We start from the raw sequence: 56,424 nt of genomic DNA, 5'->3' as shown, positions 1-56,424 counted from the left end.
TCCCGTGGAAGCCCAGCGGCACCCGCCCGGGCAGATGCACCCGAGCCACCGGCTCGCCGCTGAAGTCCTGCGCGGCGAGGACCACCAGGTCGGCCAGGCCCCGCTCCGGATTGTGGACGTAGGCGAGGGCGTAGCCGTCGTCCTCCGCGGCCCGCGGGTCCTTCGGGGCGCGCGCCACGAACACCGCCTCACCGGCCGCCGCCGACCGCGCCAGCCGGTGCACCTCGGTGCTGCCGCGCAGCAGGTCGTGCTTGACGAGCGCGTTGGAGAAGGCGTCGTCGGGCGGGGTGCCGCCGTCCGGTGTCAGATACGCGGCCGTCAGCCCGGCGGCCGCCGCCGTGTAGCCGTAGCGGTGCCGGCGCGAGACCAACGACTCGTTCACGCGCGGGAATTCCTGTGGCCGGTCGTCCAGCACCCGCTGCCGTACCCGTCCGTGGCGCAGGTCGACCGTCCAGCGTTCCAGCCGGGTCGTGTGCGGCGCGTACGGGCCGTCCGAGCCGCGCCCGGCGACGTAGAACGGCGCCGGACACGCCATCAGGTCCACCACCACGGACGCACCCTCTTCATAGGCGTTGAGGGTGTGCGAGTAGAAGACCGGATCGATGCCGAACCAGCGCACCGCACCCCCGGTCCGCGGCATGACACCGACCCGGGTGGGGTGGCTCCGGTTCCAGACGTACGGCACCGGGGCGCCGCACCGGGCCGCAGCCGCGTCGAAGGTGACCGGCAGGTCGAAGACGACGACATGGCGCTCGGTCAGCGCGAAGTCGTGCATCATCGGCGCTCCGGCCACCGGCATGCGGGTCGTGCGGACGATCTGCCCCGAGGCGTCCACGACCATGTGCCGGACGTGGTCCCAGTCCGGGTGGTAGGCGATCGCGTGCAGTTCGTCGGCGTGCACGTCGTACTTGGTGTGTGCCGTGAACGCGCCCTGCAGGGTACCCCGGAAGTCGTAGGCACCCACGGTGCCCAGCTCGCCGTCGAGTTCGTACGGCAGCGGGCCGCCCTCCTGGAGCGCGAGGATCCGCCCCCGGTACGGGACGACGTGCGTGTTGCAGGCGAAGTCCTCCTGCGGCACTGGCCCCCGACGGCTCTCGCCGAGCTTCTTCGCGACCTGCGCCGAGCGCACCCAGCGGTTGCGATACCACTCGGCCCTGCCGTCGCGCAGCCGGACCCCGTGCACCATGCCCTCGCCGAGCATCCAGTGGTGGACCCGGGGGTCCTCAAGACCGAGGGGGTTGGGACCGTTGCGCAGGAAGCGGCCGTTCAGCTCGCGCGGGATGCGTCCGGTCACCGGCAGGTCGAAAGCCGTCAGTTCCTCCGTGACGGGCGCGAAGGCACCTTCCAGGAAGGGATGATGACGCCTCGTCACTTCTGATGCGGTGCGAGCCGTCGCCGCCCGGGCCGTTCCCGTTCCCGTGCCGACGAGTGCGCCCGCCGCCGCGAGCCCGGCCGTGCCGCGCAGCACGGTCCGCCGTGTGTGTTCCGCCATGACAAGTCCCCTGAACCGTCGTCGTGGTGACTGACGGCTACGAGTCTGGTGCGGCGGGCGGCCGGAATCAGGAGGCCTGGGGCCCCTCCTGGGGTGGTGCCAGGCCCCCTGCCGCGCCACCTGTTTCCAGGAGCGTGACGAGCGCGCGGGCGGCGGGGCTGGTGGCGCGGTCCGGCGGCAGCAGGGCGCAGGTCTCGTACTCCGCCTCACCCGTGCCCTTGAGCGAAAGCGCCGTGAGTGAGGGCCGCTTGTGCCGGAAGTGCCGGGGTACGACCGCGATCCCCAGGTTCTCGTCCACCAGGTCCAGCAGGCTGTGCACGTCGTTGACCTCGAGTGCGACCGTGCGCCGGACCCCCGCCGCGGCGAACGCGGCGTCGGTCGTGCGCCGCGGGCCCCAGTCCGGATGGAAGTCGACGAAGACCTCCCCGGTCAGGTCGTCCGGGGTGAGCACCGCGCCCGCCGCGGCCAGCCGGTGCCCGGGATGGCACAGCACGGTCATCGGCTCGCTGGTCAGTGCCACCGAGCGCAGTTGGTCGGAGTCCGCCCGGGTGCGGTAGGCGAAGGCCAGGTCGAGCCGGCCGGCCGCGACCTCCTCGGCCAGCGCGCCCGAGCCGGCCTGCCGCAGCCGGATCTCCACGTCCGGGTGCCGGCCCCGGAAACCCGCCAGCAGCCGCGCCACGTGCACCCCGGCGATGCACTGCTCGGTGCCGAGAGCCAGCGTGCCGCGCAGCACACCCTGCACCGCGGCCACCGCCTCGTGCGCCGAGCGCACCTGCGCCAGGATCCGCTCGGCCTCCACCAGCAGGGCCCGCCCCGCCTCGGTGAGCGTCACCCGTCGGGTGGTCCGCACGAACAACGGCGCCCGCAGCTCCCGCTCCAGCGCCCTGATGGACGCCGACAGACCCGACTGGGAGACCATCAGGCGCTCGGCGGCCCGGGTGAAATGCTGGTCCTCGGCGACGGCGACGAAGTGCTGGAGATGGCGCAGTTCCATGATTGAGAAGCCTAGCCGCTGAATTCCATCGGATTCTCCTGTTGGACCGCTGCGTGGGGCGCGGGGAAGAGTGGCCCGGGTAGATCGTGCGCCAACCCCTCTGGAGTCGCGTTGTACACCGCACACCCCGACCGCTACGACCGCATGCCCTACCGGCGCACCGGACGCAGCGGACTCACGCTCCCCGCGCTCTCCCTCGGCCTGTGGCACAACTTCGGCCCGGACCGGCCCGCCGAGACCCAGCGGGCCATCCTGCGCCGCGCCTTCGACCTGGGCGTCACCCACTTCGACCTCGCCAACAACTACGGGCCGCCGCCCGGCGCCGCCGAGTCCGCGCTCGGTGATGCCCTGAAGGCCGACTTCGCGCCGTACCGCGACGAGCTGGTGATCTCCACCAAGGCCGGCTACCTCATGTGGCCCGGCCCGTACGGCGAATGGGGCTCGCGCAAGTACCTGCTCTCCTCGCTCGACCAGAGTCTGCGGCGGATGGGCCTGGACCACGTCGACATCTTCTACTCGCACCGCTTCGACCCGGACACCCCGCTGCAGGAGACGATGGGCGCCCTGCACTCGGCGGTGCAGCAGGGCAAGGCGCTCTACGTCGGCGTCTCCAACTACCCGGCCGAGCAGACCCGCGAGGCCGCCCGGATCCTCGCCGGCCTCGGTACCCCGCTCCTCATCCACCAGCCGCGCTACTCGATGCTCGACCGGCGCCCCGAGGACGAGGGCCTGCTCGACGCCCTGGACGAGCTGCAGGTCGGCTCCATCGCCTACTCCCCGCTGGAGCAGGGCCTGCTCACCGGCCGTTATCTCGACGGCATCCCCGAGGGTTCCCGGGCCGCGAGCGACAGCCCCTTCCTCAGCTCGGACGCCGTCACCGAGGACCTGGTCGGCCGACTGCGCGCCCTGGACGAGATCGCCAGGTCCCGTGGCCAGACCCTGGCCCAGCTGGCCCTGGCCTGGGTGCTGCGCGGCGGCCGGGTCACCTCGGCACTGGTCGGCGCGAGCAGCCCGCAACAGCTGGAGGACAGCGTCGGCACCCTCCGCAACCTGGACTTCGACGCCGAGGAACTGGCGCGGATCGACGCGATCGTCAGGCCGTAACCGGGCGACGGGCAAGGAGGAGAGGCAGGGGCGCGGGCCGGGCCGATCCCTCGGACACCCCAGCAACGGACGGGTGACGGCCGGCAGGCAACAGGAGCCCGGCGACGGCCCGGCGCACCCGGCGGCTCACGCGTCCGACGGCTCCTCCGCGCTCCAGACGATCGCCGGGGGGACCACCCGCCCGCACAGCGGGTGGCCCTTGGCGTCGGTGAGGGCGAGCCGGCCCACCAGTACACCGTGCCGCCGCGCCTCGGTGAGCACCTGCGGCGGAACGTCGGCGAGCATCAGCTTGGCGCGCCGGAACATCCGGGACTCCTCCTCCTGGGGCTGCCTGCCGATCCAGGAGAGGTAGACGAAGCGCCCGCCGAGCCGGTTCTGCACGTACGGGCCGCGCAGCTCGCCGTCGGGGGTGAACGTGCAGGGGAGCGTCCACGTCGCCGTCGGGGCGTCGCCGGGCCGGGGATCGAGGAGTTCGGCGGGCCGGTCCTTGCGCTGGACCGCGACCTCGATCCCGCTGACCCCGTGGAAACCGGGCCCGGAACCGCAGTCGCGGCCCGGCAGGGTGTGCCCTTCGATGCGCAGGTGCATGCGTCCAGTGTGGGCGAGGCGGGGGAGGAGGCCAGCCCCTTCCCGCGGTGCGAGTTCCCGCAGCGCGAGCCGGGACACGTGCGCGCGCCGGAGCGATCGTCAGGCCGTCAGCCGCTCGCTGACCTCCCAGAGGCGGGCGGCCGCCTGCGGGGCGACGGCGTACGGCAGCACGCCCGGCAGCCCCGGGTGCGCCCTCCATCCGGCCTCGTCCTCGGCGGTCACCAGGGGGCTGATGTCGCAGTTCTCGCAGTAGACCCCGCCCAGCCCGTCGAGTTGCGGGCTGGTGGCGCACCACACGCCGGTCGCCGCTCCCTGGGCGACGGTCTTGTGCTGCCGGGCGGGATCGCGTACGGGGCGGCCCTCCTCGTCGAGGGCGCCCGCCGCCCGCAGGGACTCCTCGGGGATGTGCTTGGCGAGACCGGTGTCCACGATCGTGCCGGGGTGCACCGCGAAGGCCCGCACACCCTGCCCCCGGCCCCGCCGGTCCAGCTCCACGGCGAACAGCGCGTTGGCCGTCTTCGACTGGCCGTAGGCGAGGAACGGTTCGTAGGCGCGGCGCTCGAAGTGCAGGTCCTCGAAGACGACGGGCGAGAAGCGGATGCCTCGGGAGGACACCGAGATCACCCGTGCCCCGCGAGCCGCGACCAGCGCGGGCCACAGCCGGTTCACGAGCCGGAAGTGCCCGAGGTGGTTCGTGGCGAACTGCGACTCGTAGCCGTGTGCGTCCCGCCGCAGCGGGGTCGCCATGATCCCGGCACTGTCGATCAGGATGTCCAGCGGACGCCCGGAGGCCAGGAACTTCCCCGCGAAGGCGCCGACGGATGCCGGGTCGATGAGGTCCATCTCCTCGATCTCGACGCCGTCCGCCTGCGTGAGCGCGGCGCGAGCCCGCTCGGGATCCCGGGCCGGTACGACGACGTCTGCGCCCGCCGCCCGCAGGACACGGCTCGCCTCCAGGCCGATGCCCGAGTAGCCACCGGTGACGATCGCGACCTTGCCGGTGAGGTCGATGCCCTTGATGACGTCCTGAGCGGTGGACGCGGCGCCGAAGCCGGAGTGCAGGGGCTGCTGGGGGGTGGTCATGGTGGGGATCTCCTCGCTGTGAGCCATGAGACCACCGTAGATCCGTAGATCCGAACGATGAATGCTTGAAAGTGCGTGCTACTTGCGTGATAGTTCGACCATGTCCTCCGACCCTCTCTCCGACGCCCTCGCCGTCGCCGACGCACGCGGGGTGTTCTCGGGCGGGTTCACGGCCGGCGGGCGCTGGGCGATCCGTCTGCGCGGGCACGACAAGCTGAAGGTGAACGTGCTGGCCCGGGGCGGTTGTCTGCTGGTCACCGAGGACGGTGCCGAACCCGTCGCCCTGTCCGAGGGCGACGTCGTCGTCTCCGACGGGCGGCGGTCGTACGTGCTGTGCAGCGAGCCCGGACTGGAGCCGGCCGAACCGGAGCGGGTCGCCGTCGATCCCCACACGCGCATGGGAGAGGTCGGCGACGGAGAGGAGGTGGTGTGCGTCTCCGGGCACATCGACCTCAGCCGGGACGGCGGCGATCTGCTGCGCCGGGCCCTGCCCGAGCTGATCCGTGTGCGCGCCACCGCGGCCGAGGCGCCGGTGCTGCGCTGGCTCACCCGGCAGCTCATGGCGGAGATGGCGGCGGGCCGGGCCGGTTCCGCCTTCTCCTCGGACCACCTGGCCCAGCTGATGTTCCTCCACGTGCTGCGGTCCTGTCTCAGTGACGCCGAGGGGCTGCCGCCCGGCTGGCTGCGGGCTCTCGCCGACGAACGGCTGGCTCCGGCCCTGCGCCTGATGCACGCCGACCCGGCCCACCCCTGGCAGCTCGCGGAGCTGGCCGCGGCCGCCGCGATGTCCCGGACCACCTTCGCCGTCCGCTTCCGCGAGGTCGCGGGTGTGCCTCCGCTGACCTATCTGCAGAACTGGCGCATGAGCCTGGCCGCCCGTGCCCTCAGGCAGGACTCCGTCCCGGTGGCGGCGCTGGCCCGCTCGGTCGGGTACGGCTCCGAGAGCGCCTTCAGCAACGCGTTCAAACGCGCCGTCGGCGTCGGACCGCGCCGCTACCGGGAGACGGTCAGGGGCTGAGCCGCGGCGCGGGATCCCCTTGCCGGGCCATCGCGCGCGCCGTGACCCGCCGCCGGCCCGGTGGCGTTCCAGGCCTCGAGGTAACGGGCGGCGGTGCTCCCGTGACGTTCGGTGTTCACGGGCCTGGTGAATCAGCCTCCATCCAGGGCGTGCCTGCTGGTCGGGGCCGGGTCCGGGGGCTTTGCCGCTCCGGTGTGGCCACCGTGCCGGAGATCGGTGGCGCGGGCCGATCGCCTCCCTGGTGATGCCGGGGGCGCACACACCCCGGTGCATTCCGGCCCAGAAAGGGCGGCGAATATGCCAACAGGCTGGCCGGAAAGTCATGGTGACAGAGTGTCGGGAGGGGCGATACTCAACGTCAGGGCACTTCACCGCACAGGAGCCGCACGGGAAGCGAGGGCTTCGGCCGGCACAGCAGCGAGGCGACGGGGGAGTGAGACGTGCACGACGAATTCCTGTGCCATGTCACGGCGTACGGCATGTGCGACGGCAGGCGTATCGGCGTACCGCTCGGCACCTACCGCGCGCCGACGCTGGCCCTGGCTCTGTGGTGGCTGCGGGACCGGGCGTCCTGGATCGCCGAGCGGCTCGACCCCAGTCCGCAGGACCCCGCCTTCCCCACCGGTGCGCTGGTGCCGGTCGCCGGGACGGTCGCCGACGTGCCCTCCCTGCTGCGGGCCTGGTGTGCGGACGACGTACGGCAGGAGCGGGTGGCCGACGAACTGGCGGGCGGCCGACTGGTGCGGATCGCCGCCAGCGACGACACCACCGAGTACGAGCTGCTCGCCGAGTCCGTCGATGCGCTCCGTATGCAGCGCACCGTGCCGGCGCTCTTCGTGTCCGTCGGCTGACACGTGTCCGTGTGACCTGGAGGGCAGGCCCACGGATGAGCCAATCGGTACAATTCAGGCATGGCGGAGCGGTCGGTCGCCTCGACGGCGCCCGAACTCGTCCTGGAGACCGACGCGGGCTCCACGGTGATGAGCCCGGGCCGCGACTACCACGTCGGACGCGACCCGTTGAGCGACATCGTCTTCGACGATGACCGGGTCTCGTGGCACCACGCCGTGCTGCGCTGCGACCACGACCAGTGGACCCTGGCGGACCAGCACAGCACCAACGGCACCTTCGCCGACGGCCGAAGGATCGAGGAGTGGGGCGTGCGCCCCGGCAGCGTGATCCGCTTCGGCCACCCCACCGACGGCCCCCGCGCGGTCCCGGCCGGCGCCCCCGAGCCCGCCCCCGACCGCCCCTGTGCGGTGTCCCGGCCGGAGTGGACCGGCACCTTCCACAGCCCCACCAGCGTCCGCCCGCTGCCCGTACGCACCGTCAGGATCGGCCGGGCGCCCGACAACGACCTCGTGGTGGACGACCTGATCGTCTCGCGCCGCCACGCCGAACTGCGCACCCACACGGACGGCACGTACGAGATCGACGACCTCGGCAGCCACAACGGCACCTTCCTCAACGGCCGCCCCGTCACCCACGCCCCCGTCGGCCCTGGTGACGTCGTCGGTATCGGCCACTCCGCTTTCTGCCTGGTCGGCGACGAACTCCAGGAGTACGTAGACACCGGCGAGGTCTCCCTCGACGTCCAGGAACTCACCGTCGCCGTCGACGGCGGCAGCAAGATCCTCCTCGACCACGTGTCCTTCCCGGTGGGCCAGAAGTGCCTGCTCGCGGTGGTCGGACCGAGCGGTGCCGGAAAGTCCACCCTGCTGAACGCCCTGACCGGGCAGCGGCCCGCCGACCGCGGCACCGTCCTGTACGACGGCCGCGACCTCTACCGCGACTACGCCGAACTGCGCCAGCGCATCGGCCTGGTCCCGCAGGACGACATCCTGCACCCCCAGCTCACCGTGCGCGCCGCCCTCGCCTACGCCGCCGCGCTGCGCTTTCCCCAGGACACCGCGGCGGCCGAGCGGCAGGCCCGGGTGGGCGAGGTGATCCGGGAACTCGGCCTCGAACAGCGCGCCGGCCAGCCGGTGCACAGCCTCTCCGGCGGGCAGCGCAAGCGGGTCAGTGTGGCCCTGGAACTGCTCACCAAGCCGTCGCTGCTCTTCCTCGACGAGCCGACCTCCGGGCTCGACCCCGGCATGGACCGATCGGTGATGACCATGCTGCGCGGCCTCGCCGACGACGGCCGCACGGTCATCGTGGTCACCCACAGCGTGCTCAGCCTCAACGTCTGCGACCGCCTCCTGGTCCTGGCCCCCGGCGGCAAGGTGGCCTACTACGGGCCGCCCGGCGACGCCCTCGCCTTCTTCGGCTTCGAGCAGTGGCCGGAGGCCTTCGAGGCCTTCGACCGCGACCCGGACCGGGACTGGGCCGGAGAGTACCGCGACTCACCGCTGCACCGGCACTACGTCACCGAGGCCACCACCCAGCCGCGCCACCCCGGCCCGGCCCCCGTCACCCCCACACCCACGCCCCGCCCCTGCGGCCGGGCCGCCCAGCTCGGCACCCTGGTCCGCCGCTACACGGCCGTCCTCGCCGCCGACCGCACCTTCCTGCTCGTCATGATCGCCCTGCCCTTCGTCATGGGCGCCATGGCCCGCGCCCTCGCCGGCGGCCGACTCACCCCGGACACCGCGATGAACGCGCTGCTCATCCTCTGCGTCGGCGCCGTGCTCACCGGTGCCGCCAACGCGGTGCGCGAACTCGTCAAGGAACGCGCGGTCTACCAGCGCGAGCGCGCCGTCGGCCTGCCCAGATCGGCGTACCTGATGTCCAAGGTCGTGGTGCTCGGCACCATCACCGTCGTCCAGGCCGTCGTCCTCACCCTGGTCGCCCTGCTCGGCGTCGACCTGAACGCCCCCGGCGGCCGGGGTGTCCTGCTGCCACCGCTCGTCGAGATCACCCTGGCCGTCGCCCTGCTGGCGTTCACCGCGATGATGCTCGGGCTGCTCGTCTCCGCGCTGGTGCGCAAGGAGGAGGTGACGATGCCCCTGCTGGTGCTGCTCGCCATCGTCCAGGTCGTCTTCTGCGGGGCCCTGCTCCCCCTGCACGGTGTGCCCGGTCTCGAGCAGCTGTCCTGGCTCGTGCCGTCCCGCTGGGCGTTCGGCGCGATGGCCGGCACCGTCGGGCTGTCCCGGATCGTGCCCGGCGACCAGACCGCCGACCCCCTCTTCCGGCACTCGACGGGCGTCTGGCTGCTCGACCTGGGCATGCTGGTGGTGCTGTCCCTCCTCTGCGGCCTCGCGGTCGCCCGGCTGCTGCGCCGGCAGGAGCCCGCCGTGATGCGGAAGTAGGCGGCACCGTGACAGCGACGACAGCGACACGGAAGCAGGCGCCCCGATGAACACAGCGACCGGCCCCGGATTCCGGCCCACGCACGTCGTCCCGCCGCGCGGCATGCCTGCCTGGGAGGCCCCCGACCCCGCCCGGCCCACCGTCCCCCTCGACCCGCTGCTGCCGGTCCAGCTCCTGGAGCGGCGCGGCGACTGGGGGCGCATCCGGTGCGCCAACGGGTGGTCCGCCTGGGTCGACGGACGCCACCTCGTCGCCGTCCCCGAGGACCCGCCCGCCGCCCACGGCCCGGCCGGCACCGCCGACCCCCGGCCCCTGCTGGCCCACGCCGCACAGGCCCTGGCCGACTACCGGTCCGCGGTGGAGCAACTGGCGGCCGGCACGCTCGACGGCGAGGACTTCGCCGACCACACCCGGGGCCTCAGACTCGGGATCGTCGTCGACGGCGAGTCCATGTGGCTCTACGACCCCGAGGAGAGCCGCTGGCTGTTCGGCGACGGGCGGCGGCTGACCACCTACGCCACCGACCGCGAGGCCCCCGGCGCGGACGACGCCGGGCACGCCCCGACCCGGCTGGTCACGCCCGACGGTGAGCACTGATGACACGCCGGACCAGCCTGTTCTCCGGCCACCCCTCCGAACTGATCGGCCGGAGGGTGGCGAACTACCTCGTCGAGAGCGAGGTCGGGCGCGGCGGCATGGCCGTCGTCTTCCGCGCCCGCGATCTGCGCCTGGACCGCACGGTCGCCCTCAAACTGCTCGCGCCCGAACTCGCCCGCAACGACACCTTCCGGCAGCGCTTCACCCACGAGTCCCAGGTGGCCGCCGCGATCGACCACCCGCACATCGTGCCCGTCTTCGACGCCGGCGAGACGGACGGCGTGCTGTACATCGCCATGCGGTACGTCTCCGGCAGCGACCTGCGCCATCTGCTCGACGAACGCGGAGCGCTGGCGCTGCCCGACGCCATACGGATCGCCGCGCAGGTGGCCTCCGCCCTCGACGCCGCCCACGAGCACGGCCTGGTCCACCGGGACGTCAAGCCCGGCAACATCCTGATCGCCGAGGGCACCGACAGCGACCACCCCGAGCACGTCTACCTCACCGACTTCGGGCTCACCAAGAAGTCGCTGTCCCTGACCGGCTTCACCAGCGTCGGCCAGTTCGTGGGCACCCTCGACTACGTGGCCCCCGAGCAGATCTCCGGCCGCCCGGTCGACGGCCGTTGCGACGTCTACGGGCTGGCCTGCGTCGTCCACGAGACCGTCACCGGCCGGCCGCCCTTCCAGCGCGACGACGACATGGCGCTGCTGTGGGCCCACCAGTACGACGAGCCGCCCCCGCCGAGCACGGTCCGCCCCGGACTCCCGGCGGCCGTCGACGCCGTCTTCGCCAGGGCCCTGGCCAAGAGCCCGGACGACCGCCACGACACCTGCCTCGCCTTCGTCGCCGAGCTGCGCGCCGCCACGGCGCCGCCCGCGGTGGCGCCGACGGCCGGCCCCGAGGCCGACCGGGCAGCGGGCCGCACGGTCACCGACAGCCGGCGGCCTCCGCACTGGGCGGGGCCGGTGTTCCACGACTGAGTGAACGACCGCGCCCCGAGGGGGCGCGGGGCGCCGCGCGAGCGGCCACGACGTTGCCGCAGGTGAACGAGGACAGCCGGGTCACGGCGCCTGCGGCGCAGTGACCCGGCGGCGTACCAGCAGCGCCAGCAGCCCGCCCAGCAACCCGGCGAGCGCACCCCACAGCGCGCCCAGGCCCACCGCCTGCCAGAGCCGAGGCGTGAGGAACAGCTCGCCGGACAGCCCGCCGCCCAGGTCACCGATACCGAGCAGGGACAGGCCGTAGTGCGCCGAGACACGGCCCGTCAGACAGATCATCAGCACGGTCAGCGCCAGCGCGACGCCCAGGTGCAGGGCGTGCTGCCACAGCCGGATCCGGGCCGGTGAGCGGACGGCCGTCCGGAACGCCACAGCGAGCAGCAGGATCGCGTCCACGACCGCCAGCCACCACCAGCGGCCGTCGTAGTCGGTGAGCGTGCGCAGATTCAGCGTGGAGACGTCACGGGTACGCAGCAGCACGTCCAGGACATGGGGCATCGGCAGGCCGAAGGGGCCGTCGACCCGGCCGTCCCAGGTCGCGCCCAGACCGAGGGTGAGGGCCAGCCAGGCCAGGTTGGGCAGAGCGAGCAGGATCAGTGCGAACGTCGCGGGGGCGTGCCCGCGGGTGGCCGCCGTGATCAGCGCGATGACGAGGCCGATGACGACGTAGGCGAGGAGCAGGACGACCATCGCGTGCGCCGCCGGGCGCACCGACTCCTGGAAGCGCAGCAGCCGCCCCGGCAGCGGAGCCCCGCGCGCGACCAGCACCGCCAGCAGCAGCACCCCGGCCAGCCACAGCAGCCCGAAAAGCACCGTGAGCGGCACGTCCGTGGTGAACCCGACCCGCGGCGCGGCGTTGAACAGCCCGGCCAGATCGTTGAGCGTGCCGCTGCCCACGTCGACGGCGAAGGTCTGCCGGGCACCGAGAGCCAGGCCGACCAGCACGAGCAGCCACAGCACTGCGAGCCGGGCGGCCCAGCCGCCCAGCTCCGCGGCCGAGGCCACGGCCCGGTGCCGCAGTGGGCGCAGGAAGCCCGCCCCGATCACCAGGGCGCCGGCGAGCGTCACCGACAGCGGGATCACCGTGACTCCCGCCCGGCTCTGCGCCAGTGCCCCCGCGTTGCCGGACAGTTCCACGCTGCCGCCGACCGCCGTGGCCAGGGTCGCGGCCACCACCCTCGGAAACGCACCGTCCGGCAGCTGTGCCGCGCCGGCGGCCCACAGCCCCAGTGTGGCCACCACGATCATGACGGCCAGGCCGGTCAGCACCGCGCCCACGGCCTGGGGCCAGCCATGGCGGGCGGCTGGCCGTGCGGAGACGGTCGGAGGGCTCACGCTGCCACGCTAAGCAGCAGCCGGTCGCCCCGCCCGTCGGCTTGCGAGCGTGGTGACTCTGAGACACACAATGGGCTCAATGTGCATCCAAATGCACCAAAGGGAACCTGACCGCGACATGCCGCACCGAGAAAGCCCGTACTGAGAAAAGCCGCGCATCGCGACGGGAAGAAGTGCTCGTGAGCGTCGAACCTCCGTCCTCCGGGGGCCCGACAGGGCCGCCCTCCGGCCCCCTGTCGGGCCCCTCCCAGCCGCCTTCGGGACCGCCCGCCGGACCACCGAGCGGGGGCACCGGGCCCAAGGAACCGCACGGGCCGTGGTGGAAGTCCGTTCCGCGCATGGCGGCCCTCAGCGCCGTCGTGGTCGCCGCCGTGGTGCTCGCCGTCGTCTTCACCCGTTCGGGCGGCGGCTCCTCGGCCAAGGGCGGCGAGGTCTTCCTGCAGTCCGCCGCCGGCGCCGGCCAGGACCCCTTCACGGAGTCGACGGCGAAGGAGAGTTCCGCTCCGCCGCCTCCGTCCGCCTCCGCCGCTCCCTCCGGCCCCGCGGGCGTGATGCAGGGAGTGGAGGGCGGGGCGCCCGGACTCTACGGCGGCACCCGGGAGGTAGCGGCCTGCGACGTGGAGCAGCAGATCAAGGCCCTCCAGACGGACCCGGCCAAGAGCAGGGCGTTCGCCTCCGTGGCCGGAGTCCAGTCCTCCGGCGTGCCCTCCTATCTGCGCTCGCTCACCCCGGTCCAGCTGCGCGTCGACACGCGCGTGACCAACCACGGCTACCGCAACGGTGCCGCGACCAGCTACCAGTCCGTACTCCAGGCGGGCACCGCCGTCCTGGTCGACAGCCGCGGCGTGCCCCGGGTCCGCTGCGCCTGCGGCAACCCACTGACCTCGCCGGTCGCCGAGAAGCACACGCCCACGCTGGTGGGCCGACGCTGGCCGGCGTACCGGCCCTCGAACGTCGTCGTCGTGACACCGGCGCCGACCGTCGTCAACGTCTTCGTGCTCTACGACCCCCGCCACGGCAACTGGATCCAGCGCCCGCACGGCGACCAGGGCTGGCGGCACGACGAGCACACCGGGCCGCCCAAGCACCCCCATCCCTGGAGCCCGCCCCGGACCCCGTCCCCGTCCCCGACGTGTCCGCCCGGGTCGAAGCACTGCCCTTCCGCACCGGGCACGCCGAGCCCGTCGACGTCGCCCTCCTCCACGTCCCCGTCGAGCGCCGTCCCCTCGTCCCCGACGTCCTCATCGCCGTCGTCCTCATCGCCGTCTCCCTCGTCGGCCTCGCCCCCGCCCTCGTCGGGCACGCCCTCGTCCCCGTCCTCCTCGCTCCCGTCCTCCGGTGCTTCGTCCACCGCGCCGTCGTCTTCATCGCCGTCGGCCTCGTCGTCGGGACCTGAGTCGGCCGTGTCGTCCTCGACGGGGTCGTCCCCGGCCGCGTCCTCATCCGCCGGGCCCTCGGCACCGTCCCCGGGCTCTTTGCCGAATGGGAAGGTGACGCAGACAGCGAGGTCGGGGGAGAGCGCGGGGCGGAGCACGGCCGAGCAGACCACGCGGCAGGAGACACCCGGGACGACGAGTGAGCCGCCGGTGAGCGGCGCCGAGCCGCACCGGCCGGACTCGCCCGGAAGGTGACGATCGCCACTGTGCGCGCTCGGCGAACGCCCGGGGGGACTGCCGGGCGTTCCTCGGGGTATCAGGACTGGTGCAACAGGCGACCGGCCGGACCCGGCATTCGAGAGAGACAGCATGACCGAGCACCTGGGCGGGCCAGTGATACCGACTGGTTTCGACGTCACCGTGGAACCGCTGCGCCGTGCGGCGCACTACAGCGGCGAACCCGGCTCCATCGCGGAGGCACGGGCCTTCGCCGCCCGGTTCCTCCAGCAACTGAGCACCGAGTGGTGCGCCACCGTCGACCGCGATGCCGAGGGTGAGCTGCTCCTGCTCGTGAGCGAGTTGGTCACCAACGCCGAGCAGCACAGCAACGGCCCGTACATCCTGGAGCTGGAGGGCACCGACGACGCGGTCACGGTCTGCGTGTACGACAGCAGCTCCGCGCTGCCCCGCCGCTACCCCAGGGACCCCGCACGCGTCGGGCGACACGGACTGGAGATCGTGGACGCCCTGGCCGCGGAGGTCGTCGCGGAGCGCGTACCCGTGGGCAAGCGGATACGCGCCCGCTTCGACCTGGGACGCTGAGCCGATTTCCCTCAGGGCGCAACGCGGGGGCCTTGTCCCGCGGCCCCCGCCTCCTAGGCTGACGTGGGTGACGAACCAGGTGAGCAACGAAGCCCGAGTGATCCCGCTGCGGCCGGCGCCCGCCCGTCCACGGGAGCCCGAGTCCGAGCCCCGGGAGAGCAAGGAGCCCCTGTGGCGCGATCTGGTCGGCGAGGTGCTGCGCCGCGAGCGGCGGGCGCAGGAACGCACGCTGAAGGACGTCGCCGACGCGGCCCGGATCTCGCTGCCCTACCTCTCCGAGATCGAACGCGGCCGCAAGGAGGCCTCCTCGGAGGTCCTCGCGGCCGCCGCGCACGCCCTCGGCCTGGGCCTCGGCGACCTGCTGTCGCTGACGCACGGCGAGCTGACCCGGCGCACGAGCAGCCACCGCCGCCCGGCCGCCGCACCGCACCGGCCCTACAACGGTCTCTGCCTGGCCGCCTGACGAGTCGGCCCGGTCACTTCTCCCGCAACTGTCGGAAGAACGCCCGGACGTCGCCGACCAGCAGGTCCGGCTGCTCCAGGGCCGCGAAGTGCCCGCCCCGGTCGAACTCCGTCCAGCGCACGATGTTCTCGGTCCGATCCGCCTTGTGCCGCAGCGGGATCTGGGGGTCGGCCGGGAACACGGCCAGCGCGGTCGGCGCGGTCGAGGGCTCGGCGGGCCGGGCGATCCGGTCGCCGGTGGCATGTGCCCGCTCGTAGTAGATGCGCCCCGACGACCCGGCCGTACCGGTGAGCCAGAACAGCATCACGTTGGTCAGCAGCCGGTCCCGGTCCACCGCCTCCTCCGGCAGCTCCTTGCAGTCGGACCACTCCTTGAACTTCTCGACGATCCAGGCGAGTTGACCGACGGGTGAGTCCGTCAGGGCGTAGCCGAGGGTGTGCGGACGGGTGGCCTGGAGACCGGCGTACCCGGCTCCCTCGCGGAACCACTCCTCCCACCGGCGCCAGGACCGCAGCGTACGCTCCCGCTCCGCGGGGCCGAGGGCGGCCAGCTCCGCCTCGGCGGGCTCGGTGAGCGCCTGTGCGCCCGGCAGTAGATTGAGGTGGACGCCGATCACCCGGTCCGGATGGGCGCGGCCCAGCTCGCGCGAGATCCCGGCGCCCCAGTCACCGCCCTGCAGCCCGAACCGTTCGTAGCCGAGCCGCCGCATCAGCTCCACCCAGGCGCCGGCCACCCGGCCCGCCTCCCAGCCCCGGTCCGTGGTCGGCCCGGACAGTCCGAAACCGGGGATGCCCGGCACGACGACGTGGAAGGCGTCGGCCGCGTCCCCGCCGTGCGCCACCGGGTCGGTGAGCGGGCCGACGACGTCCAGGAACTCCACGATCGAGCCCGGCCAGCCGTGGGTCAGCACCAGCGGGGTGGCGTTCGGTTCGGGCGAGCGGATGTGGGCGAAGTGGATGTGCGCACCGTCGATCGTGGTGGTGAACTGCGGCCACCGGTTCAGCTCGGCCTCGGCCGCGCGCCAGTCGTACGTGTGCCGCCAGTACTGGACCAGTTCCCGCAGATAGCCGGCCGGGACGCCGTACTCCCACCCCGCGCCGGGCAGCTCGGCGGGCCAACGGGTGCGGTCGAGGCGGTCCTGGAGGTCGTCGAGATCGTGCTGAGGGACCGACAGGCGGAAGGGTTCGATGCTCTCGCCGGGTGTGGAGGTCATGGTGGGGATGCTAATCGGGGACGGCCCGCGCCCGGCCCGAATTTTCGCCCGGTTCTCCGTGGGGCCGATGAGTTTTGCGGCGCCGAGCGGTCGGTACGGATGACCGTGTTCCCCGCCCAGGAGGTACCCATGAGCACCGACGGTTTCACCACGTGTCTCTGGTTCGACGGCCAGGCCGAGGAGGCCGCCGACTTCTATGTGTCGGTCTTCAAGAACTCGTCCATCGGCCGGGTCACCCGTACCACCGAGGCCGGGCCCGGCCCGGCCGGCTCGGTGCTGGTGGTCGAGTTCACCGCCAACGGCCAGAAGTTCATCGCGCTCAACGGCGGCCCCCAGTTCAAGTTCACCGAGGCGATCTCCTTCCAGATCTTCTGCGCGGACCAGCAGGAGATCGACCACTACTGGAACCGGCTCACCGAGAACGGCGGCGAGCCCGGCCCGTGCGGCTGGCTGAAGGACCGGTACGGCGTCTCCTGGCAGGTCGTCTACGACCGGCTGGCCGACCTGATCAACGACCCGGACCAGCAGAAGGCGTCCCGCGCCGTCACCGCGATGATGGCGATGGGCAAGCTGGACGTCGCCACCCTGGAGAAGGCCCACGCGGGGGAGTAGCGGCCGCAGGGCCGGGGTGCCTTCACCCCGTCTCGGTGAGGATCTCGGCGATGACGTGCCGGGAGTTCTCCACCAGAGCCGGGTTGGTGTCCCAGTAGTACGGCAGCTGGATCAGCGAGATCGACAGGGCCCAGCCCCGTCCGCGGGCCCACTCGGCGTCGTCGGCACCGACCGCTTCCCGGAAGGTGTCCCGGGCGGCGGCCGGCAGGAGATTCCACGCGGCGATCAGGTCCACGGCCGGATCGCCGACGCCGGCACAGCCGAAGTCGATCACGGCGCTGAGCCGGCCGCCGTCGACCAGCACGTTGCCGGGGGAGAGGTCCCCATGGGCCCACACGCCGGGACCGGCGTGGGCCGGGGCGTCAAGGGCCCGCTCCCAGTGGGCGATGACCGCGTCGGTGTCGATCCGTCCGCCCAGTTCGGCGACGGCGGCCCGGGTCGGCTCGTCCCGGGCCTGGAGGGGACCGGCCCGATAGCCGGGCGGGCCGTCCTGCGGATCGATCAGGCGCAGGGCGCGGACGAACGCTCCGAGGTCCGCGGCGAGCCGCCGTGGTTCACGGACCGCCCCTGCCGCCGGATTGGTCCCCTCCAGCCAGCGGTAGACGGACCACGGCCAGGGGAACAGATCGTCGGGCCCGCCGATCCCGAGCGGCTCGGGCACGGCCACCGGCAGCAGCGGCCCGAGCCGGGGCAGCCAGCGCTGCTCGTGTGTCACGTCCGGTACGGCGTTGGGCCGCCGTGGCAGCCGTACGAGCAGGTCGCCGCCCAGCCGGAACATGGCGTTCTCGGTGCCGGACGACGCGAGCCGCCGTACCGGCAGGCCGGCCCAGCGCGGAAATCGGCGGGCGATCAGCCGACCGACCAGCGGGGCGTCGAGGTGAACCTCGTCCGCGTGCATACGCGGCGGTGGGGTGACGGCATTCATGGAAGGCCATCCCAGCGTCTCGGCGCCCACGCTGTCGACCGGATTTCACCGGAACCTGGCTCAGACCCGGTCGGCCACGATCAGCAGGTACTGGAAGCTGCCGTTCTTGTACGCGGTGAGGAACGCGTCCTCGATTCCCGTCACCAAGTGGTCGGCTTCCTTGCGCAGTTCCCAGTAGGGGATCGTCGCCTCGGTCAGGTCCTCCACATGGACCGGGACCAGCCGGTTCCTGGCCATCGCCCGGAAGTACTCCGACCGTGGGTGGATGTCGCAGATGTAGTGCGCGTTGATCAGCGACACCTCGCGCGAGGCCCGGCCGTAGCTGTCGTTGTAGCAGCCGGTGATCGTCACATAGCGTCCGCCGCGGCGCAGCAGCCGGGCGTGCTCGGCGAACAGCAGCTGCAGCTCGACGTACATGGTGGACTCGTTGTTCCACGAGGCGGCGTAGGCACCCGACTCGAAGCCGGTGTCCAGCATGTTCCGGTGGTGGTAGCGCACCTTGTCGCCGACGCCCCGCTTGCGGGCCATCTCATTGGCGAAGTCGGCCTGCTTGGCGGAGATGGTGACGCCGTCGGAGTGGCAGCCGTGGCGCAGGTTGGCCACGATGCTGCCGCCGCCTCGGCCGCAGCCGGCGTCGAAGACCCGGTCGGCGGGTGTGAGCGGACCGAGGTGGCTCGCCAGCAGCTCGGCCTGGGCGTGCTCGAGCCGGTGCAGCTCGCCGGTGATCCGCTTCTTGCGCAGCTCCGGGTCCGGCTCGTCGAGCACCGACCGGTCGGCCGCCCCGATCCCGTAGTGGTGGTGGTACAGGTCGTCGATCTTTCCGAGTTCGAGGTTGACCGGGTTCTCCTCGGCGTTCCAGTAGTCCGCGACGCGGTTCTGGTACCTGGACTGGGTCGGCACCGGGGCTGACGTGGTGGTCTTCCGAGCGACAGGGGCGGTGGTCAACAGTGACTCCTCGAAGTGTGACTGACGGTGTTTCAGTTGGACTGTCGGAACTACCAGTAGTCGGGCAGGTGGTAGCGGTTGGTGTTGGTGGCGTGCCACTCGTGGTTGCCGGCGACCCAGGCGGCCAGGCCCTCGGCGTAGCGCGCGACCACGGGTGAGGTGGCGGACAGCGCGGCCGACTCCTCCTCGAAGGCCTCCATGATCCGGTTGTGGATCCCGACGGACTTGAGATAGGCCGCCTTCAGCCCGTGCCGGTCGTTGGCCGCGACCACCTGCGGCAGATTGAGGTGGTCCGGGTCGCTCGCCAGCTCCTTGGTGAAGGAGTACAGGTCGTTCACGATCGTGGTGGCATTGCACGCCAGGGCGGTGATCCGCTGGATCTCCGGGCGGGCGTAGACCTGCTCGGGCAGTTCGTAGCCGTCCACCGCGTCGACCAGCGACAGACAGGGGCGGAAGTTGTTGAACTGCCGCATCACCAGGTACTCCCAGACCCGCGGCATGTAGCGGGTCTCCATCCAGGCGGCCTCGCCCAGGTACCCCAGGTGCAGCCGAGCCACGTCGTGCACGAACCGGTTGGTCTGGCTGGGGGTGGCGAAGGTGGCGTAGTCCACGAGGGCGAAGTGGTACGAGCGCAGCGGGCCGTCGGCCTGGATGCCCTCGCGCCACTCGGCCTCCAGCTCCGGGACGCCGTGGTACGGGTCGAGCGCCGACTGGGCGATGACCAGCGGGCCGCCGAGGCCACGCCGCGATCCGCCCCGCCCCTCGTCCTCCTCGCAGTAGCAGGAGTCCACGATGTTCTCGGCGAGCAGCAGCTTGCCGGCGGCGGTGAGCCGGTCCAGGTCGAGACCGCCCGGGTGCTGGAGGACGATGGCCCGGCCGGTCTGGAAGTCCGAGAAGTCCCCCGTCCAGGCCTCGGGGAACAGCTCCAGCTCTCGGGCCCAGGCCTCCAGGCGCCGGTCGATCTCGGCGGCCTTCTCCGGGTCGGCGGGCACGGCGGGCCGGTGGTGCAGGCCGGGGACCACGCCGGTGCGCCGGGCCGGGCGCAGGCTCTGTGCGAGGTTCGGCGGCCCGGGCAGGGCGTAGGAGGTCGTGGGTGTGCTCATGGCGTGCTCCAGGCCCTCAGTCGGCGGTCCGGCCGAGCTGGACGTTCTCCAGGATCCCCGCCGCGTCCGGGACGAGGATGGCCATCGAGTAGTAGGCGGTGACCAGGTAGTTGATGACGGCCTGCTCGTTGATGCCCATGAAGCGGACGTTCAGGCCCGGTTGGAACTCGTCCGGGATGCCGGTCTGGTAGAGGCCGACGACGCCCTGGTCGGCCTCGCCGGTGCGCAGCGCGAGGATGCTGGTGGTGTGGTCGTCGCTGATCGGGATCTTGCTGCACGGATAGATCGGCACTCCGCGCCACGCCGGTACCTCGTGCCCGTCGACGCTCGCGGTCCCGGGCACCAGGCCACGCCGGTTGCACTGCCGGAAGAACGCCGCGATGGCCTTGGGATGGGCGAGGAACACCTTGGTCTTGCGCCGCATGGACAGCAGCTCGTCCATGTCGTCCGGGGTCGGCGGGCCGGTGAAGGTGCTGACCCGCTGGCCGTAGTCGACGTTGTGCAGGAGCCCGAACTCGCGGTTGTTGACCAGCTCCCACTCCTGGCGCTCGCGGATCTCCTCGACGGTCAGCCGCAGCTGCTGCTGAGTCTGGTCCATGGGGTGGTTGTAGAGATCGGCGACCCGGGAGTGCACCCGCAGCACGGTCTGGGTGAGGGACAACTCGTATTCGCGCGGGTCGAGTTCGTAGTCCACGAAGCCGGCTTGCAGCGTCGGCTCGCCGGTGTGGCCGGCCTGCACCGGCACCTCGGCCTCGCCCTTGCGGTTCATGGGCTTGCGCTGCTGCTCGACGTAGGCCTGGAGGTGCGCGGCGAGGGACGGCACCCGCTCGGTGATCTCCTGGACGACCGTCCAGGGCAGTGCGAGGACCACGCCCGCGGTGTCGGCCCGCACCGAGGACAGCCACAACGGGTCGGACTGGCCGACCGCCTCGTCGCCCATCTGGTCGCCCGCGGTGACGACCCCGGTGACCTCCTCGTCGCCGTACTTGCCGTTGGAGTAGCGGGTGAACCGGCCGTGGACGACCAGGTACGCCTCCGTCACGGGCTGGCCGGCCTCGAACAGCACCTGCCCGGCGCGCACCTCGCGGGGCTGGAAGCGGCCGGCGATCTCCCGCAGCACTTCGAGGTCGGGGTAGCCGCGCAGGATCGGCAGCTCGGTCAGCGTCTGCGGAACGACCCGGATGTCGTCGGCGCCGTTGTGCTCGAAGTGCACCCGGCCGCGTCCGGTGCGCAGCTGCAGACGGCGGTTGACCCGGTAGGTGCCGCCCTTGACGTCCACCCACGGCAGGGCCTTCAGCAGCCACCTGGAGGTGATCGCCTGCATCTGTGGTTCGGACTTGGTGGTCGTGGCGAGCTGGCGTGCCGCCCGGGTGCCGAGGCTGGTGAGCGGCCTGTCGGCCTCGGGCGCGGGGACGGGCTCTTCGACGGCGGAACCGGTGGCGCTGTCCGGTGTGGACACTTTCCCTCCAGCGGAGCGGAACGGGGGTGACGGGATCGGTCGGTGGTGTGCGAGGTGGTGCTGCGCCGGACCAGCCAAACAGGCCGGATGATCACCGGGTAAGGCGTGAAAGGGGGCGGGTTCGCGCGTGGGTTGTGCAAACCTGCCGTTGGTGTCAAACATGCGGCGCGCGGCTGCATACCCGCTTCACCTCGCCCTGGCGCCCGGGTTTCCCGTCCGGCCTTCACTCCCGGCGGTGACCTGCCATACCCGGAGCGTCACCCTCCGCAGTCGGGTACGGCCCCTGCCCCGGCTCCGGTCGCTCGGCGCGCGTGCCGGCAGCGGGATGGCTAGCGTGAGCAGCGGGGCCACACGTGTGCGCTGTCGGGACAGGTTTTGACAAGAGGACATCAGGAGGGCCGTGAGTATGGCCGTGCAACCTGAGGGAACGCCCTGTTGGGCCGATGCGATGTTCAGCGACGTCGAGGGAGCCAAGCGGTTCTACGGTGACGTCCTCGGCTGGACCTTCGGCGAGTCGTCGCCGCAGTACGGCAACTACACCCAGGCCTATGTGGACGGCAAGGCGGTCGCCGCCGTGGTCCCGCCCATGCCCGGACAGGAGGGGCAGTCGCAGTGGTGCCTCTACTTCTCCTCGCCGGACGTCGCCGCCACCGCGCAGAAGATCCGGGACCACGGCGGCGAGATACTGATGGAACCGATGAAGGTCGGCGACTTCGGCACCATGTGCCTGGCCCGCGAGCCCAGCGGCGCCGTGTTCGGCGTCTGGCAGGCCGGCACCCACGAGGGCTTCGAGGCGACCGGGACTCCGGGCGCCTACTGCTGGGCCGAGGTCTTCACCCGGGAACCGGAGAAGGCCGACACCTTCCTCTCCGCCGTTTTCCCTTACCGGATGAAGCAGATGGACGACCACGCCGTGGACTTCCGGGTCTTCGACGTGGCCGAGAACACCGTCCTCGGCCGGATGAAGATGACCGACGACTTCCCGCCCGAGGTGCCGTCGTACATCAACGTGTACTTCACCGTCGACGACTGCGACCAGGCGGTCGAGCGCGCCGTCAAGCTCGGCGGTGTCCTCCGCTTCGGGCCGTTGAGCAGCCCCTTCGGCCGGTTCGCGGCGCTCGGTGACCCGCAGGGCGCGAACTTCTCGGTGATCGACATCACGACCACCGAGGGGCAGATGCCGTCGGTCTCGGACGTGTGAGGCCGGGCCGGGGGAGCGTGGCACGGGCGGCCGGACGGGTGCCGCAGCGGCCGCCAGCCCGGCCATGGCATGATCGTGTGCATGCGTGAACGTGTGGTGGCCGCGTGCGACGGGGCTTCGAAGGGAAACCCCGGACCGGCCGGATGGGCGTGGGTGGTCTCCGACGACGAGCGGACTCCCGCCCGCTGGGAGGCGGGCCCGCTCGGCCGGGCGACCAACAACGTCGCCGAACTCACCGCCCTGGAGCGCCTGCTCACCGCGATCGAGCCGGATGTGCCGCTGGAGATCCGGATGGACTCCCAGTACGCGATGAAGGCGGTCACCGCCTGGCTGCCCGGCTGGAAGCGCAACGGCTGGAAGACCTCCGCCGGCAAGCCGGTCGCCAACCAGGACCTGGTCGTGCGCATCGACGAGCTGCTCGACGGCCGGTCGGTGCAGTTCCGCTATGTCCCGGCCCACCAGGTCGACGGCGACCCGCTGAACGACTTCGCCGACCGCGCCGCCAGCCAGGCCGCCTCCGCGCAGGAGGAGGCCGGCAGTGCGCTCGGTTCCCCGGAGCCGCCGGCCTCGCCCGACACCCCCAAGGCGGCGGCCCCGCGCAAGAAGGCGCCCCGCCGCGCCGGCGGCGGGACGTCCTCGCGCACCGGCGGCGGGGCCTCCTCCCGCACCATCAAGGCCAAGTTCCCCGGCCGCTGCCTGTGCGGCCGCTCCTACGCGGCCGGCGAGTCGATCGCCAAGAACGCGCAGGGCTGGGGCCACCCGGAGTGCCGTACCGCCGAGGCCTGATCGCGGTCCTCGGCTGCGGCGCCCGCCGTCAGCTGTCGAAGGTGTAGAACTTGGTGTGGTCCAGCAGCTCCGCCGGGCGCACGTCGTTCCAGGGCTTCATGGTCTCGTCCAGGTCCACGACGTCCGGCGTGCCGCCCGTCGGCACATAGCCCGCGTCCGGGTGCCGGCGCTGCCACTCCGCCCACAGCTTGTCGACGTAGGCGTGGTGCAGCCAGAACACCGGGTCGTTGGGGGAGACGCCGGTCGCCATCTGCCCGCCGACCCAGACATGGACCCGGTTGTGCAGATTGACCCCGCGCCATCCCTCCAGGTTGTTGCGGAAGCCCTCCGAGGCGCTGTTGTACGGCGCCATGTCGTAGGTCGATATGGACAGCACCGACTCCACCTCCGCGGGGGTCGGCAGCTCGCGCACGCCCGTGCCGAGCGAACGGCGCAGGAACGTACGGCCGTCGACGCGCACGTTCATGGGCCAGTTGCCGGCCGACGCGGCGAACGGGCCGTCCATCACCCGGCCGTCCGAGCTGCGCCCGGTGCCGCCGAGGAAGTCGGGCGCCCACAGCGACGCGCGCAGGGTGCGATCGGTGCTCCAGTCCCAGTACGGCAGGGCGACCGAGGAGTCCACCGACTGCAGCGCCTGTTCGAAGTCGAGCAGGAATCTGCGGTGCCAGGGCAGGAAGGACGGGGAGCGGTGGCCGGTCCGCTCGCCGGTGTCGGTGTCCGACATGATGAACTCGTTGTGCGTGCGGACGAAGTCGTCGTAGCGTCCGCTGCGCTTGAGTTCGAGGACGGCGCCGACGAACCGCTTCTTCTCGTCGGGGCTCAGGGTGGCCTGGTTCTTGCGTACGGTCATGGTGCGCGATGCTCCGATAGTCCTTGCGGGGCGGTCAGTTGGCGGGGAAGGGCAGCAGCGGGGCGCCCTGCAGCTCGTCCACCGCGGCCCGGGCCGCGGCGCGCGGGGTGGCCACCGGGTCGTAGTGGCTGACGACGCTGATCCAGGTGCCGTCGGCGTTCTGCATCACGTGCAGCTGGACGCCGTCGACCAACACCTCGAATCCGCCGCCGTGTTCGTGGTGGTGGCCGCCGCCGCTCATCAAACGGCCCTGTATCCGGCGCCCCTTGTAGACCTCGTCGAAGGCCTGCGGCATCGGCATGGGGTGCTCGTGGCCGGTGGCCGAGGCGGCGGGTGCGACGACGGTCGCGGCGGTGGCCGTCGCGGCCAGGGCGGCCACGGCGGTGAGCGCGCGGCGACGGCTGATGTCGGGCATGCGGGTCCCTTCGGAGGATGCTTCTGTGGTGACGACGCATGCCTATCGAGGGCCCGGGCGTGGGAAGAAATCCCCCGGAACCGGTTGGCCGTGATCCGGACAATTGGCTACATGTCGTACAGGGTTGAACAAAGTTGATCTTGCTGTGGCGGTAGGTCCGTCTGCTCCGGAACGGGAATTCCTTGCCGTGGCCGCCGCCTTTTCGGTGATCCTTCTCGGGTTCCGTCTGTCCGAGTGGTGCTGCTCACCACGCCAAACTGACGCGATGGCGAGGCCGGGCCGCCCTGCTACCCTGCGGTCCCGTTCGACCACTTTCAGTGACTGACAGGGGTGTGCCTGTGAAGGTCGTCTGTGCCGGCGGCGGGCCCGCGGGCCTGTATCTCGCCATCCTGCTCAAGCGGCAGGACCCGTCCCACGACATCACTGTCCATGAGCGCAACCCCGAGGGGTCGACCTACGGCTGGGGCGTGACGTACTGGCGGGCGCTGCTCGACCGGCTCCAGGAGCACGACCTCGACTCGGCGAGGGCGGTCGAGGGCGCGTCCGTCCGCTGGAACGACGGTGTCGCCCACGTCCGCGATCTGACGACACGTCACCACGGCGACGAGGGCTTCGGCATCGGCCGGCACCGGCTGCTCGAGCTGCTCGCCGACCGGGCCCGCGCGCTCGGCGTACGGCTGGAGTACGAGAGCGAGCTGACCGAGCCACCCACGGGCGCCGATCTCGTCGTCGCGGCCGACGGGGTGCACAGCGCCCTGCGCACGGGACACGCCGAGGCGTTCGGCACCGAGATCGTCTCGGGCCGCAACCACTACACCTGGCTCGGCACCACCCGGGTCTTCGACGCCTTCACCTTCGCCTTCGTCGACACTCCGCACGGCTGGATCTGGGCCTACGGCTACGGCTACAGCGACGAGGGGAGCACCTGTGTCGTCGAATGCTCCCCCGAGACCTTCACCGGTCTCGGCCTGGACCGGGCGGACGAGGGGGAGGGCCTCGTGCTGCTCGAGAAGCTCTTCGCGGACGTCCTGGACGGCCACCGCCTCATCGCCCGCCCCGGCGCCGGCTGGCTGACCTTCCGCACCCTCACCAACCGCAGCTGGCGGCACGGCAACGTGGTGCTGCTCGGTGACGCGGCCCACACCACCCACTACTCCATCGGCGCCGGTACCTCCCTCGCCCTGGAGGACGCCATGTGCCTCGCCGGTGCCCTGGGCACGCACGCCGACCTGTCCGAGGCACTCGCCGCCTACGAGCGGCGCCGCAGGTCCGAGCTGCTGTCCGCGCAGAGCGCCGCCCGCTACAGCGCCCGCTGGTACGAGAACCTGCCCCGCTACATCGACCTGCCCCCGCACCGGATGTTCGCCCTGCTCGGCCAGCGGCACTCCCCGCTGCTGCCGTACGTCCCGCCGCAGCTGTACTACGGCCTCGACAAGGCGGCCGGGCAACTGGAGGTGCTGCGCCGGCTCAAGCGGTGGCTCGGCCCGCGGGCGGCGCGCGCCCTGCACGCCCGGTCCGGGGCCCGCCGCGGCTGAGCGCCGCGCAGGGCGCGCCGAGACGCGCCGTCGACCGTCCCCGGCGCCGTCGTGCCGTGGCGCGCCCGCGCGGCGCAGCCGCATGCCGACGGAGTCCGGCGCCCTCGGGCCCGCTGCTCCCCACCTCCTCCTACGCGCAAGGAGTCCTGCCCATGACCGTGCCCGACACGTTCGACCAGACCCCCTCCGGCTACAGCGTGCAACGCGCCTACTGGCTGGCCCGCGCGGCCGACCTGGCCTACAAGGACCGTTCCACGATCGAGGACCAGGCCGCCCGCTGGGGCTTCGGCCAGGTGCGGCACCACGAGACCCGGTTCACCCCGCCGTTCCCGCTGCAGGACACCCAGGCCTACACCATGGCCGGCGACCGGATGATCGTCACCGCGTTCCGCGGCACCGAACCCGCCCGGATCAAGGACTGGCTCACCGACGCCACGACCCCGCCCGTCACCGGCCCCGGCGGCAGCGGACACGTCCACCACGGCTTCGCCGAAGCCCTGCGCTCGGTGTACGAGGACCTCGCCGACTGCCTCGAGGACCTGCGCACCGACGGACAGGCCCTTTACTTCACCGGGCACAGCCTGGGCGGCGCCCTCGCCATGCTCGCCGGTGCCCGGATGTACCTGGAGAACCCCCACCTCGCGGCGGACGGCATCTACACCTTCGGCCAGCCGCGCACCTGCGACACGGTCCTTGCCGAGGCGTTCCATCGGGGGCTCGGCGGCCGTACGTACCGCTTCGTCAACAACAACGACATCGTGCCCCAGCTGCCGCCCGAGCCGGTCTTCACCCATGTCCGGGCGCTGCGCTACATCGACTCCAAGGGCAGGCTGCACGACAGCATGCCGATGTTCTCCGCCCTCACCGACCGGGCCATGGGACTGACCGCCGACGTCTTCGCGCCCGCCTCCGACGGAATCCGTGACCACTTCATGCGCAACTACCTGGCAGCCCTGGAGAAGAATCTCGGCTGACCGGCGCGGGGCTCGAGGCAGGGTGAAAAGCGTCGGTGAAACATCATTCACCCGATAGGGTGAATTGTTATTCACCGTCTCCCTCACACTGTTCCCGGGAGTGCCGATGGACCAGCCCGCCCCGATACCCCAGCCGCCCGGCACCCCGGCCGCGGCACCCGCGCTGCGGGACCGGCTCACCATCCCGGTGCTGGCGTCGGGCGGCATCCTCATGGCGGTCATGCAGACCGTCGTCGTCCCCCTGCTGCCGGACCTGCCCCGGCTCACCGGCGCCTCCGCCGCGGCCGTCTCGTGGACGGTCACCGCGACCCTGCTCTCCGGCGCCGTGCTCACCCCGGTGCTCGGCCGGGCCGGGGACATGTACGGCAAGAAGCGGGTCCTCACGGCCGCGCTCGCGCTGATGACCATCGGCTCGGTGCTGTGCGCCCTGACCTCGGACATCGGCGTGCTCATCGCCGCCCGCGCGCTCCAGGGCGCCGCCGCCTCCGTCGTCCCGCTGTCGATCAGCATCCTGCGCGACGAACTCCCGCCGGAGCGCCGGGGGTCGGCGGTGGCGCTGATGAGTTCCACGGTCGGCATCGGCGCCGCGCTCGGCCTGCCGCTCGCCGCGCTGGTCGTGCAGTACGCCGACTGGCACACGATGTTCTGGCTCACCAGCGCCCTGGGGGCGCTGGGCGTCATGGGCACCTGGTGGGCGGTGAAGGAGTCGCCTGTGCGCGAACCCGGCCGCTTCGACGTGCTCGGCGCGCTGGGACTCGCCGCCGCACTGGTGTGCCTCCTGCTCGGCGTCTCACAGGGCGGCACCTGGGGCTGGGGCAGCGCCCGGATCCTCGCACTGTTCCTCGCGGCCGTCGTCGTCCTCGCCCTGTGGTGGTGGCAGCAACTGCGCACCGGGCGGCCCCTGGTGGACCTGAGGCTGGTGAGCCGGCCGCGGGTGGGCCTGTCGCATGTGGCGGCCCTGCTGACCGGGTTCGCCTTCTACGCCAACTCCCTGGTCACCGCCCAGCTGGTGCAGACACCCAAGACCACCGGCTACGGCCTCGGACTGTCGATCGTCGCCACCGGCCTGTGCCTGCTGCCCGGCGGTGTGACCATGCTGCTGCTCTCGCCGCTGTCGGCCCGGATCTCCGCCGCCCGCGGCCCGCGGATCACCCTCGCCCTGGGCGCCGCCGTCATCGCCTGCGGCTACGCCGTGCGCATCGCCGACAGCCGCGACCTGTGGATGATCATCGTCGGTGCCACGGTGGTGGCGACCGGCACGACCCTCGCCTACTCCGCGCTGCCGACGCTGATCCTGCGCGCGGTCCCGGCCGGCCAGACCGCCTCCGCCAACGGTGTCAACGTCCTCATGCGCACCATCGGCCAGGCTGTCTCCAGCGCCGCCGTCGCCGCCGTACTGGTGCACCACAGCAGCCCGGCCGGTGGTGTTCCGGTCCCGACTCTGCACGGCTATCTGCTGGCGTTCGCGATGGCGGGCGGCGTTGCTCTCGCTGCCTGCGTGGCCGCGCTGACGATCCCCGGTGACGGGCCTGCGGACGGAACGCGCCGGGCCCGGGTCGGTGTCCGCGGCGCGCGTGACCAGGCGCTGGAGGGAGCGTGAGTACCGTGAACACCCCGACCGGGCCGGACTGTCACGCCCCCGGCCGCCGTGACGCCGAGGCCACCAAGGCCGCCATCCTCAAGGCCGCCCGCCATCTGCTGGCCCGGCAGGCCCATGCCGACATCACCCTGAAGGCGGTCGCCGAACGGGTCGGTGTCAGCCCGCCGTTGATCCTCAAGTACTTCGGCAACAAGGACACCCTGTTCGCCCGCGTCATGTCCTTCGAGACCGACGCCGACGCCCTGCTGGACGCGCCGCTGTCCGACCTCGGCCGGCACATGGCCCGGCACGTCCTGGCCAGCCAGCGCGACCGCGGCGCCGACCCGCTGCTGCGCATCGCCTTCGCCCCGCTGCACGGCGACCACGGCGAGATCCTGCGCGCCAACTTCCGCGCCCAGGTGACCGAACGACTCGCTGCCCGGCTCACCGGCCCCGACCCGGGCCTGCGCGCCGAACTCGCCGTCGCCGCGCTTGTCGGCCTCGGCGTGATGTACGGCATCGCCCGCGGACCGCACCTGCACCGGACCGACGTCGACACCGTCGCCGACCGCTACGGGCCGCTCGTACAGGCCCAGTTGACCCCGGGTGGCTGACTCGGCGCCTCTCGGGCCGTAGTCGTCGGTGCGGGTCGCCGCACCGCGGTGCGCAGGGACAGGACTCCTCGCCGGCCTCGGCCAGGGCCACCACCGGGGCCGGTCAGCGCAGGAGGCGGTCCAGGAAGGCGTTGGTGAACACCCGGTGCGGGTCGAGCCGGTCGAGGGTCGTGACCGCCCGCGTCCACACGTCGCGGCCGAAGGTGCCGGGTACGGCCGTGCCGAGCACCTCCGGGTCGGCCCAGGCGGAGTCGGCCGTGTACGCCCAGCCCTTGGACCACTCCGCACGGGCGAGGGCGTACCGGCCGTCGTAGCTGACGAGCAGGAACCGCTCCACCTCGCGCAGAAAAGCCTCCGCGTCCGGCGTGCCGGGCAGTGTCAGGACGTCCAGCCACACGGCGCTGTCCCACTCCGGACGCGCCACGCTCGGCCGTAGTGCCGACAGCAGCGGGGCCCGCGCGCCGGGTACGCCCGGGTCGGCCGGGTCGTCCAGACCGGTCACCCGGATCTCGACCGGGCCGTTGACCGGGAAGCGGCCCCGCGCGGCGTACGCGGCGAGCAACTCCCGGTAGCGGGCGGTGAACTCGTGCACCACCCGCTGCACCCCGGCGCGCGAGGTGAGTACCGCGTACCCGTTCGCGCTCACCCGCAGCGTGGTCGGGCGCACATACAGCAGTGTGTTCTTCGACGGCCCCCACAGGTCGGCCGAGTCCGTGGCCGCCAGCCCCAGCCCGGCCACCGTGAGCTGAGCGTTGCCCACCTCCGGCGCCAGGTACCAGCCCGCGCCCGCCACCAGCCGTCCCACCAGGTCGGCCACGAGTGTGGGCACGCTGTCGGAGAAGGGGTAGCTGTACGGCGAGGTGACGTGCCGTGAGCCGGGCGGCCGCCGCGGTGTGACGCTCCACTCCTTCAGCCACGGGAACTCGGTGAAGGCGAACCAGATCGCCTCGATGCGGCCCGAGCGGCGCAGGAAGCTCTCCAGGGTGCGCCCGCCGGAGCCGGGCGCCGCGAACAGCTCGCGGGCCGGGATGTCGGTGCGGCTGACACAGCGCAGGGTGGTGTCCGGGCCGACCCGCAGCACCACCTCGGTGACGAAGGCCCGGCCGAGGTGGGCCAGCAGCGCCGCACAGTCCGCGTCCTCCAGCAGGGTCCGGGTGTGCGTCCTCGTCCCCTCGCTGATCGTCAGCGGCGACCAGCCGTGGGAGCAGCCGCGCGCCCGGACCCGCCAGCCCCTGCGCCAGGCCCAGTTCACCACGGCGAGCACCTGCTGCGGACCGTTCGGCGCGCAGGCCCACAGGCCCTCGGCGGTGATCTCGCCCACCCAGTTGCGGTACGCCGTACGGTAGAGCGTCACCTCGGCGGGGAACCCGGGGAGTTCGGCCGCGGCCGTCGCCGGATCAGCCGTGAGCAGGACGGGCGTGGCGGCGAGCGCGGCGGCGCTGCGCAGCACGCCCCGGCGGCTGACAGGGCATGAACTGTCATTGCTGGAAGGTGAGTTGCCGGGAGCAGCCGGTGAACGATCGATCACGGGCTCACGGTAAGGGCGTGCTGTACGGTCACCGCGCTTTCGTCCACTCATATCGCCCGTGCGGGTGAAAACCGTATGGTCGGCGCATCGGCGGCGTGCCGGAGCGGTCCGTTCCGCACGGACCGGGGCCGGATGACACACTGGCGCCATGGACGAACGCGAATTCGGCAGGTCGGGCCAGTGGGCCTCGGTGGTCGGTCTCGGCACCTGGCAGCTGGGCGCCGACTGGGGCGACGTGGACGACAAGGAGGCCCTGTCCGTCCTGGAGGCGGCCGCCGAGGCGGGGGTCACCTTCTTCGACACGGCGGACGTGTACGGCGACGGACGCAGCGAGGAGACCATCGCCTCGTTCCTGCGCGGCCGGCCCGATCTGCATGTGCTGGTGGCCACCAAGATGGGCCGCCGGGTCGACCAGATCCCCGCGAACTACGTCCTGGACAACTTCCGCGCCTGGAACGACCGTTCGCGCCGCAACCTCGGCGTCGACCGCATCGACCTGGTCCAGCTGCACTGTCCGCCGACCCCCGTCTACTCCAGCGACGCGGTCTACGACGCCCTGGACACGCTCGTGCAGGAGGAGCGGATCGCGGCGTACGGGGTGAGCGTGGAGACCTGCGCCGAGGCGCTGACCGCGATCGAGCGGCCGAACGTGGCGAGCGTGCAGATCATCCTCAACCCGTTCCGTATGAAGCCCCTCCACGAGGTGGTGCCCGCCGCCCGCGCGGCCGGCGTCGGCATCATCGCGCGCGTGCCCCTCGCCTCCGGCCTGCTGTCCGGGAAGTACACCAAGGACACCGTGTTCGCGGCCAACGACCACCGCACCTTCAACCGGCACGGCGAGGCCTTCGACCAGGGCGAGACCTTCTCCGGCGTCGACTACCCGACCGGCGTCGAGGCCGCCGCCGAGTTCGCCGCCCTCGCCCCCGAGGGATACACCCCGGCCCAGCTGGCGCTGCGCTGGATCATCGAGCAGGACGGCGTGACGACGGTCATCCCCGGGGCCCGCACGCCGGAGCAGGCCCGAGCCAACGCGACCGCCGCCAAGCTGCCGCCGCTGCCCGAGGAGACCTTCACCGCGATCCGCGAGCTGTACGAGCGCCGGATCAAGGACCGGGTCGAGCAGCGCTGGTAGCCGTCCGGGCCATCGCCGTTTGAACGGACGGCCGGACGGTTACAGGCACCGCATGACGCAGGAAGGACGGCGCAGGGGGCGCGACGAGAGCAAGGAGGAGCGGGCCGACCGGATGTGGGGTGAACTCGTCCAGGAGGTCCGGGTCGCCCAGACGGGCGTGCAGATCCTGTTCGGCTTCCTGCTGACCGTCGCCTTCCAGCCGAGGTACGCCACCCTCGCCCACACCGACCGGGTCATCTACGTCGTCACCGTGGTCCTGGGCGCCAGCGCGACCGGCGCCCTCATCGGACCGGTGTCGCTGCACCGCCTGGTCTCCGGCCGCATGGTCAAGCCGCAGGCGGTACGGATCGCCTCCTGGATGACCTTCACCGGCCTGCTCCTGCTGCTCGCCACGACGGCCTCGGCGCTGCTGCTGATCCTGCGGGTGGCCACGCACAGCAGCGCGCTGTCCTGGCTGGTCGCGGCCGTCGTCGGCTGGTACCTGCTGTGCTGGTACGTCCTGCCGTTGTGGATCCGGCGCCGCCACACGACCCATCCGGGCGCCGGGGCCGCGCCGCCGCGCCGTGAGGCCGGCGGCGACGACCGGGCGCCGGGCTAGGCCGTGTCCCGTCCACCGGGTGCGGCCTGTCGGCGGTTTCCTGGCCTCGCGCGTGTTCAGCCCTGCGGATGCTCCTCGCGCGCCCCGCGCAGAGCGGTCAGGCAGCTGCCGATGGCCTGCTGGAGTTCCTCCAGGCGCTGGACCATGTCGTCCTCGTAGAAGTCCTGGGCGTCGTCGAAGGTCAGCTCCTCGAACGCCCTGGTCGCCTTCTGCAGGCTGCTGTAGAACCTGGTCCGCCGCTCCTGCACGCGCAGTTCGGGGTCGGCCTCGACCGCCTCGACCACCAGCGACTTCATGGTGTCGTAGGCCTCGGTGGCCCACTCGCCGGTGTCCTCGCCGTCGTTCAGCTCGTCGATCAGCGACAGATGCCGCTCGGCCTCCTCGCGCAGTTCGGCGGGGGCCTCCACGGTCTGCCCGGCGGGCGTCCTGATCTGCCCGGAATCGGCGATCTGACGGACGTATCCGATCCGGTCGGCGGCCCGGCTCTCGGTCGCGACGGCCTTCTTCAGGTCGTCGGTGCGTACGACGTCACGCGCCAGCTCGGCCTGCAGCTCGGGGTCCTCCCGGACCCGGTCCAGCAGCGCGGCCCGGGCCGCGCGGGCGGTGGAGGGATCGGCGAGGATCGCGGCCCGCAGGGCGGTGGGGTTCTCGGCGACCTCCAGCGCCTTGGTGGGGCGGATGCCCTCCGCCTCGGCGGCCTCGGCGATCGCGGTGCCGCGCTCGGAGGTGGCGCTGGTGCGGGAGACGTAGTAGCTCAACCACACGTCCGAGTCCGGCAGTTCGACGTCCTGGCCCGGCTGGAGGGCCTCGAAGTGCGGGACGAGCCCGTCGTCGGCGGCCCGGTCCCAGGCCTTGTAGTAGCGCATGACCCGCTCCGCGGAGCACCCGGCCAGCTCCGCGAACTCCTTCGCCGACACCTTCGGCGTCTCGCCGGCGGCCTGCCCGCCCGGCCGCACACTGCGGGCCACCATCAGCGCGAAGGCCCAGCCTCCGGTGCGTGCGTAGACGCCGAACTCACGGGCGTCGCGTGCCACGAGGTCGGACAGTGGCGGCACGGCCGTCCCGGCCGTCTCGGACGGGTCGATGACCAGGGTCACGGATGACTCTCCTGCGGGATGATCAAGGGGATCGAGCGTCTGTGCCCGGGTCCGGGCACGGACAGGAGAGCCTATCGGGACCCAGGGCCGTGCCGATCGGCGGCGCCCGCCACCTGGGCGCCACGATCGCGAGGTGCCCGGCGGCTCAGTTCTTCGGCCGTTGCGCCGACCCGGTCCCCGGCCCGGTCGTCGGCTCGCTCGTCTGCTCGCTCCCCGGCGTGCGGAACGTCGCCAGGAAGGTCTTCAGGGCCAGCCGGTCGGCCGCGTCGTCCCAGGCCGCGGCCGGGGTGGTGAAGCGCAGCGAGAAACCCCGGTGACCACCGAGCAGGAAGCCGCGCCCGAACGTGTGCACCCGGCCCTGCCCGGTCCCCGCCAGCCACTCCAGGTCGGCCGCCCGGTGGCCCTGGTACGTGGTGGCCCGCGCGGAGCCGACGCGCTGGTAGCCCGGGAGCCGTTCCAGGTCCGGTTCGACGTCCTCGCGCCAGACGGCGACCGGGTCCGGGCCGACCCGCTCGCTGTAGGTGACGGCGAGCGCGAGGGAGGCGCCGCCCGGGCCGAAGGTGACGCGGTAGGCGCCCGTGACGCGTGCCGTGGTCAGCCGCTTCCAGGCGTCCGGCAGAGCCACGGAGAAGCCCTCCGGGGCGGTGTAGCGGTGGTACCCGGCGGGCAGGACGGCCGGGGCCGTCGCCGACGCGGTCGGTGCCGGAGCGGGCGTCGCGGACGGACGGCCGGCCGAGCCCGCCGAGGAGGCGGGACGGGCCGGCGCCTGGGCGGAGCCGGTGCCCGGCAGCTGGTGGGTCGCGGCCAGGACCGCGGCGGCGATGGCCACCACGGCGAGCGCGGTGCCGATGACGGGCGCCCGTCCGCCGCGTTCCAGCCCGGCGGGCAGCACGCCCCGGTACGCCCCGCGCAGCCGGGGTACGGGGACCGGGCGGCGGGAGGCGTCCGCGTCCTCGTCCAGGGCCCGGGTCAGGGCCTCGCGGGCCACCGGCCGGGGCAGCCGCTCCCGGGAGTTCTTCCGCAGCAGACCCTGTACGGCCTGGGTGAGCGGTCCCGCGCGCAGGGGAGTGCGCAACGGCAGCCGGTCCACGGCCTTCAGGGTGGCCTCGGGCCTGCCGCGGTCCCGGAACGGGGGCCGGCCCTCCACCATCGTGTACAGCAGCGCGCCCAGCGCCCACAGATCGGCGGCCGGGCCGATGCGCTCGTCGCGGGCCTGCTCCGGAGACGCGTACGAGGGTGCCGTGAGCCGGGGCGCCAGGGTCGCCCCGGCCAGCCCGAACCCGGTGACGACGACCGGGCCGCCGTCGGGGACGAAGACCTGACCGGGGCTCAGCTCACCATGGGTGATGCCCTCGTCGTGCGCGGCCTGCAGCACGTCGAGCAGCTCCAGGCCGATCCGCGCCGTGCGCACCGGGTTGAACGAGCCCTCCCGGTCGAGGAGTTCGCCGAGCGGTGTGCCGTCGATCCACTCGGTGACCGTCCACAGCGCACCGGCCTCCACCACGGCGTCCACGACGACGGCGACCCGGCCGGGGCGCAGCAGTCGCATGGTCTCCGAGGTGCGGACGACCCGGGCCGTGACACGGCGCACGGTGTCGTCGGCGCAGGGCTCCGGCAGGGCGGTCTGGGCCACCAGCCGGGGCTGGTCCACCGCCACGTCCTCGGCGTACCACCACAGCCGGTTCGTCTCGCGGGCGAAGACCTCCAGGAGCCGGTACCGTCCGGCGACCAACTCGTGTGCGGAGACGTGCGCCTTGACCATGGTCATCCCTCGCTGGAACCCCTGTTTCGTGTCTCCCAGGGGTACGCGGGGCGCGCGGGGGTCCGTTCAAAGAAATCCCGGATGCGCCCCCCCTTTTTTCCGCGGACTGCGGGACGCGCCTGCTCCTCGCTCACATCAGCCCGAACCGCTCGCCCCAGCCGGTCAGTTCGCGGGGCGTCGTGTTGCCGCCGCACACCACGAGTCCCAGCCGGACGCCGTCGCCGACCCGGGTCAGCACCTGCCGGGCCGCCGGCAGCAGGCAGCCCGCGGCCGGTTCGGCCCACACCTTGGCGTGCTCGGCGAGGTCCAGCGAGCCCTGCACGGCGTCCCGGTCCGGGACCACCAGCACGTCGTCGACCAGCGCGGACACATGGTCGTAGGTCAGCCGGGAGACGGCCGGTGCGCTCAGCGTGGTGACGAGCGAGGAGACCGGCACCTGCAGCGGGCCACCCGCTTTCAGCGCGGCCGACATGGCCTCGGCACCCTCCGTCTCCACGCCCCACACCCGTACGTCCGGACGCCGGGCGCGCAGGGCGGCCGCCACTCCGGCGATCAGACCGCCGCCGCCGATGCTGACGATCACGTCCGTCGGTTCCGTGCCGTCCTCGACGTCGTCGGCGAACTCCAGCCCCACGGTGCCCTGTCCGGCGATGACGACCGGATCGTCGAACGGATGGACCAGGGTCAGCCCCTCGTCCCGCAGCCGGAGTACCAGCTCGAACGCGCTGTCCATGCCGTCGGTCAGCCGCACCGACGCGCCGGCCGCCTCGGCGAGGCCGATGGATCGCGCGGGTGCGGTGCGAGGCATCACCACGGTCGCCTTCACGTCGAGGGCCGCCGCCATCACCGCGAGGGCGATGCCGTGATTGCCGCCGCTGACCGCGACCACGCCCGCCGCCCGCTCGGCCTCGCTCAGCGACAGCAGCTTGGCCGTGGCCCCGCGCACCTTGAACGAGCCGGTGCGCTGGAGCAGTTCGAGCTTGGCGGTGACCGGGACGCCGAGCAGGGCGGTCAGTCCCGGGCTCGGCACGGTCGGCGTCCGTACGACGTGTCCGGCGATCCGTGCCGCGGCGGCTTCGATGTCCGAGATGCCGATCAAGGTGTCTCACCCTTCCGGCGCGGGGGTGGGAACCGCGCCTGTCGCACCCTGACCCGCGCGGACTGCCGAGGTCAACTTCGTTGCGCGGCGGTCCCGGTGGGTCTCACAGCTCGCGGCCGACCAGGAAGTCCAGCAGTGCGAGCAGATCCGCGGCGGCCGGGGCGGCCAGGGGCGTACCCGCGAGGAGTGCGCGGGCGGCGGCCGTGTGCGTACGGGCCTCGGCCAGCGCCGCCGCCCGGCCCCCCGCCGCCTCGATCAGCGCGGCCGCCTCCTCGGCCCGCTCAGGGCGGCCGAGCAGTTCGGGCAGCCGGCCGGCGGCCGGGGAGGCGAGCGCGACCAGGACCGGGAACGTCTTCTTGCCCTCGCGCAGATCGCCGCCGGCGGGTTTGCCGGTGACGGCCGGGTCGCCCCAGATGCCCAGCACGTCGTCGACCAGCTGGAAGGCGATGCCCAGCCGACGTCCGGCCTGCTCCAGCGCGGTGACCGTGGCCTCGGGCGCCCCGCCGAGCGCGGCGCCCAGCGCGACGGCACAGCCCAGCAGCGCACCGGTCTTGCCCTCCGCCATCGCCCGGTACTCCGCGGGCGTCACCCGCTCCGGGCCGGTGCGGGGCCGGCTGGCGAACAGCAGGTCGTCGGCCTGCCCGCGCACCAGATCGGCGAGGGCCGCCGACAGCAGCCCGAGCGCGCCGGGATCCCGTGCCACCCCGGCCAGGGTCTGCACCGCGAGGGCGAACAGGGCGTCCCCGGCCAGTACGGCAGGTCCGGTGCCGTAGGCCTGCCATACGGCCGGGCGGCGGCGCCGGGTTCCGTCGCCGTCCATGATGTCGTCGTGCAGCAGTGAGAAGGCGTGCACGAGTTCCACGGCGACCGCCGCCGGCACGCCGACCCGGCCGTCGGCACCCGCCGCCTCGGCGCCGAGCACCGCGAGCGCCTGCCGTACGCCCTTGCCGCCCGGCGCGGCGGCGGGCGCCCCGCCGACCTCGCACCAGCCGAAGCAGTAGGCCGCCATCTCCGCCAGCCACGGATGCAGCCCCGCCACCGCCTCCTCGAGCGCCGGACGCACCAACTCCCGGCAGCGGGACAGGACTTCGGATGCGGAGGGCGGGGCCTGCAGCGCGGTCATCGGGTGACCTCCGCGTCCGGGCCGAACTCCTGCTGGGCCCGGATCACCATCTCCCGCGCGTGCTTCAGTCCGCTGCGCTCCAACGTCCGTGCCAGCTCGGCGAGTTCGGCCGCGGTCTCGGTGCGGTCCCGGCCGAGTCGGGCCCGTGACTTCGCCAGGCCCAGCCGGGCCAGTGCCTCACCGCGCGGCTCGCTCATCTCGCGGAACTCCGCCAGCGCCAGCTCGTACATCTCCCGCGCCTCGGAGTAACGCCCGGCGCGGTAGAGGACGTTGCCGCGCATCTTGTGGTTGTAGGCGAGTGCGCTCGACAGGTTCATCGCCCGGCAGCCGGCCTCCGCCCGGGAGAGCAGTTCCAGCGCCCCCTCGGTGTCCTTGTCGCGCACCGAGAGGATGTCGGCGAGGCCACGCAGCGCCCAGGCGTGCCCGCGCCGGTCCTCGGCCCGCTCGGCTATCTCCGCCGCCTCCTCGAACAGCGCGTACGCCCGGTCGTGGTCCCCGGTGTTGCGGTGCATCTGCGCGATGCCCTCCAGCGCCCACACCGTGTGCCGGGCCTCCCCGCGCCGGCGGGCCTCGGCCAGCAGCTGCTCGTGCAGCCGGCCGACGGCTTCGTAGTCGCCCTGGATGCGGCCGGTCTCCGCGAGGCCCGCCAGCGAGTAGCCGCGGACCACGACGTCCCCGCCGCGCTCACCGAGTTCGGCGGCGAGCTTGAGCAGCCGCCAGGCCAGCGGGAACGCCCCGCGCTGCCGGGCGAGGGTGCCGCCGCTCCACAGCGCCCACGCCATCGCGCCGGTGTCGCCCGCCTCACGGGCGGCGCGGTAACTCGCCTTCCAGGTCCGGTCCGCATCCTCGATGTGGCCGAGCCGCCGCTGTGCCTCGGCGACGGCGAGTCCACAGCGGGCCGCCTCTGCGGGCTGCCCGGACCGTTCGGCCTCGCGCAGCCGCTCGGTGCCCTCGGCCAGCACGTCGACCAGCGAGGAGTTCACGGACAGGGTGGTCAGCGCGCCCTGGTACTCCGGGGCGAAAGCCTTGCCGTACATACGCACCTTTCTATACACGGCATGTATACATGTCGTGTATAGCGGGTCGGGAAATCGCCCCGGCCAAAGGACCGGGGCGCATCGGTCTGTTGCCGATCAAGACGCCGGTACGGCCGCGGTGGTTGCCCGTGCGGCGCAGATCACCTGTGCACGGTCAGTGCTGCTGGGCCTTTTGGCCGGTCGCCTCGCTCGGCCGCACCACGACGAAGCCGTCGCCCTGGAGCAGCAGTTGCACGGCCTCACCCGAACCGCCGCGCAGCATCGAGCCGATGGACTGGGAGCGGTGCAGCGAGGTCTGCAGGCGGTCGGTCCAGCCGACCACCGCATCCGTGTCGACGTACACCGGGGACTGCGCGGTGACCGGGATGACCAGCGGAGTGCCCTCGCAGACCAGACCGAGTCGGCCCTGCCCGCTGAACACGCTGTTGAACAGCCCGCCACCGGCGATGCCCGATCCCTTCACCGTCTTGATCTCGTACGACAGCGAGGTGTCGAAGCACAGCACATTGCGCCCGTTGACGGTGAACCGGTCACTGGATTCGACCTCGACGACGAAGCAGTTCTGCGCCTCGTGCGCGAACCAGGCCTCGCCCTTCCCGCGCACGGCCATCAGGGGCAGCCCCTCGCCGGTGACCGCGCGCTTGAGCATGCCGCCGACGCCCTGCCCCTTGCGCTCGAACTTCAGCTCGCCCCGATGGGCGACCATCGCGCCCTGGCGGGCGTACATCTCGCCGTCCACCACGTACCGGATGCACTTGGCGTTCTCGACGGACATGCCCGGCTCCGCGGCCGGCTGCACCACGTGCTCACTGGAAAAGAGGTCACCCTTCATGGCGGGCATCGTGTCCCGGAAGGTGCCGTTCTGCCAAGATCACGGAGCGTGGCCGGTCAGCCACCGAACAGCTGGCACCAGTAGGTGCCCGCCCGGCCGCCGCCCGCGAAGCCGATGCCGATGTGGCCGAACTCGCGCTTGAGGATGTTGGCCCGATGCCCGGGGCTGTTCATCCAGCCCGCAACTACGTCTGCGGCCGAGCGCTGGCCGCAGGCGATGTTCTCGCCGATCGTGCGCAGGCGGGAGCCCGCCGCGGCAGCCCGGTCCCAGGGCCGGGAGCCGTCGGGGGAGGTGTGGTCGTAGAAGTCGCGGGCCACCATGTCCGCGCAGTGCGCCTGCGCCGCGGCCGAGAGCAGTGCGTCGACGGCCAGCGTCGGCAGCCCGGCCCGGCCCCGCTCGGCGTTGGTGAGCGCCACGACCTCGGCGGCCGTCCGGGACAGCGCGTCCGGGGTCAGCGGAGTGGCCCACAGCGCGGTCCAGTACCGGTCACCCGCGTCGGCGTGGGCCAGGGCGGCATGCCGGAAGACCGGGTCGAGCAGGATCGCGCGGGACCGCTCGGACACCATGCAGTACTCCACGAACTCCGCGGCGGTGCGCGGCCCGGAGACCAGATGCTCCCCGACCGTGATGTAGGCGTACCCGGCGCCGGTGATCCGCTGGTGTACCGACACGCCGTCCTGCCCCTCCCCACCGAGCCGCCCGGCGTCCGCCATGGCCCGGGCGTGCGAGCGCGCGGCGCGGACAAGACGCGCGTCGAGGGTGATGCATGGCGAACCGGTCTGCGCGCGCGCCGAGTTGACCGCCCGGACAAAGCCATCGTCGGTGCGGGACGGGTGCTCGGACGACGGCACCGCGGGTTCGGCCGCCCGGCTCTGCCCGTCGTCGGTGACGTCCACCCCGAAGTCCCGGACCAGACCGGCCAGCCCGTCCGCGTACCCCTGCCCGATCGCCCGCAGCTTCCAGCCGGCACCCGGCCGCAGGTACAGCTCGGCGACCAGCAGCACGGTCTCCGGTCCGGGGCGCGGTGGCGCGAAGCGGGCCACGGCCGAGCCTTGGACGTCCATGACCTCGAGCCGGGGAGCGGGCAGCCGCCCGAGCGGTGTACCGGGCTCGGCCGCACTGACGACGACGGTGACGCGGCAGGCCCCACCGCGCAGCTGCGCCGGGAGCACGGCCAGGGTGTCACCGAGCAGCCGTACCCCCGGCGCCCGGGGCTGGTTGTAGAACACGAAGTCGGCGTCGGACCCGACCTTCCCGTCGGCCCCGGTGACCAGCGCGGACACATCGAAGGCGCCGGCCACCCGGAGCCGCAGCTCGCCCGGGGGCAGGGCCAGATTTCCCCCGGGAACCAACTCGGTCGTCATGTCGGGGAAAACGCCGCGCGCGTGCCGGGAGGTTCCCGCGACCCGCCCCGGACGGGGCGACAACCGCCGTTACTGCCCGGCTGCCTTCCCGTTCTTCCCGTCCTTCCCGCAGAACGCGGTGTCCAGCGCCCCGCCCATCGCCTCCTGCACCTTGGCGTTGTTGGAGGTGGTGGCGACGGCCGCGAAACTGCGCGCACCGTCCTTCGTGGCGAAGGCGTACGTGTAGTACCCCTGCACGATCCCGGTGTGCCCGTACACGGCGACCCCGCACGACAGCTCGCGCCGCCGCAGCCCGAGCCCGTACGCCGTCGTGCTGTCGACCCGGATGAACTTCTCCATGTCGCCGAGCCGGGCGGCGGACAGCAGTCGGCCGCTCAGCAGGGCGGAGTAGAACGTGTCGAGGTCTCGGGCGCTGGAGATGATCGCCCCCGCGCTCTGCGCCCACGACACCGTCTGGTTGGTGGTGTCGAGCAGGGGGGCACCGGCCTCGTCGGGGGTGAGGTAGCCGCGGGCGTACCGGCCCGGGATCGTGGTCTTCGGGTGGACATAGAAAGTGTCGCGCAGCTTCAGCGGCTTGAAGATGCGGTCCTCGTACGCCGTGCGCACGGACTGCCCCGTGAGCTTCTCGATGAGGATCCCGGCGACGACGAAGTTGGTGTTGGAGTAGGAGTACGCGGCGCCCGGCGCGTTGGTACGGGGCTTCCTCAGGGAGAGGGCGATCAACTGGCGGTAGGTGAAGACCTTGTTCCGTACCGCCTCGAAGCCGGACACGCTGTCGGCGAACATGTCGTTGGTGTAGTCGTACAGCCCGCTGCGGTGACCGAGCACCTGGCGGACGGTGATCCGGTCGTCCGGCAGCAGCTTGGGCAGATAGCGGTTGACCGGGGCGTCGAGCGACAGCCGGTGTTCGTCGGCGAGCTGGAGCAGGACGACGGCCGAGAAGGTCTTGGTGACGCTGCCGATGCGGAACCGGTCGTCGGCGGTGATGGCCCGCCGGGTGCTGCGGTCGGCCAGACCGCGCGTCACCTTGTACGTCCTGCCGTGGTCCTCGATCCGGGCCAGAGCGCCCGGCGCGCCCTCGTCCACCGCCCGGCGCAGCGCCGCAGCCACGCCCGCGGTGTCCGGTGCCGCGGGCGCCGGTGCCGCCGGGGTGCCCGGCTCCGCGGTCGCGGCCCGGGCCGGTACCGCGAGGAGCGAGAGCGCGACCGCGCCGAGAACCGCGCCCCGGCCCACCGTTGTTGAGACCATCCGGCACCTCTTTCAGCGATACGAGAACACGAGAACGGATATGAGAAGGATGCGACGCGGGATGCGACGTCAGTCACATTCCGGGCCTGGAACCTAGGGGATTGGGTCGTCGTCTCCACAGTCGACACACAGTTGGTCAGCTTGTGATCACTCTGTGGCGCACCTTTGTAAAGGATTGCCATAGAAGATGGCGAAAGCGATCATTCCATCTTTACGTGAACATGACTGATCCGTAAGGGTTACCCCTCGGGGCCCGACCAGCCCTCATGGCGCCGAACCGCGTCATGTTGCGGGGCGGTTGGCGATGCCGGCCGCCTTCGAACGAAGGAACCCTGATCAGTGCGTAGACCGCACATACGCAGCGTCGCCGTCGCCATCGCGGTGACCACCGCTGCCACGGGCCTGGCCGGTACGGCCTTCGCGGGTCCCTCCACGGGGGAGCGATCCGCCGTTTCCGCCGGTACGAACGCCTCGGCGGTGGTGGACGCGGCACGCGCCGCGGCCTTCGCCCACGCCTCGGCGACCGGTGTCTCCAAGGGCGACGAACTGCACGCCCAGGACGTGATGACCGACCCCGAGGGCGCCCGGCACGTCCGATTCGTCCGCACGTACAACGGTCTTGACGTGCTCGGCGGCGACCTCGTCGTCCACCTCGACCGGGGCCTCGCGTACACGGGCGTGACCCGTGCCGCCGACCACGCCGTGCAGCCGGCCACCGGCAAGGCCAGGCTGACCGCGGACCAGGCCGCCGCCAAGGCCGCCCAGGCGGCGAAGGGCGAGGCGGGCGGCGCCCAGCTCGTCGTGGACGCCCGCGGTGGCTCCTCGGCCCTCGCCTACCAGGTCACCGTGACCGACCAGGACGGCACCAACACCGTCGTCGTCGACGCCGTCACCGGCAAGGTGCGCAGCAACACCCCCGACAGCGACGAGTTCCTGTCGCCCAAGCTGCTCGACAACCTGCGCAAGCACGGCGAGACGCTCGACCCGGCCACCGGCAGCGCCTCCGAGGCCCCCGAGGCGGCCGGCCTGCTCGGCTCCGGCGCCTCGGCCGTCACCCCGTACCCCTCAGCCGCGAAGGGCACCGGCAAGACCCTCTTCGTGGGCAGCGTCGGTCTGACCACCACGGCCACCTCCAAGGGCCACTACCAGCTCAAGGACCCGAGCCGGTACGGCACCGAGACGCGTGATGCCAAGGGCTCGCAGACGGAGAAGTTCAGCGCGGGCGCCAAGTTCACCAACACCACCGACGTGTGGGGCAACGGCGCGACCAGCAACCGGGCCAGCGCCGCCGCCGACGCCCAGTACGGCATCACCAAGACGCTGGACTTCTACAAGAGCACCTTCGGCCGCAAGGGCATAGCCAACAACAGCAAGGCCGCCCAGGGCATGGTCCACTGGGGCAGCAAGGTCGCCAACGCCTTCTGGGACCCGACCTGCAACTGCATGCTGTACGGCGATGGCGACGGCAAGACCTTCAAGAAGCCGCTCGTCGTCCTCGACGTCACCGGCCACGAGCTGACGCACGGCGTGGTCGACGCGACCGCGAAGCTGCAGCCGACCTTCGTCGACGCCAGGGGCAACCAGTACGGCGAGCCCGGTGCGCTCAATGAGTCCCTCGCGGACATCTTCGGCTCGAACGTCGAGTTCTACGCCAACAACAAGAACGACACGCCGGACTACCTGATCGGCGAGAAGCTGGGCCTTTCGCAGAAGTTCCTGCGCCGCCTGGACCACCCCTCGCTCGACAAGCTCGAGGGCACGATCGACTACTGGTCGCCGGACACCTACTACACCGAGGTGCACGCCGGTTCCGGTGTCTCCTCGCACGCCTACTACCTCCTCGCCGAGGGCAGCGGCAAGAAGACGATCAACGGTGTCGCCTACGACTCGCCGACCTACAACCGCTCCACGGTCAAGGGCATCGGCCGGTCCAAGGCGACCGCCATCTTCTACCGTGCGCTCACCCGCTACATGGTCTCCACGACCGACTTCCACGACGCGCGCGTCGCGACGCTGAAGGCGGCCAAGGACCTGTACGGCGCGAACAGCACCGAGTACAAGACGGTGGACAACGCATGGGCCGCGGTCAACGTCACCGCCGCCAACACCCCAGCCGCCCGTCACTGACGCAGCAGCCGTACCGCCGTACCCCTGGATGCCCCGCCCCGCGCGGGGCATCCGCATGTCCTGGCCCGCACGACGAAGTCCGGCCTCGCCCGGCGGGACGCCCCTGCCACCGAGGTGCGCATCCGCGGCATCGGCGGGACCATGACCTCCGTGGGATACGCAGGGCACCTCCCGGACCGTGCGCAGGCGGCCCGGCGCGTCCGGCGCGCTCCGGGACGTCGCCCGGCGAGCAGCCGGTTCGGACGCGGCTGCCGCGTCGGCGCCGCCCTGCTGGCGGTCGCCGTCTGCCCGTCCGTGTCCGCCCACGCGGCCGAGCCGCTGCCCGCGTCCGTCGGCCGTGCCTCCGCAGTGGTCACCTGGGCGGCGAGCGCCGACCAGCTGAGCGAGGGCGCTGCGGGCGACGGTTACCGGCTGATCGTGCACACCAGCGTCGGCGGCAGCGGGCTGCGCGTCCGCGTGACCAACGCCTTCGGAGACCGCCCGCTGACCCTGGACAGCGTCTGGGCAGGTGTGCGCGACCGGGGTGCCGCACTGCGCCGTGGCAGCAACCGGCGGCTGACCTTCGGCGGCGCCCGTACGGTCACCGTGGGGGCCGGGGCCGTCGCCTGGAGCGATCCGCTGCCCGGTACGGTGCCGGCCGGCACGGACCTCGCCGTCAGCCTGCACACCCCGGACGCGGCCGGTCCGGCGAGCGGCCACGGGATGGCGATGCAGACGTCGTACACCGGCCAGGGCGACCACACCGCCGAGGAGAGCGGCACCAACTGGACGCAGACGACCGGCTCCTGGTGGTACCTCGACGCCGTGTCCGTGCGGCCCTCCCGGGCGTCCACCAGAGCCGTGGCCGCGCTCGGCGACTCCCTCACCGACGGCTGGCACTCCACCAGCGACCTCGACCGGCGCTGGCCCGACTACCTCGCACGGCGCCTGCGCACGGCCCGCACGGACATCAAGGGCGTCGCCAACGAGGGCATCTCCGGCAACAAGGTCCTCGCGGACGGCGCCGGGCGCAGCGCCCTCGACCGGCTCGGCCGGGACGTGCTCACGCTGCCCGGTGTACGCACCGTGTTCCTCTTCGAGGGCGTGAACGACATCAAGGCGCACACCGGAGTCACCGCGGCCGAACTGATCGCCGGATACCGGGAGATCGCGCGACGGGTGCACGCGGCCGGCAAGTGCGTCGTCGCCGCCACGGTCGGCCCGTTCGAGGGCTGGCCCGAATGGGACCCGGCCGGCGAGTCCGTGCGCCGGCAGGTCAACCAGTACCTGCGCAGCACCCATGACGTCGACGCCGTCACCGACTTCGACCGCGTCCTGCGCAATCCCCACGACCCCGACCGGATCCTGCCGTTCTTCGACGGTGGCGACCATCTGCACCCCAACGACCGGGGCATGCGGGCGATGGCCGACGCCGTCGACCTGAGCCGCCTGAACTGCGCCCGCTGACCGCAGCTCCGGCCGGGTCCCCGGAACCCGGCCGGCTCAGCGCGGTGGCCCCGCCCGGTTCAGCGCAGCGTCTCCGCCCAGTTCGCCGGCACCCGTCCCGCCGGGCCCGGCACGGGCTGGTCCTCGGGATGGCTGGCCGGCGGGGCCAGGTCGGGGCCCGAGGCGTACAACTCCTCGGTGGCGTAGTTCCAGAACCACTCCTCGCCCGGCTCGAAGCTCCGGATCACCGGGTGCCTGGTGGCGTGGTAGTGGGCGGTGGCGTGCTTGGCGGGGGAGTCGTCGCAGCAGCCGATGTGACCGCACTGCGCGCACCGGCGCAGGTGGAACCACCAGCCGCCCGCCTCCTCGCACTCCACACACCCGGTACCGCTGGGCGGGACGTTCGCGTCGAACCCCTCGACGTCTTTCATACGGCTTCCTCCGCTCGCTCCTCGGACGGCTCGGACGACTCGGACGGTTCGGCGGCCAGGGGCAGCAGTACCTGGAAGCGGGTGTCGCCGGGCACCGACTGCACGTGCAGGGTGCCGTGGTGCTTGTTGACGACGATCCGCCTCGAGATGTCCAGACCCAGCCCGGTTCCCTCGCCGACCGGTTTCGTGGTGAAGAACGGGTCGAAGATCCGGTCCTTGATCTCCGGCGGGACACCGGGCCCGGTGTCCCGGAACTCGACCAGCAGCCGCTCACGGTCGAGCGCCGTCCGCACGGTCAACGTGCCCGCACCGCCCGCGCTGTTGATGGCGGAGACCGCGTTGTCGATCAGGTTGGTCCACACCTGGTTCAGCTCCGCCGGATAGGCGGGCACCGGCGGAAGCGCACGGTCGTACTCCTTGACGACCTCGATGTCCGCGCCGATCTTGCCGGAGAGCATCAGCAGGGTGCTGTCGAGGAGTTCGTGCACGTCCACCACCCGGTAGGGGGCCCGGTCCAGCTGCGAGTACTGCTTGGCCGCGTCGACGAGATGCGAGATCCGGGCGGTGGAGTCCTCGATCTCGTTCATCAACAGCTCGGTCTCGATGGTGTAGTTGAGCCAGCCGACCGCCCCGGGCAGGATCTCCTCGTCCACGGCCGCCGCGACCTGCGCCAGCCAGTCGACGTCCAGCCCGGCCTGCACGAAGGTCGGCGCCAGCTGCCAGCCGTTGTCGATGCCGTGGTCGTCCAGCCAGCCGGTGAGCAGGTCCTCCCGGTCGGCGGCCTCCAGCGGGCTGAGCGCCGGGGCCTTCGCGACCCGCTCCGCGGTGCGCTCCTGTACCTCCATCAGGCTCGCCAACGCCTCGCGGGAGAAGGGGCCTTCGGCGATGAAGGCGAGCTTGCGCCGCATCTTCGCGACCCGTTCGCGCAGCGTGGCCGTGGCTCGTACGGCCGCCGCCGCGGGGTTGTTCAGCTCGTGCGTGAGCCCCGCCGAGAGCGAGCCCAGCGCCAGCAGCCGCTCGCGCTGTCCGATCGCCGCCTGGGTGTTCTTCGACCCGAAGAACAGGCCCTCCAGCAGATGCACGGCCATCGGGAACCAGTCGGTCATGACCTCCGCGAAGATGTCCGCGGGCAGCACGAAGAACCGGGTCGGCACCGTCACCCGCATCGAGTTGGTGTACACCTGCCGCACCCGGTCGCCGAGGTACGCCTGCATGGCGCCCGCGTACACCCCGCGCTGGTCGGTGCGGGTGACCTCCACGTCGTCGCCGGCGACCCGGCGCGACATCACCACCGTGCCCTCGATCATCACGAAGAAGCAGGTGGCCGGGTCGCCCTCGGTGTACACCGGGCCGGGCTCGAACAGCTCGACGCGACCCTCGCTGCACAGCCGCCCGAGCTGCTCGGGGCTCAGCTTCTCGAAGAGGAACAGCGAGCTGATCTCCCGAGGGCTGCATGGCATGATCCGACCACTCATGACTGCTCCAGATCGTTCATGACTGTTCCAGGTACCGGTGGACGAGCATCACGGCCATGGCTCCCTCGCCGACGGCGGACGCGACCCGCTTGGCCGACTCCGCGCGCGCGTCACCCGCCACGAACACACCGGGCACGCTGGTCTCCAGGTGGTAGGGCGCCCGGTCCAGCTCCCAGCCGGCCGGCGGGCGCCCGTCGGCGGTCAGGTCGGGCCCGGCCAGGATGAACCCGCGCTCGTCGCGCAGCACCGCGTCGCCCAGCCAGTCGGTCAGCGGGGCGGCACCGATGAACACGAACATCCACTGCGCGTCGACCCGTTCGCTCTCCCCGGTCACCGTGTGCCGCAGCGTCACCTGTTCCAGGTGGTCCGCGCCGTGCGCAGCGTCCACGACCGTGTGCGGGCGCACCGAGATGTTCGGCGCCTCGTTGATCTGCTGGATCAGGTAGTACGACATCGACGCCGACAGGTCGGCACCGCGCACCAGCAGCGTCACCGACTTCGCGCTCCGGGACAGGTACATCGCCGCCTGGCCCGCCGAGTTGGCGCCGCCGACGATGAAAATGTCCTGCCCCTGACAGGCCGCCGCCTCCGTCAGCGCCGAGCCGTAGAACACCCCGCAGCCGGTCAGGTCGGTGCAGCCGGTGGCCTCCAGCTGCCGGTACTGCACCCCCGTCGCGAGGATCACGCTGTGTGCGGCGATCGCCGAGCCGTCCGCGAACCGTACGATCCGGGCGGAGCCGTTGACCTCCAGCCCGGTCACCTCCCGCGCGGTCAGGATCTCTGCACCGAACTTGGCCGCCTGCCGCCGCGCCCGGCCGGTGAGCTGAGCGCCGGAGACCCCGTCGGGAAAGCCCAGGTAGTTCTCGATCCGCGAACTCTGCCCGGCCTGCCCGCCGGTCGCCGACCGCTCGACGAGCACGGTCCTGAGGCCTTCCGAGGCCCCGTACACGGCCGCGCCGAGCCCGGCCGGTCCGCCGCCGATCACGACGAGGTCGTAGAAGTCGGCCGTGGGCGTCGTCGCCAGGCCCACCTTCGCCGCCAGCTCGGGCGCCTCAGGCTCGACCAGGGCCGTGCCGTCCGGGGTGATCACCAGGGGCAGCCGCTGTCCGTTCTGCCCGGCGGCGGCCAGCAGCCGCTGCCCCTCCGGCTCGTCCACCGAGTACCAGCGGTAGGGCACCTGGTTGCGGGCCAGGAACTCACGCACGTCCGAGGACCGCGCCGACCAGCGGTGGCCGACCACCTTGGTGCTGGGCACGGGCCGGTAGTCGCTGCACCGCCAGGCCTGGAGCAGATCGTCCAGCACCGGATAGAGCTTCTCCTCCGGCGGGTCCCACGGCTTGAGCAGATAGTGGTCGAGATCGACGACGTTGATCGCGTCGATCGCCGCGTTGGTGTCCGCGTACGCGGTCAGCAGCACCCGCCGCGCCCCCGGATACACATCCAGCGCCTGCTCGAGGAACTCGATGCCGTTCATCTGCGGCATGCGGAAGTCGGCCAGGATCACCGCCACCAGGTCGCCCCGCAGCTTCAGCTCGCGCAGCGCCTCCAGCGCGGACTGGCCGGATTCCGCCCGCACGATCCGGTACGACTCGCCGTAGCGCCGCCGCAGATCGCGGGCGACGGCACGGGAGACTCCCGGGTCGTCGTCCACGGTCAGGATGACGGTCCGCGCTGTCTCGGCGGCCTGTGTCATACGTCTCCCACCCCGAGTCGGTTCCCGCGGCACGGCGTCGTGAGGACCGCCGCACCGGTTCTCCGCCATCGTATGTTCGATCGGTGCGGTTCGCCCCGGGATACCGCGGGGACGGTGATCAGCCCGGCGGCGACTCCCCGAGCACGCAGGACTCGTCGGCGTCGTCGTTCACGACGCCCGGCCGAGCATCTCGGCCCACCGGCGGCGCGACGCCTGCGTTTCCGCGGCGGGGCGCGCTCGCGAGATGATCGTCTTCCACGACACCCGCTGCGACGACGAGGAGACCCACGCATGACACGCCCGATCACGGCAGCATTGGACGGTTCCGAGGAGAGCCTGGCCGCGCTGGACTGGGCCGGCCGGGAGGCCGTACGCCGGGGGCTGCCGCTGCGTGTGGTGCACGCCTGGCGCTATGCCGACCAGCTCGCCACGGTCGACCGCGGCACCCAGCAGGGGTGGGCGTCGGACGGTGTGCGTGAAGCCGTGCGCGCTGTCGCCGAGCGGCATCCGCAGCTCGCCCCGGCCGTCGACGTCGTCGAGGGCGACCCCGTGCACGCACTGGTCCGGGCGGCGGCCGAGGCCGAGATGCTGGTGCTGGGCTCGCGCGGGCACGGCCCGGTCGTCGGATTCCTGCTCGGCTCGGTCGGCCGGCAGGTGATCGCCGAGGCGGCCCGGCCGGTCGTGCTGGTGCGTGCCGGGGACAGGGCGGCCGCCGAGGTGGCCGGCCGGGACGTCGTGGTCGGGCAGCAGGGCGACGGCGAGGACAGCGCGGCCGCGCTGCGGTTCGCCTTCGAGACGGCGGCGGCGCGGGGCGCGACCGTGCGGGCCGTCCGGGCGTGGACGCTGCCGCCGGTCTTCGCCTACAGCCCCGGTTCGCTCAAGCTGCTGGACGACGCCGGCGGTCTCGAGCCGTACGAGAAGCAGGCGCTGAGCGAGGCCCTCGGGCCCTGGCGGGAGCGGTTCCCGGACGTGCCGGTGGCCGAACAGGTGGAGATGGGCAGCGCGGGCCAGGTGCTGCTGGCGGTGGCCGGCCGGGCCCAGCTGATGGTCGTGGGGCGCCGGGCGCACCGGACGGCCGTGGGCGCCCGGATCGGCTCGGTCGCCCACGGGGTGCTGCACCACGCCGCATGCCCGGTCGCCGTGGTCCCGCACGAGTGAGCTACTCGGGGACCGTCGGCTCCAGCGTGGCCCGCGCCGTGGGCAGGATGTTCGCGGTGTAGTCCTTGACGGCCGTGTCGAGGCCGATGTCGTGCTGTGCGCGCTCGGACAGGTACCAGCGATGCTCGAGGAGTTCGTGGTAGATCTCCGCCGGGTCCATGGAGCCGCGCAGCTCGGGCGGCACCGCCCGCACGGTGGGCCGGAAGACGTCCCGCACCCAGCGGTGGGCGAGCACCTCGGGGCGGGCGGCGAGGGGATCGCCGGGCGCGTGGTCGTCCTGGGTGGCCATCCAGCTCTCCAGGTCGCCCAGCAGCCGCCGCGCCTGGTTCTCCTCGGCGTCCAGGCCGGTCAGCCGCAGCAGCTGGCGCTGGTGGTGGCCGGCGTCCACGACCTTCGGCACGAAGGTGACCGAATCGCCGTTCGAGGAGTGCTCGATCTGCATCTCGGCCACGTCGAAGCCCATCTCGTTCAGGCGCCGGATGCGGCGCTCGATGTAGTGGTACTTGCCCGCCGGGTACACCGAAGTACGGGTCAGCTCCTGCCACAGCCCCTGGTACCGGGTGCAGATCTCGTGGCCGAACTCCACCGGGTCGACCGACGGGTGCAGCGCGCCGGACGCCTCCAGGTCCAGCAGCTCGCCACTGATGTTCACCCGGGCCAGATCGAGGTCGTACTCCCGCTGTCCGCGGCTCAGCCGCGGATGCAGGTCGCCCGTCTCGGCGTCGACCAGGTAGGCGGCGTAGGCGCCGGCGTCGCGCCGGAAGAGGGTGTTGGACAGCGAGCAGTCGCCCCAGGCGAAACCGGCCAGATGGAGCCGGACCAGCAGCACGGCGAGGGCGTCCATCAGCCGGTGCATGGTCGCCGGGCGCATGGTCGTCTCGAACATCGAGCGGTACGGCATCGAGCCGCGCAGATGCCGGGTGACCAAGGCCGGCTCCAGCGGGGCGCCGGTCCGGTCGGTGCGGCCGGTGACCACCGCGAGCGGGTCGACGGCGGGGATGCCGAGCCGGTCGAGGTCGCGCAGCAGCTCGTACTCGCGCAGCGCGGGCCGCTCCGCCAGCTCCTTGACGGCGATCACCTCGTCGCCGGCGTGCGCGTACCGCACGACGTGCCGCGAGATGCCCCTGGGGAGCGGCACGAGATACTCCGCGGGCCACTCCTCCAGGGGCACGTCCCAGGGCAGGGCGAGCAGGAGCGCGGGGTGCTCCGGGTTCGTGGCACTGATCTGCAAGGCCATGGCACGAACCCTAAGGCCCCGCGCGGGAGTTCTAGGAAGCCCTTTCCCGGGCCTGCTCGGCCGCCGCGCGCAGCGAGCCGTGGTGCACCGGCCCGTGTCCCGGCAGCAGGGTGTCGCCGTCGAGCGCGCCGATCAGGTCCAGGGAGGCGATCGCCCCGGCGCGGTCGTGGTGGAAGAAGTCGGTCAGCAGCTGCGGGCCCTTGATCCGGGAGATCGCGTGCCCGCTGACCAGCGCGTCGCCGGAGATGACGATCCCGGCGTCGGGCAGGTGGTAGACGCAGTGGCCGTCGGTGTGGCCGGGGGTGTGCACGGGTACGGGACGGCCGGGCAGATCGAGCTTGCCGTCCGCCGGGAACGGCTCGGGAGCGGTGACCGGGTGCTGTTCGGTGCCGCCGACCCGCACCGTGTGCACCGCCCAGGGCAGCACGCCCGGCCGCCACAGATTGCGCAGCACGTCCCCCGTGCCGGCCTGCTGGAGGAACTCCCGGCGCGCATGCGGGACTTCGGCGGGATGCAGCAGGACGGGGGTGCCGTGGGTGGCGCGCAGGTACTCGGCCGAGCCCAGGTGGTCGTTGTGCGCGTGTGTGATCAGCACGGCGGCGACCGCCTCCGGTGAACTGCCCACCGCGGCCAGGGACTCCAGGACCCCCTGCCGGTCCCCGGGGTAGCCGGTGTCCACGAGGGTGACGGCGTCGCCGTCCTTGAGGATCACCCAGTTGACGTTGCTGCCGTGCACCAGATAGGTCCCGTCGGCCACTTGCCGTACTTCTGCCCGCATGGTCTTCCCGTCCCGCGTCGCCGCTGATCGTCGACGGACAGCCAACCAGATCGGTCAACGGCCTGCGCAAGAGGGATGACCGCGCGCGTCAGTGCACCCCGTGCGGCCGGAACTGGATGCTGATGCGCGGGCCCGACGCCCGGGCGGTCTTGGGTATGCAGTGCTCCCAGGTGCGCTGGCAGGAGCCGCCCATGACGATCAGGTCGCCGTGTCCGAGCGGCCGCCGCACCGTCGCACCGCCTCCGCGGGCCGGGCGCAGCAGCAGGTCCCGGGGCTCGCCGACGGAGAGGATCGCGACCATCGTGTCCTCGCGGGCGCCCCGCCCGATCCGGTCCCCGTGCCAGGCCACGCTGTCCCGGCCGTCGCGGTAGAAGCACAGCCCGGCGGTGGTGAACGGCTCGCCCAGTTCCTCGGCGTAGTGCCGGGACAGGGCCTCGCGGGCCTCTTCCAGCACCGGATGGGGGAGCGGGTCACCGGCCGCGCAGAAGGCCAGCAGGCGCGGTACGGCCACCACGTTGTCGTACATCTTGCGCCGCTCGGCCCGCCACGGCACGTCGGCCGCCAGTCGTTCGAACAGGGCGTCCGCACCGCTCAGCCAGCCCGGCAGCACATCGATCCAGGCGCCGTCGGACAGCTCGGTCCGGCGCAGCCCGTCCAGCGGGCCGAGCCGCAGCTCGTCGGTCTGGTCGAACAGGGAGCCCTGGAGGTGCGTGGACATGAGCCCAGCGTACTCCTAAATCGAAAATACGTTCGCACTGGATCGACGGACCTCGCCGGGCCGGTCGCCGCCCTCTTTCGATACATCGATGTATCGGATACATTCGCGTATCGAACGGGAGGAGCGGTGCCCGATGAACGACACACCCAGGCGCGTCACCCGGCGCCGGCTCGCCACCCGGGCCCGGCTGCTCGATGCCGCGTTCGAGGTGTTCGCGGCCAAGGGGTTCGGCCGGGTCTCCATCGAGGAGGTCTGCGAAGCCGCCGGCTACAGCCGGGGCGCCTTCTACTCGAACTTCGCCACACTCGACGAGCTGTTCTTCGCGCTCTACCAGGAGCGCGCCGACCTCATCGCCGCCCAGGTCGCCGACGCCCTCGCCCAGGACGGAGCCGACCTCGACGTAGCGGCTTCCGTGGACCAGGTCACCGAGGTGCTGCTGCTCGACGTGGACTGGCTGCTGGTCAAGACCGACTTCCTGGTGCACGCAGCCCGCGATCCGGCCGTCGCCCGAGCCCTCCTCGACCACCGCACACGCCTGCGCGAAGCCGTCGCCGACCGGCTCTTCCGGGCCCGCGGCCACACCGCACTGCCCGCCGTGCTCGGCGACGTGGACGGCGCCGCGCACGCCGTGGTCGCCGCCTACGACGGGGTCACCACCCAGCTGCTGCTGGACAAGGACGTCGAGGCCGCGCGGACCTGGCTGAAACAGCTGCTCACCGCGCTCCTCACCGAGGGCGGCAGCGCCCCATCCACTGCTTGAGCAACCGAGGAAGGAACCGGACGCCATGGACGCGGACGTCATCGTCGTCGGAGCGGGCCTCGCCGGCCTGGTCGCGGCGCACGAACTCACCAGCCGGGGACGCAGGGTGGCCCTGGTCGACCAGGAGAACGCCGCCAACCTCGGCGGGCAGGCGTTCTGGTCCTTCGGCGGGCTCTTCCTCGTCGACTCCCCGCAGCAGCGCCGCCTCGGCATCAAGGACTCCTTCGGCCTCGCCTGGAACGACTGGCAGGGCAGCGCGCAGTTCGACCGGCTGGACGACGAGGACTCCTGGGCGGTGCGCTGGGCCCGCGCCTACGTCGAGTTCGCGGCCGGCGAGAAACGCCCCTGGCTCCAGGGCCACGGCATCGAGCTGCTGCCGACCGTCGGCTGGGCCGAACGCGGCGACCTCAGGGCGGCCGGACACGGCAACTCCGTGCCCCGCTTCCACATCGCCTGGGGCACCGGCACCGGCGTGGTCGAACCCTTCGTGAAGTACGCCCGCCAGGCCGCCCGTGACGGACTGCTCGCCTTCCACCACCGCCACCGGGTGGACGAGCTGGTCATCGAGGACGGCACGGCCCGCGGGGTGCGCGGCACGGTGCTCGCCGAGGACCGCTCGGCGCGCGGTGTCCCCTCCAACCGCGACCGCGCCGGTGACTTCGAACTCACCGCCCAGGCGGTCGTCGTGACCACCGGCGGCATCGGCGCCGACCACGACATCGTCCGCCGCCACTGGCCCGAGCGGCTCGGCACGCCCCCGGCCGAGATGGTCACCGGCGTCCCCGCCTACGTCGACGGCCGGATGCTCGACATCAGCGCCGGCGCGGGCGTCCGCCTGGTCAACCGCGACCGTATGTGGCACTACACCGAGGGCCTGCAGAACTGGGACCCGATCTGGCCCGGCCACGGCATTCGCATCCTGCCCGGACCGTCCTCCATCTGGCTGGACGCGCTCGGCCGCCGGCTGCCCGACCCCTGCCTGCCGGGCTACGACACCCTCAACACCCTGAAGTACCTGCGCACCACCGAGGACATCGCCGGCTACGACCACTCGTGGTTCATCCTCACCCGGAAGATCATCGAGAAGGAGTTCGCGCTCTCCGGCTCCGAGCAGAACCCCGACATCACCGCCAAGGACCGGGGCGCCGTGCTGCGCGACCGGCTGCTCGGCAAGGGCGCGCCCGCACCCGTGCAGGCCTTCGTGGACAAGGGCGCGGACTTCGTGACCGCCGGCACCCTGGAGCAGCTGGTCGGCGAGATGAACGACCTGACCGGCAAGCCGCTGCTGGACGCGGCCGAGGTGCGCCGCCAGATCGAGGCCCGCGACCTGCAGATCGCCAACCCCTACAGCAAGGACTCCCAGGTGCAGGGCATCCGCAACGCCCGCCGCTACATCGGGGACCGCCTCGGCCGCGTCGCCACGCCGCACCGCATCCTCGACCCGGCCGCCGGCCCCCTCATCGGCGTGCGGCTGCACGTGCTGACCCGCAAGACCCTCGGCGGCATCCAGACCGACCTCGACTCGCGCGCCCTGGCCGCCGACGGCACCCCGGTCGAGGGGCTGTACGCGGCGGGTGAGGTGGCCGGCTTCGGCGGCGGCGGGGTGCACGGCTACAACGCGCTGGAGGGCACGTTCCTCGGCGGCTGCCTGTTCTCCGGGCGGGCCGCGGGCCGGCACGCGGCGCGGCAGACCGGCTGACCGCGGGCCGCCGCCGCGGCCCGCGAAGGGGTCAGCGTTCCAGCAGCTCCAGCAGCACCTGGGCATGGCTGCGCTCGGGCGTCTTCGACGCCGTCAGCAGCGTCAGGCGGCCCCTGCGGGCCGCCTTGCGCAGGCCGTCGAGCAGTTCGGCGGCCTCCGGGGCCTCCAACTCCGTTTCGTAGCGGTGGCGGAACTCCTCGTACGTGCCGCCGCCGTGGAACCACCTGCGCAGCTCGGTCGACGGCGTCAGCCCTTTCGGCCACTCGTCGACGTGCGCCGCCTCCTTGGAGACACCACGTGGCCACAGCCGGTCGACGAGCACCCGCAGACCGTCGTCGGGCTCGGGCTCTTCGTAGGCCCGGCGCACACGCACACTCACTTCCGGCCCCTCTCGGGTTGCGGACGGTGCCGTGAGCCTAACCGCGGGCACGCACGGCCACCGGGCGCGACGCGGCGTAACGTGGCCTGAAGGAGAGCAGCACCAGGGCACCACCGCGCCTACTCTGGCGGCCAGACGATCACCGGCCACTCCTCGAGGAGCGCATGTGACGCGACCCCCCGGACAGCCCGCCCTGCGCCGCAGCACGACCCTGCGCCGCCGGGCGGTCCTCGCCGCCGTCCCTGTAGCCGCAGCGGCACTCCTCGGTGCCGGCGGACCTGCCGCGCCGGGCACCGTGGGCGCGCCCGGCGCGGGCGATCCCTACTTCCCGCTCAGCGGCAACGGCGGTTACCACGTCCGGCACTACGACCTGTCGCTGCGCTACGAC

Annotated in this window: 51 protein-coding genes and 1 pseudogene (2 of these 52 running past the window's edge); 24 read left to right on the top strand and 28 right to left on the bottom strand. The window is 72.4% G+C overall.

Annotated elements, in window-relative coordinates:
- On the bottom strand, positions 1 to 1,492 hold the 5' portion of the coding sequence (locus GQF42_RS05980) for a carotenoid oxygenase family protein (RefSeq protein WP_158918335.1). Its footprint begins 20 nt before the window's first position; the window shows 1,492 of its 1,512 coding nt (coding positions 1-1,492); its start codon is at positions 1,490 to 1,492; its stop codon lies off the left edge, out of view.
- Between the two features lie 67 nt (positions 1,493 to 1,559).
- Positions 1,560 to 2,486: a LysR family transcriptional regulator gene (locus GQF42_RS05975; protein WP_158918333.1), complete on the bottom strand. Its 927-nt coding sequence runs from the start codon at positions 2,484 to 2,486 to the stop codon at positions 1,560 to 1,562.
- A gap of 111 nt (positions 2,487 to 2,597) precedes the next feature.
- Here GQF42_RS05975 and mgrA point away from each other — a divergent pair, with 111 nt between their 5' ends.
- Positions 2,598 to 3,590, top strand: a complete 993-nt coding sequence (gene mgrA, locus GQF42_RS05970; RefSeq protein WP_158918331.1) for an L-glyceraldehyde 3-phosphate reductase — start codon at positions 2,598 to 2,600, stop codon at positions 3,588 to 3,590.
- Positions 3,591 to 3,716: 126 nt separating this feature from the next.
- Here the strand turns inward: mgrA and GQF42_RS05965 are convergent, their stop codons facing one another.
- Entirely contained in the window at positions 3,717 to 4,178 is a 462-nt protein-coding gene (locus tag GQF42_RS05965; protein WP_158918329.1) for a DUF5990 family protein, read from the bottom strand.
- A gap of 99 nt (positions 4,179 to 4,277) precedes the next feature.
- Positions 4,278 to 5,288, bottom strand: a complete 1,011-nt coding sequence (locus GQF42_RS05960) for an oxidoreductase (protein ID WP_233273264.1) — start codon at positions 5,286 to 5,288, stop codon at positions 4,278 to 4,280.
- Between the two features lie 73 nt (positions 5,289 to 5,361).
- On the opposite strand from GQF42_RS05960, the gene GQF42_RS05955 reads away from it, so the two are divergent.
- From GQF42_RS05955 to GQF42_RS05935, 5 genes are all read left to right on the top strand, one after another.
- Positions 5,362 to 6,279, top strand: a complete 918-nt coding sequence (locus GQF42_RS05955; protein WP_158918327.1) for an AraC family transcriptional regulator — start codon at positions 5,362 to 5,364, stop codon at positions 6,277 to 6,279.
- A gap of 440 nt (positions 6,280 to 6,719) precedes the next feature.
- Positions 6,720 to 7,130, top strand: a complete 411-nt coding sequence (locus GQF42_RS05950; RefSeq protein WP_158918325.1) for a hypothetical protein — start codon at positions 6,720 to 6,722, stop codon at positions 7,128 to 7,130.
- A gap of 60 nt (positions 7,131 to 7,190) precedes the next feature.
- Entirely contained in the window at positions 7,191 to 9,530 is a 2,340-nt protein-coding gene (locus GQF42_RS05945) for an ABC transporter ATP-binding protein/permease (RefSeq protein WP_158918323.1), read from the top strand.
- Positions 9,531 to 9,576: 46 nt separating this feature from the next.
- Positions 9,577 to 10,128, top strand: coding sequence for an SH3 domain-containing protein (locus tag GQF42_RS05940; protein ID WP_158918321.1), 552 nt, complete (start codon positions 9,577 to 9,579; stop codon positions 10,126 to 10,128).
- The gene (locus tag GQF42_RS05935; protein WP_158918319.1) at positions 10,128 to 11,111 is read left to right on the top strand and encodes a serine/threonine-protein kinase; all 984 of its coding nucleotides are present in this window, start codon (positions 10,128 to 10,130) and stop codon (positions 11,109 to 11,111) included. Before GQF42_RS05940 ends, GQF42_RS05935 begins: the two co-directional genes overlap by 1 nt.
- A gap of 81 nt (positions 11,112 to 11,192) precedes the next feature.
- On the opposite strand, the gene GQF42_RS05930 is transcribed toward GQF42_RS05935, so the two are convergent.
- Complete coding sequence (locus GQF42_RS05930) at positions 11,193 to 12,464, bottom strand: streptophobe family protein (protein WP_158918317.1); 1,272 nt, start codon at positions 12,462 to 12,464, stop codon at positions 11,193 to 11,195.
- A gap of 179 nt (positions 12,465 to 12,643) precedes the next feature.
- On the opposite strand from GQF42_RS05930, the pseudogene GQF42_RS05925 reads away from it, so the two are divergent.
- The 3 genes and pseudogenes from GQF42_RS05925 to GQF42_RS05915 all read left to right on the top strand — a co-directional run.
- A pseudogene (locus tag GQF42_RS05925) lies at positions 12,644 to 13,855 on the top strand (DUF6777 domain-containing protein); the annotation flags it as partial.
- Between the two features lie 354 nt (positions 13,856 to 14,209).
- Positions 14,210 to 14,662, top strand: coding sequence for an ATP-binding protein (locus tag GQF42_RS05920; RefSeq protein WP_158918313.1), 453 nt, complete (start codon positions 14,210 to 14,212; stop codon positions 14,660 to 14,662).
- Between the two features lie 67 nt (positions 14,663 to 14,729).
- A complete protein-coding gene (locus GQF42_RS05915) occupies positions 14,730 to 15,125 on the top strand; it encodes a helix-turn-helix domain-containing protein (RefSeq protein WP_199272583.1) in 396 nt (131 codons plus the stop codon).
- 13 nt (positions 15,126 to 15,138) lie between these two features.
- Here the strand turns inward: GQF42_RS05915 and GQF42_RS05910 are convergent, their stop codons facing one another.
- Positions 15,139 to 16,338 (bottom strand): epoxide hydrolase family protein, encoded by a 1,200-nt coding sequence (locus GQF42_RS05910; RefSeq protein WP_158918311.1) that lies wholly within the window; start codon positions 16,336 to 16,338, stop codon positions 15,139 to 15,141.
- Between the two features lie 129 nt (positions 16,339 to 16,467).
- On the opposite strand from GQF42_RS05910, the gene GQF42_RS05905 reads away from it, so the two are divergent.
- Complete coding sequence (locus GQF42_RS05905; RefSeq protein ID WP_158918309.1) at positions 16,468 to 16,950, top strand: VOC family protein; 483 nt, start codon at positions 16,468 to 16,470, stop codon at positions 16,948 to 16,950.
- Between the two features lie 22 nt (positions 16,951 to 16,972).
- On the opposite strand, the gene GQF42_RS05900 is transcribed toward GQF42_RS05905, so the two are convergent.
- From GQF42_RS05900 to GQF42_RS05885, 4 genes are read right to left on the bottom strand one after another with little or no spacing between them, the layout of a single operon-like run.
- Positions 16,973 to 17,875, bottom strand: a complete 903-nt coding sequence (locus tag GQF42_RS05900) for an aminoglycoside phosphotransferase family protein (protein WP_233273262.1) — start codon at positions 17,873 to 17,875, stop codon at positions 16,973 to 16,975.
- A gap of 60 nt (positions 17,876 to 17,935) precedes the next feature.
- Positions 17,936 to 18,820: a geranyl diphosphate 2-C-methyltransferase gene (locus tag GQF42_RS05895; protein WP_158918307.1), complete on the bottom strand. Its 885-nt coding sequence runs from the start codon at positions 18,818 to 18,820 to the stop codon at positions 17,936 to 17,938.
- Between the two features lie 50 nt (positions 18,821 to 18,870).
- A complete protein-coding gene (locus GQF42_RS05890; RefSeq protein WP_158918305.1) occupies positions 18,871 to 19,923 on the bottom strand; it encodes a family 2 encapsulin nanocompartment cargo protein terpene cyclase in 1,053 nt (350 codons plus the stop codon).
- Between the two features lie 16 nt (positions 19,924 to 19,939).
- Complete coding sequence (locus GQF42_RS05885) at positions 19,940 to 21,382, bottom strand: family 2B encapsulin nanocompartment shell protein (protein ID WP_158918303.1); 1,443 nt, start codon at positions 21,380 to 21,382, stop codon at positions 19,940 to 19,942.
- A 406-nt stretch (positions 21,383 to 21,788) separates the two neighbouring features.
- On the opposite strand from GQF42_RS05885, the gene GQF42_RS05880 reads away from it, so the two are divergent.
- Both GQF42_RS05880 and GQF42_RS05875 read left to right on the top strand, forming a co-directional pair.
- Positions 21,789 to 22,583, top strand: a complete 795-nt coding sequence (locus tag GQF42_RS05880; protein ID WP_158918301.1) for a VOC family protein — start codon at positions 21,789 to 21,791, stop codon at positions 22,581 to 22,583.
- Between the two features lie 69 nt (positions 22,584 to 22,652).
- The gene (locus GQF42_RS05875; RefSeq protein ID WP_158918299.1) at positions 22,653 to 23,369 is read left to right on the top strand and encodes a ribonuclease H family protein; all 717 of its coding nucleotides are present in this window, start codon (positions 22,653 to 22,655) and stop codon (positions 23,367 to 23,369) included.
- A gap of 28 nt (positions 23,370 to 23,397) precedes the next feature.
- On the opposite strand, the gene melC2 is transcribed toward GQF42_RS05875, so the two are convergent.
- A complete protein-coding gene (gene melC2, locus GQF42_RS05870) occupies positions 23,398 to 24,219 on the bottom strand; it encodes a tyrosinase MelC2 (RefSeq protein WP_158918297.1) in 822 nt (273 codons plus the stop codon).
- Positions 24,220 to 24,253: 34 nt separating this feature from the next.
- A complete protein-coding gene (gene melC1 / locus GQF42_RS05865) occupies positions 24,254 to 24,634 on the bottom strand; it encodes an apotyrosinase chaperone MelC1 (protein ID WP_158918295.1) in 381 nt (126 codons plus the stop codon).
- A gap of 338 nt (positions 24,635 to 24,972) precedes the next feature.
- On the opposite strand from melC1, the gene GQF42_RS05860 reads away from it, so the two are divergent.
- From GQF42_RS05860 to GQF42_RS05845, 4 genes are all read left to right on the top strand, one after another.
- On the top strand, positions 24,973 to 26,169 hold the full coding sequence (locus GQF42_RS05860; RefSeq protein WP_199272582.1) for an FAD-dependent monooxygenase: 1,197 nt from the start codon (positions 24,973 to 24,975) through the stop codon (positions 26,167 to 26,169).
- Between the two features lie 152 nt (positions 26,170 to 26,321).
- Positions 26,322 to 27,143 (top strand): lipase family protein, encoded by an 822-nt coding sequence (locus GQF42_RS05855; RefSeq protein ID WP_199272581.1) that lies wholly within the window; start codon positions 26,322 to 26,324, stop codon positions 27,141 to 27,143.
- Positions 27,144 to 27,249: 106 nt separating this feature from the next.
- Positions 27,250 to 28,743 (top strand): MFS transporter, encoded by a 1,494-nt coding sequence (locus GQF42_RS05850; RefSeq protein WP_158918291.1) that lies wholly within the window; start codon positions 27,250 to 27,252, stop codon positions 28,741 to 28,743.
- Positions 28,740 to 29,336, top strand: coding sequence for a TetR/AcrR family transcriptional regulator (locus GQF42_RS05845; protein WP_407699482.1), 597 nt, complete (start codon positions 28,740 to 28,742; stop codon positions 29,334 to 29,336). The genes GQF42_RS05850 and GQF42_RS05845 overlap by 4 nt, the downstream gene beginning before the upstream one ends.
- A gap of 103 nt (positions 29,337 to 29,439) precedes the next feature.
- On the opposite strand, the gene GQF42_RS05840 is transcribed toward GQF42_RS05845, so the two are convergent.
- A complete protein-coding gene (locus tag GQF42_RS05840) occupies positions 29,440 to 30,786 on the bottom strand; it encodes a cholesterol oxidase substrate-binding domain-containing protein (protein WP_407699481.1) in 1,347 nt (448 codons plus the stop codon).
- A 226-nt stretch (positions 30,787 to 31,012) separates the two neighbouring features.
- Between GQF42_RS05840 and GQF42_RS05835 the strand changes: the two genes are divergently transcribed.
- A complete protein-coding gene (locus tag GQF42_RS05835) occupies positions 31,013 to 31,996 on the top strand; it encodes an aldo/keto reductase (RefSeq protein ID WP_158918287.1) in 984 nt (327 codons plus the stop codon).
- A 52-nt stretch (positions 31,997 to 32,048) separates the two neighbouring features.
- A complete protein-coding gene (locus tag GQF42_RS05830; RefSeq protein ID WP_158918285.1) occupies positions 32,049 to 32,594 on the top strand; it encodes a DUF6328 family protein in 546 nt (181 codons plus the stop codon).
- Positions 32,595 to 32,650: 56 nt separating this feature from the next.
- Here GQF42_RS05830 and GQF42_RS05825 read toward each other — a convergent pair whose 3' ends face one another.
- The 8 genes from GQF42_RS05825 to GQF42_RS05790 all read right to left on the bottom strand — a co-directional run bounded on the left by GQF42_RS05825 (position 32,651) and on the right by GQF42_RS05790 (position 42,156).
- Complete coding sequence (locus tag GQF42_RS05825) at positions 32,651 to 33,691, bottom strand: hypothetical protein (protein ID WP_158918283.1); 1,041 nt, start codon at positions 33,689 to 33,691, stop codon at positions 32,651 to 32,653.
- Between the two features lie 145 nt (positions 33,692 to 33,836).
- Positions 33,837 to 35,459 carry a serine/threonine-protein kinase gene (locus GQF42_RS05820; protein WP_158918282.1) on the bottom strand — a complete coding sequence of 541 codons (1,623 nt, stop codon included), beginning with the start codon at positions 35,457 to 35,459 and terminating at the stop codon, positions 33,837 to 33,839.
- 124 nt (positions 35,460 to 35,583) lie between these two features.
- Positions 35,584 to 36,552, bottom strand: coding sequence for a threonine/serine dehydratase (locus tag GQF42_RS05815; protein ID WP_158918280.1), 969 nt, complete (start codon positions 36,550 to 36,552; stop codon positions 35,584 to 35,586).
- 103 nt (positions 36,553 to 36,655) lie between these two features.
- Entirely contained in the window at positions 36,656 to 37,675 is a 1,020-nt protein-coding gene (locus GQF42_RS05810; RefSeq protein ID WP_158918278.1) for a polyprenyl synthetase family protein, read from the bottom strand.
- A complete protein-coding gene (locus GQF42_RS05805; RefSeq protein ID WP_158918276.1) occupies positions 37,672 to 38,712 on the bottom strand; it encodes a tetratricopeptide repeat protein in 1,041 nt (346 codons plus the stop codon). The genes GQF42_RS05810 and GQF42_RS05805 overlap by 4 nt, the downstream gene beginning before the upstream one ends.
- Before the next feature lie 154 nt (positions 38,713 to 38,866).
- Positions 38,867 to 39,544 carry an AIM24 family protein gene (locus GQF42_RS05800; protein ID WP_158918274.1) on the bottom strand — a complete coding sequence of 226 codons (678 nt, stop codon included), beginning with the start codon at positions 39,542 to 39,544 and terminating at the stop codon, positions 38,867 to 38,869.
- A 56-nt stretch (positions 39,545 to 39,600) separates the two neighbouring features.
- Entirely contained in the window at positions 39,601 to 40,908 is a 1,308-nt protein-coding gene (locus GQF42_RS05795; RefSeq protein ID WP_158918272.1) for a CAP domain-containing protein, read from the bottom strand.
- 69 nt (positions 40,909 to 40,977) lie between these two features.
- Positions 40,978 to 42,156, bottom strand: a complete 1,179-nt coding sequence (locus tag GQF42_RS05790) for a serine hydrolase domain-containing protein (RefSeq protein ID WP_158918270.1) — start codon at positions 42,154 to 42,156, stop codon at positions 40,978 to 40,980.
- Between the two features lie 339 nt (positions 42,157 to 42,495).
- Here GQF42_RS05790 and GQF42_RS05785 point away from each other — a divergent pair, with 339 nt between their 5' ends.
- Together GQF42_RS05785 and GQF42_RS05780 are read left to right on the top strand one after the other, a co-directional pair.
- Positions 42,496 to 44,283 (top strand): M4 family metallopeptidase, encoded by a 1,788-nt coding sequence (locus GQF42_RS05785; protein ID WP_158918268.1) that lies wholly within the window; start codon positions 42,496 to 42,498, stop codon positions 44,281 to 44,283.
- Positions 44,284 to 44,577: 294 nt separating this feature from the next.
- Complete coding sequence (locus GQF42_RS05780) at positions 44,578 to 45,729, top strand: SGNH/GDSL hydrolase family protein (RefSeq protein WP_233273749.1); 1,152 nt, start codon at positions 44,578 to 44,580, stop codon at positions 45,727 to 45,729.
- A 59-nt stretch (positions 45,730 to 45,788) separates the two neighbouring features.
- Here the strand turns inward: GQF42_RS05780 and GQF42_RS05775 are convergent, their stop codons facing one another.
- The 3 genes from GQF42_RS05775 to GQF42_RS05765 are packed head-to-tail and all read right to left on the bottom strand — an operon-like array spanning position 45,789 to position 49,307.
- The gene (locus GQF42_RS05775; protein ID WP_158918264.1) at positions 45,789 to 46,139 is read right to left on the bottom strand and encodes a UBP-type zinc finger domain-containing protein; all 351 of its coding nucleotides are present in this window, start codon (positions 46,137 to 46,139) and stop codon (positions 45,789 to 45,791) included.
- The gene (locus tag GQF42_RS05770; RefSeq protein WP_158918262.1) at positions 46,136 to 47,614 is read right to left on the bottom strand and encodes an ATP-binding protein; all 1,479 of its coding nucleotides are present in this window, start codon (positions 47,612 to 47,614) and stop codon (positions 46,136 to 46,138) included. Before GQF42_RS05770 ends, GQF42_RS05775 begins: the two co-directional genes overlap by 4 nt.
- A 16-nt stretch (positions 47,615 to 47,630) precedes the next feature.
- Positions 47,631 to 49,307, bottom strand: a complete 1,677-nt coding sequence (locus GQF42_RS05765) for an FAD-dependent oxidoreductase (protein WP_158918260.1) — start codon at positions 49,305 to 49,307, stop codon at positions 47,631 to 47,633.
- Positions 49,308 to 49,598: 291 nt separating this feature from the next.
- Between GQF42_RS05765 and GQF42_RS05760 the strand changes: the two genes are divergently transcribed.
- The gene (locus GQF42_RS05760) at positions 49,599 to 50,465 is read left to right on the top strand and encodes a universal stress protein (RefSeq protein WP_158918257.1); all 867 of its coding nucleotides are present in this window, start codon (positions 49,599 to 49,601) and stop codon (positions 50,463 to 50,465) included.
- Between the two features lies 1 nt (position 50,466).
- Here the strand turns inward: GQF42_RS05760 and GQF42_RS05755 are convergent, their stop codons facing one another.
- The 3 genes from GQF42_RS05755 to GQF42_RS05745 form a co-directional block, all read right to left on the bottom strand.
- Positions 50,467 to 51,702, bottom strand: coding sequence for a DUF4032 domain-containing protein (locus GQF42_RS05755; RefSeq protein ID WP_158918255.1), 1,236 nt, complete (start codon positions 51,700 to 51,702; stop codon positions 50,467 to 50,469).
- A 31-nt stretch (positions 51,703 to 51,733) separates the two neighbouring features.
- A complete protein-coding gene (locus GQF42_RS05750) occupies positions 51,734 to 52,480 on the bottom strand; it encodes an MBL fold metallo-hydrolase (protein ID WP_158918253.1) in 747 nt (248 codons plus the stop codon).
- A gap of 88 nt (positions 52,481 to 52,568) precedes the next feature.
- Entirely contained in the window at positions 52,569 to 53,198 is a 630-nt protein-coding gene (locus GQF42_RS05745) for an alpha-ketoglutarate-dependent dioxygenase AlkB (RefSeq protein WP_158918251.1), read from the bottom strand.
- Between the two features lie 133 nt (positions 53,199 to 53,331).
- Here GQF42_RS05745 and GQF42_RS05740 point away from each other — a divergent pair, with 133 nt between their 5' ends.
- Both GQF42_RS05740 and GQF42_RS05735 read left to right on the top strand, forming a co-directional pair.
- Positions 53,332 to 53,958 (top strand): TetR/AcrR family transcriptional regulator, encoded by a 627-nt coding sequence (locus GQF42_RS05740; protein WP_158918249.1) that lies wholly within the window; start codon positions 53,332 to 53,334, stop codon positions 53,956 to 53,958.
- Positions 53,959 to 53,983: 25 nt separating this feature from the next.
- On the top strand, positions 53,984 to 55,657 hold the full coding sequence (locus GQF42_RS05735) for an FAD-binding dehydrogenase (protein ID WP_158918247.1): 1,674 nt from the start codon (positions 53,984 to 53,986) through the stop codon (positions 55,655 to 55,657).
- A 31-nt stretch (positions 55,658 to 55,688) separates the two neighbouring features.
- Here the strand turns inward: GQF42_RS05735 and GQF42_RS05730 are convergent, their stop codons facing one another.
- Positions 55,689 to 56,036: a DUF488 domain-containing protein gene (locus GQF42_RS05730; RefSeq protein ID WP_199272580.1), complete on the bottom strand. Its 348-nt coding sequence runs from the start codon at positions 56,034 to 56,036 to the stop codon at positions 55,689 to 55,691.
- Positions 56,037 to 56,202: 166 nt separating this feature from the next.
- Here GQF42_RS05730 and GQF42_RS05725 point away from each other — a divergent pair, with 166 nt between their 5' ends.
- Positions 56,203 to 56,424, top strand: the 5' end (the start) of a protein-coding gene (locus GQF42_RS05725; RefSeq protein ID WP_233273261.1) for a M1 family metallopeptidase. Its footprint extends 1,206 nt past the window's final position; 222 of the gene's 1,428 nt are visible here — the first part of the coding sequence; its start codon is at positions 56,203 to 56,205; its stop codon lies off the right edge, out of view.

Source organism: Streptomyces broussonetiae (assembly GCF_009796285.1).
GTDB classification, from domain to species: Bacteria; Actinomycetota; Actinomycetes; order Streptomycetales; family Streptomycetaceae; genus Streptomyces; species Streptomyces broussonetiae.
This window is presented reverse-complemented; position numbering and strand designations above follow the sequence as displayed.

Bases quoted from the DNA above. Each gene is read 5' to 3' on its own strand.
- GQF42_RS05855 (WP_199272581.1), top strand. From the start codon at position 26,322: ATGACCGTGCCCGACACGTTCGACCAGACCCCCTCCGGCTACAGCGTG.
- GQF42_RS05835 (WP_158918287.1), top strand. From the start codon at position 31,013: ATGGACGAACGCGAATTCGGCAGGTCGGGCCAGTGGGCCTCGGTGGTC.
- GQF42_RS05940 (WP_158918321.1), top strand. From the start codon at position 9,577: ATGAACACAGCGACCGGCCCCGGATTCCGGCCCACGCACGTCGTCCCG.
- GQF42_RS05960 (WP_233273264.1), bottom strand. From the start codon at position 5,288: ATGGCTCACAGCGAGGAGATCCCCACCATGACCACCCCCCAGCAGCCC.
- GQF42_RS05910 (WP_158918311.1), bottom strand. From the start codon at position 16,338: ATGACCTCCACACCCGGCGAGAGCATCGAACCCTTCCGCCTGTCGGTC.
- GQF42_RS05830 (WP_158918285.1), top strand. From the start codon at position 32,049: ATGACGCAGGAAGGACGGCGCAGGGGGCGCGACGAGAGCAAGGAGGAG.
- GQF42_RS05760 (WP_158918257.1), top strand. From the start codon at position 49,599: ATGACACGCCCGATCACGGCAGCATTGGACGGTTCCGAGGAGAGCCTG.
- GQF42_RS05775 (WP_158918264.1), bottom strand. From the start codon at position 46,139: ATGAAAGACGTCGAGGGGTTCGACGCGAACGTCCCGCCCAGCGGTACC.
- GQF42_RS05880 (WP_158918301.1), top strand. From the start codon at position 21,789: ATGGCCGTGCAACCTGAGGGAACGCCCTGTTGGGCCGATGCGATGTTC.
- GQF42_RS05965 (WP_158918329.1), bottom strand. From the start codon at position 4,178: ATGCACCTGCGCATCGAAGGGCACACCCTGCCGGGCCGCGACTGCGGT.
- GQF42_RS05820 (WP_158918282.1), bottom strand. From the start codon at position 35,459: ATGACCATGGTCAAGGCGCACGTCTCCGCACACGAGTTGGTCGCCGGA.
- GQF42_RS05935 (WP_158918319.1), top strand. From the start codon at position 10,128: ATGACACGCCGGACCAGCCTGTTCTCCGGCCACCCCTCCGAACTGATC.
- GQF42_RS05900 (WP_233273262.1), bottom strand. From the start codon at position 17,875: ATGAATGCCGTCACCCCACCGCCGCGTATGCACGCGGACGAGGTTCAC.
- melC2 (WP_158918297.1), bottom strand. From the start codon at position 24,219: ATGACCGTACGCAAGAACCAGGCCACCCTGAGCCCCGACGAGAAGAAG.
- GQF42_RS05850 (WP_158918291.1), top strand. From the start codon at position 27,250: ATGGACCAGCCCGCCCCGATACCCCAGCCGCCCGGCACCCCGGCCGCG.
- GQF42_RS05805 (WP_158918276.1), bottom strand. From the start codon at position 38,712: ATGTACGGCAAGGCTTTCGCCCCGGAGTACCAGGGCGCGCTGACCACC.
- GQF42_RS05875 (WP_158918299.1), top strand. From the start codon at position 22,653: ATGATCGTGTGCATGCGTGAACGTGTGGTGGCCGCGTGCGACGGGGCT.
- GQF42_RS05765 (WP_158918260.1), bottom strand. From the start codon at position 49,307: ATGACACAGGCCGCCGAGACAGCGCGGACCGTCATCCTGACCGTGGAC.
- GQF42_RS05800 (WP_158918274.1), bottom strand. From the start codon at position 39,544: ATGAAGGGTGACCTCTTTTCCAGTGAGCACGTGGTGCAGCCGGCCGCG.
- GQF42_RS05735 (WP_158918247.1), top strand. From the start codon at position 53,984: ATGGACGCGGACGTCATCGTCGTCGGAGCGGGCCTCGCCGGCCTGGTC.
- GQF42_RS05810 (WP_158918278.1), bottom strand. From the start codon at position 37,675: ATGACCGCGCTGCAGGCCCCGCCCTCCGCATCCGAAGTCCTGTCCCGC.
- GQF42_RS05755 (WP_158918255.1), bottom strand. From the start codon at position 51,702: ATGGCCTTGCAGATCAGTGCCACGAACCCGGAGCACCCCGCGCTCCTG.
- GQF42_RS05905 (WP_158918309.1), top strand. From the start codon at position 16,468: ATGAGCACCGACGGTTTCACCACGTGTCTCTGGTTCGACGGCCAGGCC.
- GQF42_RS05745 (WP_158918251.1), bottom strand. From the start codon at position 53,198: ATGTCCACGCACCTCCAGGGCTCCCTGTTCGACCAGACCGACGAGCTG.
- melC1 (WP_158918295.1), bottom strand. From the start codon at position 24,634: ATGCCCGACATCAGCCGTCGCCGCGCGCTCACCGCCGTGGCCGCCCTG.
- GQF42_RS05795 (WP_158918272.1), bottom strand. From the start codon at position 40,908: ATGACGACCGAGTTGGTTCCCGGGGGAAATCTGGCCCTGCCCCCGGGC.
- GQF42_RS05945 (WP_158918323.1), top strand. From the start codon at position 7,191: ATGGCGGAGCGGTCGGTCGCCTCGACGGCGCCCGAACTCGTCCTGGAG.
- GQF42_RS05750 (WP_158918253.1), bottom strand. From the start codon at position 52,480: ATGCGGGCAGAAGTACGGCAAGTGGCCGACGGGACCTATCTGGTGCAC.
- GQF42_RS05975 (WP_158918333.1), bottom strand. From the start codon at position 2,486: ATGGAACTGCGCCATCTCCAGCACTTCGTCGCCGTCGCCGAGGACCAG.
- GQF42_RS05890 (WP_158918305.1), bottom strand. From the start codon at position 19,923: ATGAGCACACCCACGACCTCCTACGCCCTGCCCGGGCCGCCGAACCTC.
- GQF42_RS05955 (WP_158918327.1), top strand. From the start codon at position 5,362: ATGTCCTCCGACCCTCTCTCCGACGCCCTCGCCGTCGCCGACGCACGC.
- GQF42_RS05770 (WP_158918262.1), bottom strand. From the start codon at position 47,614: ATGAGTGGTCGGATCATGCCATGCAGCCCTCGGGAGATCAGCTCGCTG.
- GQF42_RS05790 (WP_158918270.1), bottom strand. From the start codon at position 42,156: ATGGTCTCAACAACGGTGGGCCGGGGCGCGGTTCTCGGCGCGGTCGCG.
- GQF42_RS05740 (WP_158918249.1), top strand. From the start codon at position 53,332: ATGAACGACACACCCAGGCGCGTCACCCGGCGCCGGCTCGCCACCCGG.
- GQF42_RS05920 (WP_158918313.1), top strand. From the start codon at position 14,210: ATGACCGAGCACCTGGGCGGGCCAGTGATACCGACTGGTTTCGACGTC.